This is a genomic window from Chromobacterium sp. CCUG 76385 (assembly GCF_059916625.1).
The window spans coordinates 1-57,671 of the sequence record NZ_JAUCGU010000007.1; the positions used below are offsets into that span (position 1 = coordinate 1).

Here is a 57,671-nt window from a genome sequence, read left to right on the forward strand (position 1 = left end):
CATCAGCAGATACAACCTGTGCATTGTTTGCAGGAAGCGGTGGGGAGAGGCTACCAACTTACAATTGGGACATAGCCAAAAAAAATGCCAACCCGAGGGTTGGCATTTTTTCTGCTGAGACAGACAGAATCAGACCACGACCGCCTCGATCGCCTTGGCGATGGCGCTGGCCCAAGTATCGGCCAGTGTCTTGTCGTCGGCCTCCACCATCACGCGCACCACCGGCTCGGTGCCGGACGGACGCAATACGACGCGGCCGCGGCCATGCAGCGCGGCCTCGGCTTCGGCCAGCGGCGCGGCGGCGGCGGCCTTCCAGTCGCAACCGTTATGGCGCACATTGATCAGCGTCTGCGGGAACGGTTGCCAGTCGGCGCAGATCTCGGCCAGGCTCATGCCCAGTTGCTGCACCGCGGCCAATACCTGCAGGCTGGAGATGATGCCGTCGCCGGTGCTGTGCTTGTCCAGGCACAGGATGTGGCCGGAGGCCTCGCCGCCCACCTGCCAGCCGTCGGCATGCAGCATTTCCAGCACGTAGCGGTCGCCCACCTTGGCGCGGCCGAACGGCACGCCCTGCTTCTGCAGCGCCAGCTCCATCGCCATATTGGTCATCACCGTGCCGACCACGCCGCCCTTCAGCGCGCCGCAGGCCGCGCGGGCCTTGGCGATGATGTAGATCAGCTGGTCGCCGTCGTAGACGCGGCCAGCCGCGTCCACCATGATCAGGCGGTCGCCGTCGCCGTCCAGCGCGACGCCGAAGTCGGCTTGGTGCTCCAGCACCGCCATCTGCAGCGTCTTGGGATACGTCGCGCCGACGCGCTCGTTGATGTTGTAGCCGTTAGGCTCGCAACCGATCTCCACCAGCTCGGCGCCCAGTTCATGGAACACCTTGGGCGCGATGTGGTAGGTGGCGCCGTTGGCGCAATCGACTACCAGCTTCAGCCCCTTCAGGCTCATCTCGTTGGGAAAGGTGCTCTTGCAGAATTCGATGTAACGGTCGGCGGCGCCTTCGATGCGGCGGGCGCGGCCCAGCTCCAGCGAGGCGTTGGTGGCCATCGGCTGATCCAGCATCGCTTCGATTTCCAGCTCCAGCGCGTCGTCCAGCTTGTTGCCGCCCTCGGCGAAGAACTTGATGCCGTTATCGTGGAAGGGATTGTGCGACGCCGAAATCACCACGCCTGCTTCCAGCCGCAGCGCGCGGGTCAGGTAGGCGATGCCCGGCGTCGGCAGCGGGCCGGTCAGCAAGACATTCACGCCTGCGGCAGTAAAGCCGGCCTGCAAAGCGGCTTCCAGCATGTAGCCGGAGATGCGGGTGTCTTTGCCGATCAGCACGGTGGGACGGCTGTCCTTGTCATGATCGACCAGCACGCGGCCGGCGGCATAACCGAGTTTCATCACGAATTCGGGATTGATCGGAAACTTGCCGACCTCGCCGCGCACGCCATCGGTGCCGAAATATTTGCGACTCATTACAGTGTTCTCTTTTCGGTTGAATACCGGACATAACGGTCTTGGGACCCATCAGTCCGGCATTTTGCCATTATCCCGGCAGGGAAAACCAGTTTCAAATCAAGATTCCTGCAGCGCCTGCCATAGCTGCAAGGCCTGGCGCGTCGCCTTGACGTCGTGCACGCGGATCACCGCCGCGCCGCGCCGCGCCGCCTCCAACGCGGCCGCCACGCTGGCGCCCAGGCGTTCCGCCGGCGCGGCCTCGCCAGTGATCGCGCCCAGCATGGACTTGCGCGACAGCCCCACCAATTGCGGCACGCCGGCGATGCGTTCGATCTCGTCCAAGCGTTTGAGCAGCGCCAGATTGTGTTCCAGGGTCTTGCCGAAGCCAAAACCCGGATCCACCAGCAGCCGTTCGCGGGCGACGCCGGCCTCTATGCACAGCGCCACCCGGCGCTGCAGATAATCGGCCACTTCGGCCACCACATCCTGATACTGCGGCTTGTCCTGCATGGTGTCCGGGTTGCCCTGCTTGTGCATCAGGCAGATGGCGGCACGGCTAGAAGCGGCCAAGGGCAGCGCGCCCTCATCCTCCAGCGCCGACACATCGTTGATCAGGTCCACCGCGCCCAGGGCCAGCGCCTCTCGCATCACTTCGGCGCGGCGGGTGTCCAGCGACAGCGGCGCGCCGAGATCGCGCAGTTTCTCCAGCACCGGCAGCACCCGCACCATTTCCTCTTGCGGGCTGACGAAGGGCGCGCCCGGCCGCGTCGATTCGCCGCCGATGTCCAGAATATCCGCGCCTTCGGCCAGCATCGCCTCCGCGCGGCGCAAGGCGTCTTCCAGGCGGTTGAAGCGGCCGCCATCGGAGAACGAATCCGGCGTGACATTGAGTATGCCCATCACCAGCGGACGGGACAGATCGAGCGTGAAACGCCCGCACAACAAGGTTTTCATCTTATCTCGCGCTCCAGATACCCTGACCAACCAGCGGGCAATAATGCAAAACCGGGCAAGCCCGTTGAGGCTTGCCCGGTTGGAGACGGTTGCAGGATCAGACTTCCTGAGCCGGATCGGACGTCGCCGACGAGGCAGCCGGTTCGGTTGGCTCGGCCGGCTTGGTTTCCTCCGGCTTGGCGGCGAAACCGGAACCCGGCTTGGGCGGACGCGGCGGCTTGCCGGCCATGATGTCGTTGATTTGCTCGGCGTCTATGGTTTCATACTCCAGCAACGCCGCGGTCATGGCCTCCACCTTGTCGCGGTTCTCTTCCAGCAGACGACGCGCCAGCGAGTATTGCTCGTCGATGATGCGGCGGATTTCCTGATCGACTTGCTGCAGCGTGGCTTCCGACAGGTTCTTGTGGGTGGTGATGGAGCGGCCGAGGAACACTTCGCCCTCGTTCTCGCCGTACACCATCGGGCCCAGCTTGTCGCTCATGCCGTAGCGGGTGACCATGTCGCGCGCCATTTGCGTGGCGCGCTCGAAGTCGTTGCTGGCGCCGGTGGTCATCTGGTTCATGAACAGCTCTTCGGCGATGCGGCCGCCGAACAGAATGGCCAGACGGTCCAGCAGGTAGCCGCGGTCGTAGGCGAAGCGGTCCTGCTCCGGCAGCTGCATGGTCACGCCCAGCGCGCGGCCGCGCGGGATGATGGTGACCTTGTGCACCGGGTCGGACTTCGGCAGCAGCTTGGCGACGACGGCGTGGCCGGACTCGTGGTAAGCGGTGTTGCGCTTTTCTTCCTCGGTCATCACCATGCTGCGGCGCTCGGCGCCCATCATGATCTTATCCTTGGCGGACTCCAGGTCTTCCATGTCCACCAGACGCTTGTTGCGGCGGGCGGCGAACAGGGCGGCCTCGTTGATCAGGTTGGCCAGGTCGGCGCCGGAGAAGCCCGGCGTGCCGCGGGCGATCACTTCGGCGTTGACGTCGGCGGCGATCGGCACCTTGCGCATGTGCACGTTCAGGATCTGCTCCCGGCCGCGGATGTCCGGCAGCGGCACCACCACCTGGCGGTCGAAGCGGCCCGGGCGTTGCAGCGCCGGGTCCAGCACGTCCGGACGGTTGGTGGCGGCGATCACGATCACCGTGGAATTGGTGTCGAAGCCGTCCATTTCCACCAAGAGCTGGTTCAGCGTCTGCTCGCGCTCATCGTTGCCGCCGCCGAGGCCGGCGCCGCGTTGGCGGCCGACCGCGTCGATTTCGTCGATGAAGATGATGCACGGAGAGTTCTTCTTGGCCTGCTCGAACATGTCGCGCACGCGCGCCGCGCCGACGCCGACGAACATTTCGACAAAGTCGGAGCCGGAGATGCTGAAGAACGGCACCTTGGCTTCGCCGGCGATGGCCTTGGCCAGCAGGGTTTTACCGGTGCCCGGCGAACCGGCCAGCAGGATGCCGCGCGGAATGCGGCCGCCCAGGCTCTGGTAGCGGGAAGGATCGCGCAAGTAATCGACGATTTCCTTCACTTCTTCCTTGGCCTCGTCGCAGCCGGCCACGTCGGCGAACATCACGGTGTTCGCGTCCTGGTCCAGCATGCGCGCCTTGCTCTTGCCGAACGAGAACGCGCCGCCCTTGCCGCCGCCTTGCATCTGGCGCATGAAGAACACCCACACGCCGATCAACAGCAGCATCGGGAACCAGCTGATGAAGATGCTCATCAGCATGGACGGCTCCTCCTCCGGCTTGGCGGAGAAGCGCACATTGTTCTTGATCAGGTCGTCCACCAGCTGCGGATCGTACGGAGCGAAAGTGGAGAAGGCGGTGCCGTCGGTCAGCTTGCCTTTCAGCCACTGGCCGCGCAGCGGATGCCCCTCTATGGTCAGGGACTGCACCTTGCCGGACTCGACATCGCTGACAAACTGCGAGTATTCGAGCTGGTTCTGGGTGTCCTGGCGCTTGCTGAACTGATTGAACACCGTCATCAGCACCAAGCCGATGATCACCCAGATGGCGATGTTTTTGCCGATATTGTTCACGAGTAGCGGACTCCTCTGTGCCCTGACTTTATTGGTTGCTTGTACGTTAAATGGCTACGATTGTACGCTCCGCGCCCATTCGTGTCAGCGGCGATGCTTGCCCAGCAGATAGATTTCGCTGGAACGATCGCGTGACGCCTTGGGTTTGCGGGTGACCACCTCGCCGAACAGCTCGCGCATGGCCTTGAGGTAATCCTGAAAATCGCTGCCCTGGAACACTTTGACGAGAAAGTGGCCGCCGGGTTTCAAATGATCGCGCGCAAAATCCAGCGCCAGCTCGCACAGGAGGAAACTACGGGCCTGATCGATGGCGCTCATGCCTGACATATTGGGTGCCATATCGGAAATTACAAGATCCAGCGCGCGGCCGCCCAATAATTGCTCGAACTCGCGCAACACCGCTTCTTCGCGGAAGTCGCCCTGGATGAAATCGACGCCCGGCACCGGGTCCATCGGCAGAATATCGAGCGCGAACACCTTGCCCTTGTCGCCGACGATGCGCGCCGCCACTTGCGACCAGCTGCCCGGCGTGGAGCCCAGATCCGCCAGCACGGTGCCGGGGCGGATCAGTTTATCCTTGTCGTTGATCTCCAAGAGCTTGTAGGCGGCGCGGGCGCGATAGCCGTCTTTCTGCGCCATTTGCACATATTGGTCGTTGACGTGTTCCTGCAACCAGGCGTTGCTGCTCTTGCTTCTTGCCATCTCGGCGCTTTCTGTGGTCTCAATGCTCAGGATAGCCGATGGACCGGCGGCGCACGGCGCTATCCTGTTGTTTTTCGGTTAATTCAGGCCCAAATTTGGGGCGGAGGGGCAAATTCTAGTAGAATCGCGTTTTGCTTTGAATTCCGTATTTCCATGAAAATTGAAATCAAGCCGTTTCAGCGCAAGTACCTGCAAGGTCTGGCGCACGGCATCGACCCGGTGGTAATGATCGGCAACAACGGCCTGACCGAGTCCGTAGTGCGCGAAATCGCCATCAATCTGGACGCCCACGAACTGATCAAGGTTCGCGTGCTCGGCGACGATCGCGAAGCCCGCGTCGCCATGTTCGAGCAGATCTGCGACGAGCTGGGCTGCGCCCCGGTTCAGCATATCGGCAAGCTGTTGGTGCTGTGGCGCCCCAGCGACAAGCAGCGCATCCCGCTGCCGAAAAACAAGCAGGCGATGAAGGACTGAGTCCGTTTGCCGGTAAACAAAAAGCGGTGGCCCAGCCACCGCTTTTTTGTTGCCTGCGCGGCACAGCGCCGGCCATCCAGGCGCGCGGCGCTTACTCGCTGCGCCAGATAAAAGCCAGGCCGAGCAGGCTCTGCACCAGGTAGATCAGGCTGGAAATGGCATGCCAGGTGGCGAAGCCGCCGCCGAACAGGCCCTCGGCCGCATGGTTCATCTGTTGCTTCAGCGTGACGATGATAGGCGCCACGCCAAACTGGTTGATCAGCGTGCACGCCAGCATGCCGACAATGAGCCAGAACGCCCCCTGCCTCAAGCCGGACACGCCATTGCGCCACACCAGGTCCACCATCAGGAACACGCCGCACACCAGCCCCACCCAGGCGATGACGGCGAACAGACGCCCGGCCACCATGCCGGCAGTCACCGCGTCCAGCGTTTTGAACAGCACCGGCGCCACGATCAGGCCGATTACCCACAAACCGCCAATCCAGAAAGTTTTGGCGAAAGCACGCAAGCCGTCCATTTTTCCCCCAGCAACAGAAAGCCGCTCATGAAAAACGCGCGATCAAGCATCGCGCGCGGTTCGGATTCAGGTCAGATGTACTTGACGTCGAGCACTTCGTACTCGCGGATGCCGCCCGGGGCCACCACTTCGGCCACGTCGCCGGCTTCCTTGCCGATCAGGGCGCGCGAGATCGGCGAGTTCACCGATACCTTGCTGACCTTGATGTCGGCTTCGTCGTCGCCGACGATCTGGTAGGTCACGTTCTCTTCGGTTTCCAGATCCATCAGTTCGACGGTGGCGCCGAACACGACGCGGCCATCGGCGTCCAGCTCGGCCGGATTGATGATCACGGCGTTGGACAGCTTGGCTTCCAGCTCGGCGATGCGGCCTTCGACGAAGGCCTGACGTTCTTTGGCCGCGTCGTATTCGGCGTTTTCCGACAGGTCGCCATGGGAACGAGCCTCGGCGATCGCCTCGATCACCGCCGGACGCTCCACGCTCTTCAGGCGTTGCAGTTCTTCCTTCAGAAGCTCGGCGCCGCGTACAGTCAACGGGACTTTGGTCATTACAATATTCTCCACAGGCGGTTGTCCGCCTTTATCAAAAGCACAAGCCGCCGTACAGGACGGCGGCTTGCACAAGCGGGTTTGAGCGGAATTGTAACGGCAAATCGCCTCCGCATCAAAGCCTACCGATGGACTGCTAGCCTCAACCCGCGATCTGCGCGTGCAATTGCTGCACGCTGTACACAGCGAAGGACTCGGCGTGCTTCATGCCCACGCACACCGCCTTGGCGGCGGACAGCGTGGTGTACTGCGGCACGCGCGCCTGCAGGGCGGAACGGCGGATCGAATGGCTGTCCTGAATCGCGGTGCGCTTCTCGTCCACCGTGTTGATCACCAGATCGATTTCGCCGTTCTTGATCATATCCACGATGTGCGGGCGGCCTTCGTTCACCTTGTTGACCACCTGCACGATCAGGCCGGCTTCGGTCAGGTGCTTGGCGGTGCCGCGTGTGCAGCAGATGCCGAAGCCCAGACGCTGCAGCTCGCGCGCCACATCCACCGCGCCGTTCTTGTCGCCGTCGCGCACCGACAGGAACACCTTGCCGGTCTTGGGCAGGCGGTCGCCGGCGCCCAGCTGCGCCTTGACGTAGGCTTCGGCGAAGGTTTTGCCCACGCCCATCACCTCGCCGGTGGACTTCATTTCCGGCCCCAGGATGGTGTCGACGCCCGGGAACTTGATGAAGGGGAACACGGCTTCCTTCACCGCGTAGAACGGCGGGATCACTTCCTTGGTGAAGCCCTGCTCGGTCAGGCTGATGCCGGCCATGGCGCGGGCGGCGATCTTCGCCAGCGGCGCCGAGGTCACCTTGGAGACGAAAGGCACGGTGCGCGAGGCGCGCGGATTCACCTCCAGCACATAGATGGTGTCGCCCTGGATCGCGAACTGCACGTTCATCAGGCCGACCACGTTCAGCGCGCGCGCCATGGCCTCGGTCTGGCGGCGGATCTCGTCCTGCAGCGCCGGGAACAGGCTGTACGGCGGCAGGGAGCAGGCGGAGTCGCCGGAGTGGACGCCGGCTTGCTCCACGTGCTGCATGATGCCGCCGATCACCACGTTCTGGCCGTCGGACACGCAGTCGACGTCCACTTCGATGGCGTCGTTGAGGAAGCGGTCCAGCAGCACCGGGCTGTCATTCGATACCTTCACCGCCTCGCGCATGTAGCGCTCAAGATCGGCCGGCTCGTGCACGATTTCCATGGCGCGGCCGCCCAATACGTAGGACGGGCGCACCACCAGCGGATAGCCGATTTCCTCGGCCAGCTTCATCGCCTCGGCCGGCGCGCGGGCGGTGCGGTTCGGCGGCTGCTTCAGGCCCAGCTCGTTCAACAGCTTCTGGAAGCGCTCGCGGTCTTCGGCGGCGTCTATCATGTCCGGCGAGGTGCCGATGATGGGCACGCCGTTGGCTTCCAGCGCGCGCGCCAGCTTCAGCGGGGTCTGGCCGCCGTACTGCACGATCACGCCGAACGGCTTTTCGATGCGGCAGATTTCCAGCACGTCTTCCAGCGTCAGCGGCTCGAAATACAGGCGATCCGAGGTGTCGTAGTCGGTGGACACGGTTTCCGGATTGCAGTTGACCATGATGGTCTCGAAGCCGGACTCGCGCAGGCTCAGCGCGGCGTGCACGCAACAGTAGTCAAATTCGATGCCCTGGCCGATGCGGTTCGGCCCGCCGCCCAGCACCATCACCTTCTTGCGGTCCGACGGGTTGGATTCGCACTCTTCCTCATAGGTCGAGTACATATAGGCGGTGTTGGTGGCGAACTCGGCGGCGCAGGTGTCGACTCGCTTGTACACCGGGTGCAGGCCCAGCGCCCAGCGCTTGGCGCGCACGGCGGCCTGGTCGGTGCCCAGCAGCTCGCCCAGGCGACGGTCGGAGAAGCCCTTGCGCTTCAGGCGGCGCAGCTCGGCGTAGTCCATGTCCTCGACCTTGCGGCCGGACAGCGCCTGTTCCTCGCCGACGATGTCCTCGATCTGCGCCAGGAACCACGGGTCGATCTTGCTGACGGCGTGGATGTCGTCGCGGCTCATGCCGATGCGGAAGGCGTCGGCCACGTACAGAATGCGTTCCGGTCCCGGCGCGCCCAGCTCGTGGCGGATGGCGGCTTCGTCGGTGGTGACCGAGTCGAAGCCGGACAGGCCGGTTTCCAGGCCGCGCAGCGCCTTTTGCATCGATTCCTGCAGCGTGCGGCCCATGGCCATCACTTCGCCCACCGACTTCATCTGCGTGGTCAGGCGGTCGTCGGCCTGCGGGAATTTCTCAAAGGCGAAGCGCGGGATCTTGGTGACCACGTAATCTATCGAAGGCTCGAAGGAGGCCGGGGTGGCGCCGCCGGTGATGTCGTTCTTCAGTTCGTCCAGCGTGAAGCCGACCGCCAACTTGGCGGCGATCTTGGCGATCGGGAAGCCGGTGGCCTTGGACGCCAGCGCGGACGAGCGGCTCACGCGCGGGTTCATCTCGATGACGATCATCTCGCCGGTGGCCGGATTGGTGGCGAACTGCACGTTGGAGCCGCCGGTGTCGACGCCGATCTCGCGCAGCACCGCCAGGGAGGCGTTGCGCATGATCTGGTATTCCTTGTCGGTCAGCGTCTGCGCCGGCGCCACGGTGATGGAGTCGCCGGTGTGCACCCCCATCGGGTCGAAGTTTTCGATCGAGCAGATGATGATGCAGTTGTCGTTCTTGTCGCGCACAACTTCCATCTCATACTCTTTCCAACCCAGCACCGACTGCTCGATCAGCAGCTCATGAGTGGGGGAGGCTTCGAAGCCGCGCTCGCAGATCGCCAGGAATTCTTCGCGGTTGTAGGCGATGCCGCCGCCGGAGCCGCCCATGGTGAACGACGGACGGATCAGCGTGGGGAAGCCGACCTTGGCTTGCGCCTCCAGCGACTCTTCCATGGTGTGGCAGACGAAGGACAGCGGGCAGGACAAGCCGATCTTGGCCATGGCTTCCTTGAAGCGGCCGCGGTCTTCCGCTTTGTCGATGGCGTCTTCGGTGGCGCCGATCAGCTCCACTTTATATTTTTCGAGCACGCCGTGCTTGGCCAGGTCCAGCGCGCAGTTCAGCGCGGTCTGGCCGCCCATGGTCGGCAGGATGGCGTCCGGACGCTCCTTGGCGATGATCTTTTCCACCACCGGCCAGCTGATGGGCTCGATGTAGGTGACGTCGGCCATGTCCGGGTCGGTCATGATGGTGGCCGGGTTGGAGTTGACCAGGATGACTTTGTAGCCTTCCTCGCGCAGCGCCTTGCAGGCCTGGGCGCCGGAGTAGTCGAACTCGCAGGCCTGGCCGATGACGATCGGGCCGGCGCCAATGATCAGAATGCTTTTGATGTCGGTACGCTTTGGCATGGCTTCTACTCTTTGATGACTTGTATTTTCCGGCCGCGCCGCACTCGGCGACGCGGCATGTTCACTATTGACCTTACAGGCTGGCCGCCGCCAGCTTGGCGCCGAATCCGACGAAGATGGCCCCCACCGAGCCACCCAGCGCCGCCGTCAGCTTGCGGCGGCGGCGAAAGGCCGCGGCCAGCTTGTCGCCCAGCAGGATCAGCATGGACAGATTGGCGATGCTGCAGCACTGCACGATGGCGCCGAGCGCGGCGAAGGTCAGCGCCGGGTGCGGATAGGCCGGATCGACGAACTGCACGAAGAACGATACGAAGAACAGGATGGCCTTCGGATTCATCAGGCTGATCAGCAGGGCCTTGCGGTACGGATGGCCGCCGGACAACGGCGACGCCGCCAAGGCGGACTCTTCGCCGCGACGCGCGCGGCGCCAGGCCAAGAGGCCGGACTTCAGCATATTGATGCCCAGCCAGGCCAGATAGCCGCCGCCGATGTACTTGACCACCGCGAACAACGCCGGATTGGCCTGCAGCAGGCCGGCCGCGCCGGTGGCCGCCAGCGTCATCAGGATGAAGTCGCCGCTGACCACGCCGCCGGCCGCGGCGAAACCGGCGCGCTTGCCGCGCTGCGCCGCCACCGACAGCACATACATGGCGTTCGGCCCCGGCAACAGGATGACGATCAGCGTGCCGATCAAGTAGGTGGTAAGGTCGGTAATGCCCAACATGATTCGACTCCGCCCTTACTGCCGCGCGGCCATCGCCGCGATGAAACGGTCGAACAGATAAGCCACGTCCTCCGGTCCCGGGCTGGCTTCCGGGTGGCCCTGGAAGGAGAAGGCCGGGCGGTCAGTCAGCGCGATGCCCTGCACCGTGCCGTCGAACAGCGAGCGGTGGGTGACGCGGACATTGGCCGGCAGGCTGGTTTCGTCCACCTGGAAGCCATGGTTCTGGCTGGTGATCATCACGCGGCCGCTGTCCAGATCCTGCACCGGATGATTGGCGCCGTGGTGGCCGAACTTCATCTTGGAGGTGTTGGCGCCGGTGGCCAGGCCCAAGAGCTGGTGGCCCAGGCAGATGCCGAACACTGGCAACTTGGTTTCCAGAATCTCGCGGATGGCGGAAATGGCGTAGTCGCACGGTTCCGGGTCGCCGGGGCCGTTGGACAGGAACACGCCGTGCGGATTCATCGCCAGCACATCGGCCGCCGGCGTCTGCGCCGGCACGATGGTCAGCTGGCAGCCGCGCTCGGCCAGCATGCGCAGGATGTTGTGCTTGACGCCGAAGTCATAGGCCACCACGTGGTAACGGGTGGACGACTGCACCTGGTAGCCCGCGCCCAGCTTCCATTCCTTCTCGGTCCAGGCGTAAGGCTTCTGGCAGCTGACCACCTTGGCCAGGTCCTGGCCGGCCATGGAGCCGAAACCGCGCGCCAGTTCCAACGCGCGCGCTTCGTCGATGTCGCCGGCCATGATGCAGCCGGCCTGGGCGCCCTTCTCGCGCAGGATGCGGGTCAGCTTGCGGGTGTCGATGTCGGCGATGGCGACGACATTGTGCTTTTTCAGGTAATCGGACAGCGAATCTTCAGCGCGGAAGTTGCTGTGCAGCAGCGGCAAATCGCGGATGATGAGCCCGGATGCAAAAACGGCGCGGGATTCGGTGTCTTCCGAATTCGCGCCGACATTGCCAATGTGGGGATAAGTGAGAGTGACGATCTGCCTGGTATAGGAGGGATCCGTCAGGATCTCCTGGTAACCGGTGATGGCGGTATTGAATACCACCTCACCCACCGTATGGCCGGTGGCACCGATAGCACTACCTTTGAAAAGCGTGCCGTCAGCCAAGACAAGGATTGCGGGGAGGTTTGACACTGGCTGGCTCCTGTTGCTTTGCCTGGGCGCTTACACAAAAACCGGCTGCGCCGGTTTCTGGTTTCACACCCTGGGATTTTCAAAATTCTTATGTGAATAACGGGACTCGGCGCCTGCGCCTGTCCCGTTTGGTTAAACCTTTCTATATTACCGCGCATTTTGCGACCGCACAATATCGATTAGCCGAATTTTGCAAAAAAACCGTCACATGCCGGTCTTGGACTGCCAACTGACGCTGGTCGGCCCGGACGGTTGCCCCAGCATCAGCATCAAGGGCTTGAGCGCATCGTACTTGTCGGGCGGGCTATCCGCCGTGCCGGCCATATGGAAGGCGCCGTTGGCCGGCCAGCTGCCCTGGCCGTTCAGCATCAGCGGGCCCTCCAGCGTGGACAGGTTCAGGCTCAGCCCTTGCGGCGTGCCGGACAGATCCAGCTGATAGCTGCCGAACGGCAGCGCCGTCGTCAGCGGGGTGGACGCGCCGCGCCACAATAATTGCGCGCTGCCGCTGATTGTCTTGCCCTGGCGCGCCAGCTGCGGGATGTTCAATTGCAGCTCGCCGCCCAGCCGCGCCGCCTGCCAGGTCTTGGACAGATTGGCCAGCGCCGCCACCGGCAAGGAGACGGCCAGCCCTCTCACCTCCTGCTTGCCGAATCCCAGCTGCACCAGCCCCGGCTGGCCGGCGCTGTCCACATGCCACGCCAGCAGGCCGGATAGCAGTGCGCGCGGCTGCCATTGCCAGGCCAGCGGGCTCATGGTCTGCACTTCGCCCGACGGTCCCAGATACACCAGCTGCGCGCTGCCGTTCCACACCGTGCCCTTGGCCTCGTTGACATCCCAATGCCGATCGCTGAGCCTGGCCACCGGCCACGACAGCCAACTGGCCGGCAGGGCCGACAGCGCGCCCGCCAGGAACAGCAGCGCCAGGGCCAAGCCCTTCCCTATCTTGCGCCTCATGCCTCCGCCCCCGCATGCGCCAGCAGCGCCTTGATCTTCACCTGCCCCGGCACCGGCTGCGCCTCCACCTTGACGTTCAGCACGCGCACCTGCTGCTGCGCCGACAATACGCCGGCGAAGCGCACCCAATCGTCAAACCCCATCACGCCTTCCATGCTGACGCCGGAATCGCCTTCGGGATTGAACTGGATGCCGCCCGGCAAGCCCTGGCCCTTGGCCGTTTGCTGCAGCAGCGGTATCAATTCCTTGGCCGGCAGCGGAGCCTGCGCCGGCTGGCGCTTCAATTTGGCCGCTTCGTCCGCCAGCGCCTGCACCATGCCCTGCTCCGCCTGCAAGCGCGCCACCGCCGCGCGGTTGCGCTGCAACGAGGCATTGGCCGGCTCCCATACTCCCAGATACAGGAAAGCCGCGCCCAGCACCGCCGCCATGGCCGCCAGCAGCCGCTGCTCGCGCACGGTGCGCTGCCGCCAGTAATCGAGAAACTGTTGTTTGTACGCTTTCATCGTCACGGCTCCCGCGCCACCACCAGTTGCTTGCTGCCGGGCTGACTGCTCGTCGCGTCCAGCATGATCTGCCGCGCCGCCAGCAGCTTGCGCCAGCGCGCCAGGCTTTCCGCCGGCACCTCCGCGACCTGCAGCTTCAGCCGGCCGGCCTCATATTCCATTTGGCGCACCTGCAGGTCGCGTCCGGCCACCGCCGCCAGCGCGCCCATCAGTTCCACCATATCGTCGCGCGCCGGCAGGCCATGGCTCAGCCTGAGCTTGTCCACCGCGCGCAGCATGGGCAAGGCGCTGCTGCCCGGCAAGGCCTGGCCGCCTATCCACGGCGTGGCGGCGCTCCTGATCTGCTGCGACAGGCTGTACTTCTGCCAGGCATACCAGGCGGACTGGCTCAGCGTCAGCGCCAGCTGCGCCGCGAGCAAGCCGCCCAGCAGCCAGCCCGCCCGTTTCAGCGACGGCGCCCAGTCGCGCCAACGCCGGTTGGCCGCCAGCTCGCCTTGAGCGAAGTCGAAGTGGCCATGGCGGCGGCCGCTGCGCCAATCGTAAGCCTCGCCGCGCGCGGTTTCGCCCTGCCACCCCGGCAGCCGCGACAATAGTTCGTCCGCGCTGTCCACCCCGCTCAGCTGCAAGCGGGCCGGCACGGCAGCGGTCAGCAACGAGCTGAACAGCGCCTGCTCCAGCGCCGCGCCGCCGCGCGGCAAGCTCGCGGCGAAAGGCGAAGCGGCGCGCACCAGCCAGCGGTCGGCCAGGCGCGTCACGCTCCAGCCGCCAGCCGGCGGCGGCGCCAGCAGGCACTCCTCCGGCACGATGCGGTCGCACAGCCGGCCCAGGCTCTTCAACATGGCCACGGCGCGGCGCACCGCCGCCGCCTCGGTCACAGCGACCGCACGCCGGCCGTCGGCCCCTGCGTCGCCCAGCGCGTACAGATTGGACGCCGGGTCATTGCCCAAGCCCTCTTCCAGCGCGAAGCCTATCACCGCAGGCGTCGGCTGCTTCACCGCATCCGGCAGTTTCACCTCGCTGAACAGCGTGCGGCCTGCCGGCAGCACTAGTTCGCAATGGTCGGCCTTGGGCCATCCTCCGGGCGTGCTGTCGCCCTGCGCGGCCAGTTCGCCGCGCGCGCCCAGCAAAGCCCACGGCAGGCCCGGCTCGCTATCGGGCCAACCCGCCCGCAGATAGAGTCGCAGCGTCGTCATTGATTTCTCCACCAGACCGCGCCGCCAGGGCGCGGTCGTCATTGCCATCCTGTCGCCACACCAGCCGGACGACATTGAGGTTGCTGTAAATCATCGCCCGCATCCGCAGCTTGGCCTTGCCATAGCTGGAGCGGCTGTCGAGCAGAAAATAATTGGAGGCGACGCCTACCATATTGCCGAAGTTGCTCTTGACCATATTGCCCGGCGGCCGGGCCAGAAAATCGGCCTTGTCGCGGTAGTAAACGGTCTGCCGCTGCTTCATCATCACCATCAGATTGCCATCGCCTATCCCCGGCATCAGCGTCTTCAGCACCTTGTCCGTGGCGGTATTGACGTTGATCGTCGTCGCCGTCGGCGGCAAGGCGGCGATGTGCGGCGACAGCTTGTCCATCACCTCTGGCGTGTAGCCCGGCAACCAGCGCAGCATTTCCACCCGCGCCAGCGGATGGCTGGGCCGCGGCGCCGCGCCCTGATCGGGCTGCGCCAGCGGGTCCTCGCTGTCCGACAAGCCGCGCAGCTTGCGCAGCAAGGGTTCGGACAAGGTGCTGGGCAGGCTCAGCGTCTTCAGCAGGTCGCGGTAAAACATCAGCTGGTCCTTATCCACCTGCCCGCCGTCATTGACCAGCGAGTTGATGTTGAAGCGCCCCTGCAAATCGGTCAGCGCGCCGCTGACCTTCACGCCCTGCGCCTCGGTCTGCGGCAGGGGCTGCGCCCAAAGCTGGGACAACGCCACCACGCCGTTGCCGCTGACATTATTGAAGCGCAGGATTTCCATCGCCCAGCCCAGGCCCGCCTCGGCCACCAGCCGCAGCTGGGCGCGGCTCTTGTCGTTTTCCAGCTGATGCCACCACAAGCCCTGCTGCCACAGCACCAGGCTGGCCGCCGTGGTGGCCAGCGCCACGATCAGCAGCGCCATGATCACCGCCATGCCGGACTGCCGCCTCATGGCAACACCCACAATCTATGCACCTGCCGCGCGCCCGGCATCGCGATGCGCATTTCCAGCCCGCGCGCGGACAGGCCCTGGCCACCGCCGCTGGGCCAGGCATCCTGCCAGCTGCCATCATTCAGCAACACACGCCAGCTCACTTTCATCTCCGCGCCCAATAGCGGATAGACCGCCGGCTGGCCGCCGCCGGCATCGCCGGCCGACCACGACAGTCCGCCCGCCCCGGCATGGTAGATCACACGCTCCTTGCCGCTGGGATAGCGGGTGGACACCGACTCCAACGCCAGCGTCTGGCCATTGCCATCCTGCTGCAAGGTCAGCGTGCTGGCGCCCAGCGCCTGGCCTTGCATCGGATCGGCCTGGCTGGCCTGCGGCTGCAGGCCTGTCAGGTCGCTCTCCAGCCGGCGGAAGGCGCGCGCGGCATCCACCCACTGCTGGCCGGTCTGCATCAGCCGCTCGCGGGCGATCAACAAGGAGCCGAATGCCTTGTATCCCATCACCGACAGAATGGCCAACAGGCTCATCGCCACCAGGATTTCCAGCAGCGTCATGCCGCCCTGCTTGCGCGCGCTCAACCGCCGCCTCCCGGCTGCTGCCTCAGATAGCCTGTGATCTCGGCCAGCACGTAGCGGCCGGCGCCCGGCGCCAGAATGCGCACCACCACCTTGCGGAAATTCGGATTCGGCGTGGTGCTTACCTCGCGCTCCCAGCGCCACTCCACGCCATCGGATTTGCTTTCGCCGGCCTGCTGCCCCGGCTCGGGAAACTGGCGCAGCGCCTGCATCGCGGCGATCTGGTTCTGCGCCTCCCAGTTGGCCTGCATCCGCCGCTCCATGCCTTCGGCGTTGTCGGCCGCCAGGCCGGTGGCGCGCAACAGCGCGCCCAGCGCCACCGCGATGATGGCCAGCGCGACCAGCACTTCGAACAAGGTGAAACCTGCTTGCCGCTTCATGAGCCGTCCGTCACGGTCACCCGCCCCAGCGGAGACTGCAGCACCGTCAGCTTGCGGCCCGCGCCGTCCAGTTGCAGCGCCAGAGCGGCGGCGCGGCCGTTCTGCCATAGCAACAGCGGCCTATCGGCTGGCCACGACTGGCCATCCAGCAACAAACCTCCGCCGGCGATGCCGTCCGGCCACGCGTGCGGCGCGAGCAATTCGTCGTTGACCTGGCTCCAGTTGCCGTTATCGTCCTGCCGCGCGAAAACATAGCCTTTGCCGTTCCAGCTCAAGGCCAGCATGTCGCCCATCTCGGCGGCGTCGCCGGCCTGCTCCAGCACGCGCGCGAAGCGGTAGCCCTCGTCGCTCAACAGACGATGGGTGTCCGGCCTCAGGCTCAGCGTGACGGTGGTGGCGAGGACGCCGATGATCAGCATCACCACCATCACCTCGATCAGCGTGAAGCCGCGCGCGCGCGCCGCCAGGCTCAAGTCCAGCCCTCCGGCTTACTTGCCGCTGTCCCAGTTGCCGATGTCGGCGTCGTTGCCTTCGCCGCCCGGCTGGCCATCGGCGCCGAAGCTCCAGATGTCGATCTCGCCATGAGTGCCGGGATTGGCGTATTGATACGGATTGCCCCACGGATCCTTGGGCAGGCGCTCCAGATAGCCGCCGGGCTTCCAGTTCTTAGGCTCCGGCGCGGCGGCCGGCTTCTGCACCAGCGCCTGCAGGCCCTGGTCGGTGGTCGGGTAGCGGCCGTTGTCCAGGCGGTACAGCTTCAGCGCCTGGCTGATGGCGCCGATGTCCTGCTTGGCGGCGACGATGCGCGCCTCGTCCGGCCGACTCATCACCTTGGGCACCACCAGCGCGGCCAGCACGCCGAGGATGACGATCACCACCATGATTTCGATCAGGGTGAAGCCGCGCTGGGCGGCGTGTTTGAGCTGTTTCATTGTGACTCCTGAGTTTCAATATCACCGCCCGAATCGATTTGGCGGGTTACAAGCTTGAATGGTCGAGATATGCCGTTCAATGCACCATCTGGTTCATGTCGATGATAGGCATCATGATGGCCAGCACGATCAACAGCACCATGCCGCCCATCACCAGGATCAGCAGCGGCTCCATCAGGGTGGTGAAGGTGGCCAGCTTGCGCTCGACCTCCTGCTCCTGCTGCTGGGCGGCGCGGTCCAGCATGTGCGAAAGCGTCCCGCTGGCCTCGCCGCTGGAAATCAGGTGGATCAGCACCGGCGGAAACTTCTTGCTGGCGTTCAGCGCGCGCGACAGCGAAATCCCCTCGCGCACCTTGTTCATCGCGTCGGCCACCGCGTCCTGCATCGGCAGCATGGACATCAGTCCGCGCGCGGTTTCCAGCGCGGTCAGCAGCGGCACGCCGGAACCGACCAGAATGGACAGCGTGCTGGCCATGCGCGCGGTGTTCAGCGCGCGGAACAGGCGGCCGAACACCGGCAGCTTCAGCACCCGCTCGTGGAAGCGGCGTTTCAGCGCCGGCGCGCGCAAGGCGCGCGCGGCCAAAAACACCGCGGCGACGATGGCAATCAGCAAGGCCACGCCCCACTGGCGCAGGAAATCGCTGCAGGCCATCAGGGCGCGGGTCAGAAACGGCAGCGTCTGCTTGGTCTGGGCGAAGACGCTGACCACCTGCGGCACGACATAGCTCATCAGGCCGGCCACCACCAGGATGGCCACCAGGGTCACCACCGCCGGATAGGCCAAGGCCAGCGTGACTTTCTGCTGCGTGTTCTGGCGCTTGTCCAGGTATTCCGCCAGGCGCGCCATCACCATGTCCAGGTGGCCGGATTGCTCGCCGGCCTGCACCAGCGAGCGGTACAGGGGCGAAAACACGCCGGGCGCGGCGGACAGCGCCTGGGCGAAGCTCTTGCCCTCCAGGATGTCGCTGCGCAGCGCGGCCAGCACCGTGCGGCTGCGCGGGTTTTCCGCTTGCTCGGTCACGGCGGTCAGCGCTTTTTCCAGCGTCAAGCCGGCATTCAGCAAGGTGGACAGCTGCTCGGTGATCATCACCAATTCGGCGCGCGGCAGGCCGCGGCGCAGCACATTGCTGGCCGCGCCGCCGGTCTTGGCATTGACGCTGTCCACCGTCACCGGCAGCAAGCCGCGTTCGCGCAGCTGCGCGCGCGCGGCGCGGGCGGAGTCGGCCTCCAACAGTCCGCTTTGCTCCTTGCCCGCCGCGTCGTAAGCGGTGTACTTGAAGGCGGCCATCAGCTCCTCGTCACCCGCAGGATTTCTTCCAGGCTGGTTTCGCCGGCCTTGACCCAGCGCAGGCCGTCGTCGCGCAGGCTGCGCATGCCGTGGCGCGCGGCATGGTCGCGCAGGCGCTGCTCGGAGGCGCGGTCATGGATCAGCCGCTGCATGGTGTCGTCCACCAGCATCAGCTCGTAGATGCCGTAACGCCCCTTGTAGCCGGAGCCGCCGCAAGCCGGGCAACCGACGGGCCGATAGTGCACCGCGGACGGATCGTCTTCCAGCGGCACCGGGTGCGGCGCCTTGCACTGCGGGCAGACGCGGCGCACCAGACGCTGCGCCATCACGCCCAGCAAGCTGGACGCCAGCAGAAACGGCTCCACGCCCATGTCGGTGAGCCGCGTCACCGCGCTGGCGGCGTCGTTGGTGTGCAGCGTCGCCAGCACCAGGTGGCCGGTCAAGGACGCCTGCACCGCGATCTGCGCGGTTTCCAGGTCGCGGATCTCGCCTATCATCACCACGTCCGGGTCCTGGCGCAGAATGGCGCGCAGGGCCTTGGCGAAGCTCATGTCGATCTTGGGATTGACCTGGGTCTGGCCCACGCCGTCCAGGTGGTACTCCACCGGGTCTTCCACCGTCATGATATTGGTGTGTCTGGCGTCCAGGCGCGACAGCGCGGCGTACAGCGTGGTGGTCTTGCCGGAGCCGGTGGGGCCGGTGACCAAAAGGATGCCGTGCGGCTGATTGATCAGTTTGTCGACCGAGGCCAGGGTGTCGGCGGCCATGCCCAGCGTGGCCAGGTCCAGCCGCGCGTTTTCCTTGTCCAAGAGACGCAGCACCACGCGCTCGCCGTGGCTGGTGGGCAGCGTGGAGACGCGCACGTCCACCGGCCGGCCGCCCAGGCGCAGCGAGATGCGGCCATCTTGCGGGATGCGTTTTTCGGCGATGTCCATGCCGGACATGATCTTGATCCGCGACACCATGGCCGCGTGCAGCGCGCGGTGCGGGCTGACCACGTCGCGCAGCGTGCCGTCCAGGCGGAAGCGGACGACGGAGCGGTCTTCAAACGCTTCGATGTGGATGTCCGACGCGCCGTCGCGCAGCGCCTGCGTCAACAAGGCGTTGATCATGCGGATGATGGGCGCGTCGCCCTCGCTCTCCAGCAGGTCCTCCACCGTGGGCAAGGATTCGACCATCTGGTTCAGGTCCATGTCCTGGCCGATGTCGTCCATCATTTCCGCCGCCGCGCCGTCTCGGCTGGCGTAGTGCTCGGACAAGCGCTTGTCGAACTGGGCGGCTGTCAAAGTTTCCGCGCCCACCAGCGGCCCGCCGTGCAGGCGCAGCGCCTCGGCCCAGGCCGCCGGCCGCGCGTCCTCGCGCAGCAGCAGCTGGCGGCCGCTCTCGCCATCCAGCAGAATCACCCCGTTGGCGCGGGCGAAGGGAAACGGCAGCAAGGTGGAGAGCTTGGCCGACATCATTGCGCTGCCTTGGCTTTGTCTTCCGCTTGGCTCATCGAATTCAGCGCATCGCTGATACCGCCCTTAGGCACCAGCTTCAGCATTTCCTTCGGATCCAAGGTCATTTTCTGATTTGCCGTCTCCACCGTGTCGGCTTTCAGGTAGCGATAACGCTCTTCCGCTACGGCGCGGTTGCCCGTTTCGTCGCGGATGATGGTGGGGCGGATGAAAATCATCAGATTTTTCTTGTCGTTGGACTTTTCCTGATACTTGAAAAAGTTGCCCAGGAAGGGAATATCGCCAAGCAGCGGCACTTTCTGTTCGGTATTGCCGGTATTTTGCTGAGTCAGGCCGCCCAGCGCCACCATGCCGCCATCGTTGACCGTCACCACGGTATCCAGGGTGCGGCGATTGAAGGTGGGGCCGGCGTCGTTATTCAGCGTCTGCGCGTCGATGGAATCGGCCGCCTGGCTGATCTTCAGGCGTATGGTGCCGCTCTCGGAAATCTGCGGCGTGATCTCCAGGCCAAAGCCCACCGTCTTGCGGTCATAGGTATTGTAAGGCGCGCTGCTGCTACCGCTTGAGCCGGCGGCATAAGCGGCAGTCTTGACGCCGACTTCCTGGCCGATGACGATCTTGGCTTTTTCATTGTCCATGGTGACCAGCTGCGGGCTGGCCACCAGATTGCCCTGAGCCTCATCCTCCAGCGCCTGCGCCAACAGTCCCAGCGTGGGGATCTGCACCCCGCCGACCGTGATATTGTTGATGATGCCAGCCGTCAAGCCGCCGCCGGTCAGGCTGTTGACCAGGTTGGCAAACGGGGTCGGCGTGGTGGCGGTGCTCTGGCCCACAATAGGCGGCGCCTTGGGGTAGCTGCCGCCGATCAGCCCGTTATTACCCACCTTGGCCGACCACTGCACGCCGATCTTGGTATCGCGGCTGGCCGACACCTCCATGACCAGCGCTTCCACGTAAACCTGGGCGCGGCGCTTGTCGAGCAAGTCGATCACATTGCGCAGGTTCTGGTACATCGGATCGGGCACGTTGAGGATCAGCGCGTTGCTGTTGCTATCGGCCTGAATCATGGCGCCGACGCCGACGCCGGCGGGGCTTGAGGAAGCCGCGGATGCGGCTGGCGCGGCATTATCCATCACGGGCGCGGCGCTGGGCGCCGTGTTGCCGTTGCCTGACTGGCTGCCACCTACGCCGCTCATCAGGCTGGCGCTGCCGCCAGAACCGGTGGCGCTGATGGTGCTGCGAGACTGAACCGGACTCCCTTCGCTGGCGAGCAATGTGCGCAGCGTCTTGGCCAGATCGGCGGCCTGGGCGTTCTTCAGATACACCACCCGCACATTGGAGCCGGCCTGGCTCGGCTGGTCCAGCACCTTCAGCAGGCTCTTGATCTTGCCTATCTTGCCTGGCGCGTCGGTCTTGACCATCAGCACATTGGCGCGCGGATCGGCCAGGATGCTGGTCTTGCCGCCCTCTGCGCCACCGTCCTGCATCAGCTTGTTCAAGGTGCCGGCCAATTCCACCGCCGAGCCGAACAGCACCGGAATCACCGCGGTGTCGCCGGAGGCGGCCGACTCCACCGACTCGATGATGGACTCGATGCGCTGGATGTTCTCGGCGTAGTCGGTGACGATCAGGGCGTTGGACTGCGGATAGGCCGCCACCGTGTTGTTGGGCGACACCAAGGGCCGGATCACCGGAACCAGTTGATTGGCGTTGCTGTTCTGCAGCGCGAATACCTTGGTGATCAGCCGGTCGCCGTCGCCGCGCGGCACGCGCTTGACCGCCCGGGCATGCAGCTTGGCGTCGGCCTCCGGCACGATCTTGATCACGCCATTGCCTTCCACTGCGGAGAAACCCTGCAGCCGCAACGACGACAGCAGCACCTGATAGGACAAGGCGCGCGGCACCGGCCGGCTGGACACGATATTGACCGTGCCCTTGACGCGCGGATCGATGATGAAGTTCTTGCCGCTGATTTCGCCTATCGCCTTGACCACGGTCTCGATGTCGGCGTTGACGAAGTTGAGCATCACCGTGTCGTTCTGCGGCGCCGCCAGCAGTTGACAGCTGTAGACCAAGGCCAGGGTGGCGACGAGTTTGGAAATTCGCATTGCACTCTCTTATTGGCGAATCATCGCGGCAGGATCGACCGCGGGTTGGGGCGGAGCATCGGGTACGGAATTCTGGCTGGGCACCGGCACCGGCACCGGCACCGGCACCGGCACTGCGCCGGGCATCGGAGGGGGCTGCATCTGGCCGGGCGCCTGGGGCGGCGGCTGCGTCGCGGCGTCCGCGCCGCCCGCACCGCCATTGCGGGCCTGCAGCGGAACGAACTGCTCGCTGCCGCCGGAACGGATGGTCACGCCATTCGGCGCGACTTTCACCAACTCCCAGCCGTCAGCGGTTTGTTTGCCCTGCAGCAGCGGTTCGGCATGGCCGTTGTTGTCCACGATGGCGAAACCCAGGACGCCGGGCAGCGAAGGCGCATACACGCCCAGCAGGCGCAGCGGCGGCAGCGCGGCGGCCTGCTGCTGCGGCGCCTCGCCAAACCAGTGTCCCTGAGCCACAGCCGCCGCCGCGGCCTGCGGCTGGGCCGGCGCCAGCGCCCGGTACGCGCGCGACGACGGGGATAGCCAGCCGCTCAACTGCTGGCCAAGCCAGAACACGGCAATGCCCACCGCCAGCGCAGGCAAGGCTTTGTGCCATTGCGCGCCCGGCAAGCGCAGCTTGTCGAAATTCAACTTGCCGACCAACTTGTTGTGATCCCCGAGACCCATCGACTTCCCGCCATCAAAAATTATGCTGAACACATCCCGCCTTGGCACGCTAGATTAAGCAGCAAGGCGGCGATTTTGCAATAGCTTGCAAGTAGTTTTGATGACAGATCAAATTTCAGCCATCGTTAATATTTACAAGCGAACCATAAGGAGACTGGCTTGCAAGCCTCATGCCGCAAACATTTCAATCCTTGCGGCATGGAATTTTCTGCATTCTCGCATAAAAAACGCCACGGCATGCCGTGGCGTCATGATAAATCAAAGCAAGCTCAGAACTGGGCTTCATCCAGCGCCAGCACGCTATCCGCCCCGCGCACGATGGCCGCGGCCAGGCCGGACGCCTGCGGCAGCAGATGTTCGGCGAAGAAGCGGGCGGTGACGATCTTGGCGTTCAGGAAATCGGCGTCCGCGTCAGCCTCCTGCAGCTTGTCTTTGGCGATCAGCGCGGCGCGGCCGAGCTGCCAACCGCCCAGCACGATGCCCATCAGCTTCAGGAACGGCACCGAACCGGCGGCGGCCAGTTGCGGCTGGCTGCCGAAGGTTTCCAGAATGAAGGCGACGCAGCTCTCGGCATCGGCGATGGCGGACGCCAGATTGCCGGCTATGCTGTCGAAACCCGCGGCCTGCAGCTTGGTGACGGTGGACTGGGCCTCGCCCAGCAGCGCGCGGGCGGTGACGCCATGCTCGGCCGCAGTCTTGCGGCCGATCAGGTCCAGCGCCTGGATGCCGGTGGTGCCTTCGTAAATGGCGGTGATGCGGGCGTCGCGATAGTACTGGGCGACGCCGGTTTCCTCGATGAAGCCCATGCCGCCGTGCACCTGGATGGCCAGGCTGGTGATCTCGTTGGCCTGCTCGGTGTTCCAGCCCTTGACGATGGGGATCAGGAAGTTCAGCAGCGCCTGGTTGCGCGCGGCCTCGGCAGGGGCCGGATGGCGGGCGGCGCGGTCCAGCGCGGCGGCGGCGTAGAAGGTCAGCGCGCGCTGCGCTTCGATCTGGGCGCGCATGGTCATCAGCATGCGGCGCACATCCGGGTGCTGGATGATGGCCACGCCGGCCGGGTCCGGCGAACCGACGGCGCGGCTCTGCACGCGCTCGCGGGCATACTCCACCGCCTTTTGATAGGCGCGCTCCGACACCGCCATGCCCTCGATCCCCACGCCCAGGCGGGCGTGGTTCATCATGGTGAACATATAGTTCAAGCCCTTGTTGGGCTCGCCCACCAGATAGCCGACCGCGCCATCGTTATCGCCAAAGCTCATCACCGCCGTCGGGCTGCCGTGTATGCCCAGCTTGTGCTCCAGCGACACGCAGCGCACGTCGTTGCGCGCGCCGAGCGAACCGTCGGCATTGACCAGGAACTTGGGCACGATGAACAGCGAGATGCCCTTCACGCCGGCCGGCGCGTCCGGCAGACGGGCCAGCACCAGATGGACGATGTTCTCGGCCATGTCGTGCTCGCCCCAAGTGATGAAGATTTTCTGGCCGCTGATGCGATAGCTGCCGTCCGCCGCCGGCACCGCGCGCGAACGCACCTGGGCCAGGTCGGAGCCGGCCTGCGGCTCGGTCAGGTTCATGGTGCCGGTCCATTGGCCGCTGGCCATCTTCGGCAGATAGATATTCTTCAGCTCGTCAGATGCGTGGTGATGGATGGCCTCCACCGCGCCCAGCGTCAAAAGCGGCGCCAGGGAGAACGCCAGGTTGGACGAACACCACATTTCCTCGGCCGCCGCCGCCACCAACGCCGGCATGCCCTGGCCGCCATATTCCTCCGGCGCGCGCAGGCCTACCCAGCCCGATTCCACATATTGCTGCCAGGCGTCCTTGAAGCCCGGCGCGGCGGTCACTTCGCCATCCTGCCACTTGGCGCCCTGATCGCCCTGCTTGTTGATCGGCGCCAGCACGCCTTCTGCGAACTTGGCCGCCTCTTCCAGCACCGCGTCGGTCAGCTCGACCGAGCACTCGCCGTAGCCGGGCAGACCGCAGATCGCCGGCAGATCGGCCAGCTCGTTCAGGGCAAATCGGATGTCTTTGACTGGGGCGTGATAAATCATCGCGCTTCTCCTCTGTTTCTCTCGCGTTGGGCCGCCAAGGCGGACCGTAAAAAAACCGGCGCTCAACTCTTGGGCGCCGGCTGCTGTTGTTGGTTCCGGCGGCTATGCTGCCTGCTCGGTCGGGGGCACGTGCGGCCGCCCCCGGCTGCCTCTTATTTCGACAGTTCGGCCATCAGTTCCGGCACCACGGTGAACAGATCGCCCACGATGCCGTAATCGGCCACCTGGAAGATCGGCGCCTCTTCATCCTTGTTGATGGCGACGATGACCTTGGAGTCCTTCATGCCCGCCAGGTGCTGGATCGCGCCGGAGATGCCGACGGCGATGTACAGCTGCGGCGCCACGACCTTGCCGGTCTGGCCAACCTGGTAGTCGTTCGGCGCGTAGCCGGCATCCACCGCGGCGCGCGAGGCGCCCACAGCGGCGGCCAGCTTGTCGGCCAGCGGCTCGACCACCGCTTTGAACTGTTCTTCCGAACCCAGCGCGCGGCCGCCGGAGACGATGACCTTGGCCGAACCCAGTTCCGGGCGGTCGGACTTGGTCAGTTCCTGGCCGACAAACACCGATACCTGGCTCTCTGCGCCGGCGGCGATGCTTTCCACCACTGCGGCGCCCCCCTGGTCCGCCGCGTCGAAAGCGGTGGTGCGCACGGTGATCACCTTGATCGGGTCGATCGACTGCACAGTCGCCATCACGTTGCCGGCGTAGATCGGACGGACAAAAGTGTCGGCCGATTCAATGGCGGTGATTTCGGAAATCTGCGCCACGTCCAGCAAGGCGGCGACGCGCGGCAGCAGGTTCTTGCCGAAGGACGAGGCCGGGGCCAGCACGTGGCTGTAAGCCTTGGCCAGGCCCACCACCAGCGAGGACAGGTTTTCTGCCAGGCCATGGGCGTATTGGGCGGCGTCGGCCAACAGCACCTTGGACACGCCGGCCAGATTCTTGGCGGCATCGGCGGCGCCGGCGGCGTTGTGGCCGGCCACCAGCACGTGCACTTCGCCCAGCTTGGCGGCGGCGGTGACGGTATTCAGGGTGCCTGCTTTCAGGCTCTGGTTGTCGTGTTCAGCGATAACGAGAATAGCCATGTCTTACAGCACCTTTGCTTCGTTCTTGAGTTTGGCGACCAGCTCGGCGGCATTCGCCACCTTGACCCCAGCGGAACGCTTGGCCGGTTCGGCCACTTTCAGCGTCTTCAGGCGCGGAGTCACATCGACGGACAGATCGGCCGGCGTAGTCTTGTCCAGCGGCTTTTTCTTTGCGGCCATGATGTTCGGCAGCTTGATGAAGCGCGGCTCGTTCAGGCGCAGGTCGGCGGTGACCACGGCCGGCAGGCGCAGCTTGACGGTTTCCAGGCCGCCGTCGATCTCGCGCACCACGTCCGCGGTCTCGGCCGACAGGTCAACCTTGGAAGCGAAGGTGCCTTGGGCCCAGCCCAGCAGCGCCGCGGTCATCTGGCCAGTCTGATTGGCGTCGTCGTCGATCGCCTGCTTGCCCAGGATCACCAGCTGCGGCTGTTCCTTCTCTACCACGGCCTTCAGCAGCTTGGCCACGGCCAAAGGCTGCAGCTCGGCTTCGCTTTCCACCAGGATGGCGCGGTCGGCGCCCATGGCCAGCGCGGTGCGCAGGGTTTCCTCGCACTGCTTCACGCCCATGGACACGACGACGATTTCGGTCGCCTTGCCGGCTTCTTTCAGACGCACGGCTTCTTCGACGGCGATTTCGTCGAACGGGTTCATCGACATCTTGACGTTGGCGATATCAACGTCGCTGCCGTCGGCTTTGACGCGGACTTTCACGTTGTAATCAACAACGCGCTTCACTGCGACTAGAACTTTCATATTCCTCCAGCAAACATCTGTTGGGTTAGGACCGGTTCAGGCCCGAAAACGCGGAAGGCAACGAACGGCCAGCTGAGTCTGATTATGCCCCAAGCAAATTTCAAACGAGCGTTTGGTTTGTATGCCGACACCCCAAGCGTGGTGAAAATGCAACTCGGCGTCGATAGTACGTCATTTCCCGCGGGTTTGCATTTCAAGGCGAAGCTGGCACAATGCGGCAGTGCATTGCAGCATTTCCTTGTCATAAACCGTGGAGCTGTCATGACCGTCTATTTCGAAGACCTCGCCGTGGGACAAAGCGCCGAATCCGGCAAAACCGTCACCGAGGCCGACGTGCTGTTGTTCTCCGCCGTCAGCGGCGACAACAATCCCGTGCATCTGGATCAGATTTACGCGGCGTCCACGCCGTTCGAGACCCGCATCGCCCACGGCATGCTGACCGCCAGCCTGATCTCCGGCGTGATCGGCACCCGACTGCCCGGCTACGGCACCATCTACCTGTCGCAGTCCACCCGCTTCAAGGCGCCGGTCCGCATCGGACAGACCGTGATCACCCGCGTCACCGTCGCGGAATTGATTCCGGAAAAGAAACGGGTGCGGCTGACCACCGAATGCCGCGTTGGCGATCATGTGGTGCTGGAAGGCGAATCCTTGGTGATTGCGCCTTCGCGCGGCTAATCGCCAGAACTGACGCCATGCCGAGCCAGGGCCCAGCGCACCGGCTCGGCCACCAGCTCGTCGGGAAAATCCAGACGCCGCCGCAAGGCGGCGATCACTTCGGGGCTGGTGGGCGCATTGCCCAACCCAACCGCCAGATTCGACAGCCACTTGTGATAACCGATGCGGTAGATCGGGCTGCCGGCCATCCGCTCGCGGAATGCCTCCGCGCTCCAGTCGAACAGTTCTACCAGACTGGCGCGATCCAAACCATGACGCACCGCAAAATCAGACTCTTCTGATAAAGCTCCGAAACGATTCCACGGACAGAACAGCTGGCAATCGTCGCAGCCATACACCCGGTTGCCGATCAGCGGACGCAATTCATGCGGAATCGCGCCTTTCAGTTCTATAGTCAGGTAGGAAATGCAGCGCCGCGCATCCACCTTGTACGGTTCGACAATGGCGCCGGTGGGACAGACATCCAGGCAACGGGTGCAACGACCGCAATGTCCATCCTCCGCCTCGTCCGGCGGCAGCGGCAGATCGGTCAGGATTTCGCCCAGGAAAAACAGCGACCCCTGCTTCTTGGTCAACAATAATGTGTGCTTGCCGCGCCAACCCAAGCCTGCCTGCGCCGCCAGCGCCACTTCGGCCAGCGGCGCGCTGTCGGTGAACACCCGGTAGCCGAAGGCGCCGATAGCGCCCTCGATGCGCTCGGCAAGTTTTTGCAAGCGGTTGCGCAGCACCTTGTGGTAGTCGCGGCCCAGCGCGTAGCGCGACAAATAGGCTAGCGACGGATCGGCCAGCACCTGTTCGGCCGGCCTCGCCTCCGGCCAGTAGTTCATGCGCAGCGAGATGACGGACAAGGTGCCCGGCACCAGTTCGGCGGGGCGGACCCGCAATGCGCCGTGGCGGGCCATGTAGTCCATCTCGCCATGGTAGCCGGCCGCCAGCCAGTCCTCGAGCTCGCGCTCGGCCTCTGGCGGCAGCGCCGCGCGGGTGATCCGGGCATCGGCAAAGCCGTCTTCGCGCGCCCAGGCTTTGATTTGGCGCGACAATTCGGGATAATCCGGTTTTTGAGGAGGATTCTCAGTCATGGCGATGGATGATACCAGCGTTGTGGCCGGCAGCCTGCCGGACGAACGCGCCACGCTGATGCTGGGCGCCGCTTTCGCCGCCGCGGCCCGCCCCGGCCTCACCGTCCACCTGCGGGGCGACCTGGGCGCCGGCAAGACCACGTTCACGCGCGGGCTGCTGGCCGCGCTCGGGCACCAGGGCAAGGTGAAAAGTCCCACCTATACGTTGGTGGAAAGTTACCCGCTGTCCGAATATAGCATCCATCATTTTGACCTTTACCGCTTCGCTGACCCGGAAGAATGGAACGACGCCGGCTTCAGCGAATATTTCGGTCCCGATAGCCTATGCCTGGTGGAGTGGCCAGACAAAGCCGAGGATCTATTGCCCGCCGCCGACATCGTGCTGGAACTTGCCGTCGCCGGCGAGGGTCGCACTTACCAATTCCAAGCTCAGACACCAACCGGACAGTCATGCCTGATTCGACTTTCGACCCAAACCGCCGCGCATTGCTAGGCGCCGCGGCCGCTACCTTCCTGCTTGCCGTCAGCCGTACGGGGCTGGCAGCCGACAACCAGATCGTCGCCCTGCGCATCTGGCCATCGAGCACGTACACCCGCATCACGCTGGAATCCGGCAGCGCCATCCAGTACAAGCAGTTCACCCTGGCCAATCCAAGCCGCCTGGTCATCGATCTGCAGGGCGTGCAGTTGAACGGCGTGCTGAAGGACATCAGCGGCCAGATCACCAAGGCCGACCCATTCATCGCCAACGCCCGCGCCGGCCAGTTCGACCCGGATACGGTGCGGCTGGTGCTGGAACTGAAGACCGACGTCAAGCCGCAGGCTTTCACGCTGGCCCCGGTGGCGGAATACAAGCATAGACTGGTGGTGGACCTGTATCCGGCCAGCGGCGTGCAGGATGATCCTTTGCTGGCGCTCTTGCAGGATTACAACAAGGGCAAGCTGGAGCAGCCGCCCACGCAGATCAAGCCCAAGTCCAAGAACAGCGACCGCCCCATCGTCGTGATGCTGGATCCGGGCCACGGCGGCGAAGACCCCGGCGCCATAGGCCTGCAAGGCAACCGCGAGAAAGACGTGGTGCTGAAGATAGGCCATCAGCTGAAACAATTGATCGACGCCGAGCCGAATATGAAGGCCTATATGACGCGCAGCGACGACGTGTTCATCCCGCTGGGCGTGCGCGTGGCCAAGGCCAGGAAGCTGAATGCCGACTTGTTTGTCTCCATCCACGCCGACGCCGCGCCCAACCGCGCCGCGCGCGGCTCCTCGGTGTTCGCGCTGTCCGAGAAAGGCGCCACCAGCGCCTTCGCCAAGGCGCTGGCGCAGACGCAGAACGACTCCGACCTGATAGGCGGCGTCAAGATCGGCAGCAAGGACAAATATCTGGCTCACACGCTGCTGGACCTGACGCAAACCGCCACCATCAACGACAGCCTAAAGCTGGGCAAGACCGTGCTGGGCCAGCTCGGCGGCCTGAACAAGCTTCACAAGAACGCGGTGGAGCAAGCCGGTTTCGCCGTGCTGAAGGCGCCGGACATCCCGTCCATCCTGGTGGAAACCGCTTTCATTTCCAATCCGGAAGAAGAACAGCGGCTGATCACCGCCGAGTTCCAGCAGCAGATGGCCAATGCCATCTTCAGCGGCGTGAAAAACTATTTCGCCTCCGGCGCCGCGCTGGCCGCGCGCGCCTGATCGCCTGCCCCAAAGCAAAACCGCCAGGTCGAGTCCTGGCGGTTTTTTTATGCGTAAGGCCTGGCGGCGCTCAGTGCGCGGCCGGCGGCAGCTCGCCCGGCGGCGTCTCCTCTTCTGCCGGCACGCGATAATTCTCGCTGGCCCACTGCCCAAGGTCGATCAAACGGCAGCGCTCGCTGCAAAACGGGCGATAACGGCTCTGCGCCTCCCAGCGCACTTCGGCGCGGCAGGTGGGGCAGGCGACAATGCGGATGGATTCAGCCATGAAACTCAGAACTTGCAATTGGTGAGGTAGAACTCGACATCCTGCTCGGTCTGGCGGGGCCGGGCCTCGCCGGTCACCGCGCCGACGAAACGGATGTTGAGCGCGTATTTATTGGCGGACAATTCCGGCAGCAGCGCCAGCGTGTCGTCGTAGGCGACGCGGATCAGCTGCACCACCTTGCCGCCGGACATCTGCTGGAACGCGCCGCGGCGCGCCACATAATGATGCGTCTTGCCGCTGTCTCGCAGCAGCCGCAGCAGGATGTCGGACGCGTCCGCCGTCGGCATCAGCGGCGCGGACCAGCGCTGCATGTCATGGCGGCGCTCTTCGGCCGGCTTCTGCTGCCACAAATGATAGGAAGGCAGATCGAACTGGCAGGTCCCGCCGGGAATGCCGGCGCGCTGCTTGATCGCCATCAGCCACTCGTTTTCGCGCAGGTTCTGGCCAAACTTGCCGGTCAGCGCCAGCAATTTTCCGGACGCGCGCTCGATCTCCTCCAGCACGCCTTCCAGCGTCTCTTCGGCCACATTCGGATTCTCGCGCAATGCCTCCAGCATCTGCTTCTGCCGCTCCAGTTCCTGCAGCAGATCGGCCTTCAGGTCTGCGCGCGATGCCGTTTCCATCAGTTCAAAAAGAACCAGCAGCGCGGCATGATGGTCATGGGGATGATCCTTGCCGACGAAGTAGGCCAGCCGCCCGTACAGGTATTCCAGACGCAGCAGAATACGGGTGCGCTCGGTGACAGGAAATTCAAAACTGATCACGGCAGATCTGCCCTTCTCCACGGCTTGCATCAAGCCTCAAAACATTGCATTGACAAGATTTGCCAGATAATAACCGTGTTTGGCATCAACTTGAAGCCTCAATTCTGCCAAGCCGCTGTTATTGTCGATGACATCGTCCGCGCGGCGCAGCCGCTCCTCGCGCGGCAACTGCGCCGCCATGATCGCCCGCACCGCCTGTTCGGCAAAACCATTGCGCCGCATGACGCGCTCAATCTGGGTTTGCTCGTCGCAATCTACCACCAGCGTGCGCGCCAAGAGTGGCAGATAGCGCTCATTTTCAAACAGCAGCGGCACCACCAGCACCGCGTACGCTCCCTGCGCGGCCTGCAGCCTGCGCACACTTTCGTCATAGATGGCTGGATGCAGAATCGCTTCCAATTGATGTTTGCTATCGGGATTCGAGAAGATTTTCTGTCGCATCGCCGCACGGTCCAGGGCGCCATCGGCTGTCAGCGCCTGCGGGCCGAACGCCCGCGCGATCGCCGCCATCGCCGCTCCGCCCGGGCCGGTCAGCTGATGGGCGATCTGGTCGGTGTCGATCACCGGCACGCCCAGCTCGGCAAAACGGTCCGCCGCCGCGCTCTTGCCGGAACCGATGCCGCCGGTCAGCCCCACTACCGGGATAGCCATGCCAGATACCCCTCGACGATCTGCGGCCCCCACACCAGCGCAATCCAGCCGGCAGCGGCAAGATAGGGCCCAAACGGAATCGGCTGGCCACGGCCGACGCGCGAGGCGGCCATCATCGCCAGGCCGCAAACCGCGCCGACCAGCGACGACAGCAGAATAATCAAGGGCAGCATGCCCCAGCCCAGCCAGGCGCCCAGCGCCGCCAGCAGCTTGAAATCGCCATACCCCATGCCCTCGCGGCCGGTAGCCAGCTTGAACAGCTGATACACCAGCCACAAGGACAAGTAACCGCAGGCCGCGCCCAGCACGGCGTCGGCCAGCGGCACCATGCCGCCATGCAGATTGAACAACAGGCCGGCCCACATCAGCGGCAGCGTCAGGCTGTCAGGCAGCAGCTGGGTATCGAGATCGATGAAAGTCAAAGCCAGCAAGGCGGCGGTCAGCGCCATCGCGCCAAACAGCGGCCAGCCCCACCCCAGTTTCCAGGCGAGAAAACCAAACAAGAAGCCGCACAACAACTCCACCAGGGGATAACGCAAACTGATGCCGACGCGGCAAACGGCGCAACGGCCACGCAGCAGCGCATAGCTCAACAGCGGGATGTTCTGCCAGGCCCGCACCGCCGCGCGGCAAGATGGGCAATGCGAAGCGGGCCGCCACAGATTATAGCCCTGCGCCTCCGTCAGCTCCCCCATTGCGCCTTGCGCCGCCAATTTCAATGCGGGAAAACGGTCGCACTCGGCCAGATAACCGACACTGTCTGCCAGGAATTCGTTCTCCAGCATCCGCGGCATGCGGTGGATCACCACATTCAGAAAACTGCCCACCATCAGCCCAAACACCACGGCCGCACCCAGCAGATAAGCCGGGTGGGTCGCCAGCAACCACGCCATATCCTGCAGCATCAACCCACCACCTGACCCATTTTGAAAATCGGCATGTACATCGCAATCACCAAGCCCCCGATCAATACCCCCAGAATCACCATGATGGCGGGCTCAAGCAGGCTGGACAACGCCGCCACGGCGTTGTCGACCTCTTCCTCATAGAAATCGGCCACTTTATCGAGCATCTGGTCCAGCGAGCCGGACTCCTCGCCGATGGCGGTCATCTGCAGCACCATATTCGGGAAAAGATCGGTTCGCTGCATGGAAAAGCTGAGGCTGGAGCCGGTGTTGACGTCGGCCTGGATGCGACGCGTCGCCTCCGCGTATACCTGGTTGCCGGCGGCCCCGCCGACGGAGTCCAGCGCCTCGACCAGCGGCACGCCGGCGGTGAACAGCGTCGACAGCGTGCGCGCCCAGCGCGCGATGGTGGCTTTGCGGATGATGTCGCCGATCACCGGCAATTTCAGCAGGATGCGGTCCATCTGCTCCTGCAGTTTGGGCGTGCGCTTGAACGCATAGAAGAAGGCAAACAGCCCGCCAAAAATGGACCCGAAGATCAACCACCAGAAGCGGACGAACAAATCAGACAGCCAGATCACGAACAGCGTCGGCGCCGGCAGATTGGCGCCGAAACTGGAAAACAAGTCCTTGAACGCCGGAATGACATAGATCATGATCACCGCCGTGATGACGAAAGCGGTGCCGACGATGGCCGATGGATAAATCAGCGCCGATTTGATCTTGGACTTGATGGCCATCACCTTTTCCTTGTAGGTGGCCAGTTTATCCAGCAAAGAATCGAGCACGCCGCCGGCTTCGCCCGCGGCGATGATATTGCAGAACAGCTTGTCGAAATGCAGCGGCCGCTTGCGGAATGCCTCCGCCAGCGAGATACCGGTCTCCACATCGGCCCGCACCTCCAGCAGCATGCGCGTCACCGCGGGGTTGCTGTGCCCCTTGGCGGCGATGTCGAAAGCCTGCAGCAAAGGCACGCCGGCGCGCATCATGGTGCACAGCTGGCGGGTGAACAGGGTAATGTCTCTTTCCGTGATCTTGCGGCCGAAACCGGCGCGACGCTTGCGGATTTTCACCACGCTGATGCCCTGGCGGCGCAATTGCATCTTGGCGACGTTTTCCGACTCGGCGCGCAACTCGCCGCGGATGGCTCGGCCGGTCTTGTCCTTGCCCTCCCACTCCCAGATATGTCCCGGATTCGTTTTTTTTGTTGCCGTCGTCGCCATCACTCCCAACCTTCCTTGTTCACTTCAGGACGACGCCATGCGCCGCGCCGCTCTTCGCCTGCTCAGTCGTTGGTGACCGCTTCGATTTCCGCCAGCGAAGTGACGCCGCGCCTCACCTTCAGCAAGCCTGACTGTCGCAGGTTCAGCATGCCCTCTTTCTTCGCCAGATCGGCGATATCGACCGCCGTGCCGTTCTTCATGATCAAGCGCGTCATCGCATCGCTGATCGGCATCACTTCATAAATTCCCACCCGCCCCTTGTAGCCGGTGTTACGGCACTCGTCGCAACCGACGGGGCCGTATGGCTGCCAGCTGCCGTCCAGCTCGGCCTTGGCAAAGCCCGCGCGCAGCAGCGCTTCTTCCGGAATTTCCAGCGGCTTCTTGCAATGCGCGCACAGCCGGCGCGCCAGCCGCTGCGCCATGATGAGCAACACCGAGCTGGCGATATTGAACGGCGCCACCCCCATATTCAGCAGACGGGTCAGCGTGGCGGGCGCGTTATTGGTGTGCAGCGTGGAAAATACCATATGACCGGTCTGCGCGGCCTTGATGGCGATGTCGGCGGTTTCGAAATCGCGGATTTCGCCCACCATCAATACATCCGGGTCCTGCCGCAGGAAGGCGCGCAGGGCGGAAGCGAAGGTCAATCCGGCCTTTTCGTTGACGTTGACCTGATTGATGCCCGGCAGGTTGATTTCCACCGGGTCCTCCGCGGTGGAAATATTGGTGTCCGGCTTGTTCAGGATATTCAGGCAGGTGTACAGCGAGACAGTCTTGCCGCTGCCGGTCGGCCCGGTCACAAGCACCATGCCGTATGGCCGCGCGATGGTGTCCAGCAGCTGTTGCTTCTGCTCCGGCTCGAAGCCTAACTGTTCAATGTCCAATGATGCCGAAGAGGAATCCAGAATCCGCATCACGATCTTTTCGCCGTACAGCGTGGGCAGCGTGCTGACGCGGAAGTCGATGGCGCGCGTCTTGGAAATCACCAGCTTCAAACGGCCATCCTGCGGCACGCGCTTCTCGGAGATATCGAGCTTGGAGATCACCTTGATGCGCGAGGCGATCTTTTCCTTCAGGATCAGCGGCGGCTGCGCCACCTCCTTCAGCGCCCCGTCCACCCGGTAGCGGATGCGGTAGTACTTTTCATAAGGCTCGAAGTGGATGTCCGAGGCCCCAACGCCTATGCCGTCCAGCAACATCTTGTGGATGAACTTGACCACCGGCGCATCGTCCACTTCCGTTTGCGGCCCGGCATCGGATGGCGCATCCGGATCGCCAAATTCCAGATCGCCGAAGTCTTCGCCCTCCAGCTCCTTCAAGGCGGACGCAGGGCTGTCCTGATAACGGCCCACCAGCTTGGACAGCTTGTCGTCCTCCACCACCACGATTTCCACCGTCAAGCCGGTTTTGAAGGTGATGGCATGATAGGCGGAGGTCTGTGTCGGATCGGACGTGCCGATATACAACTTGTTGCCGCGCTTCAGCAAGGGCAGCAGACGGCGGCTGGTGATCAGCTCATCGTCGACCAGCCCCTTGGGCAATTGCTCGGTATCCAGCGCCGCCATGTCCAGCAGCGGGTAACCAAACACGCGGGAAGCAAAAACGGCCACATCGCGGGCGCTCATCTTCTTGCTGAGTATCAGTTGTTCGACAAAGCTGATATGCGAGGCGGCGGCGTGCTTTTGAATCGCCTCCGCATCCTGCTGCAACAGCATATTATGCTGAACCAAGGCCCGTCCGAGGCCGGAAATCCCTGCCGTAGCTTCCATAAGCGAAATGGGTCCAGTTTTGTCGTGTGAGTTTGAAGCCATAGGCCTTGGCGCTATTATATGCAAAATATCGCCACGGCTCAGCGACAATCCTTCACCGCTATGTCATGGCATCCTGCGGCACTGAATGCCATGAAAACGAAAAAGGACTGCCGCAGCAGTCCTTTTCTCGCAACCAGATGAATCGTCTTAGAAGCGGTGGATCAAACCGAGACCGAAGGAGTTCTCATTGTCGGCACCCGGGAGCTTCCACTTCACATGGCCATACGAAGTATAAACTTCCGTACGCTTCGAGACAGCATAATCAAGAGACAACACATACTGGTCATAGCCCGAGTTATTAACTGTGGAGCCATTGAAATTCGCGTCATACCCCTTGGCGTAAGAGAAGTACGGGGTAAAAGCTCCAAAAGTATAGCCACCAGTCAATGCCAATTCCTTAGTCTTCAGCTTGCTGGTATCAATCACTGCTTGCGACACCCCGCCAGTCACATACGCGGCGTTAATTTGGGTCCCCAAGGCCGAATTGTAGTAGCTACCAAAGCCATAACCTTGAATTTGCTGATAACCGAACGCCAAATAGATGTTGTTGGCATTGTAACCTGCTTCGAGGCGGTGCCAATCCTTGTTGCTGCCTGCAACATTCGAAGCATCTCCCCAGCTGGCGTAGCTGTACTTGCCGAAGTAACCGGCGTTTTCGTAGCTCAAGCCAATGTTGACAAATTGTCTATTGGTGCGTGATCCATTCAAACCAACGGCTCGCGCCTCATCAACTCCCCACAAGGCGGCATAGCTAAAGCCGTACCAAGTCGGACTATCATAACGAACCGCATTATTCACGCGATCATCCAGGCGAGTAAACATGCCAAGACCGCCTACACTCTGGCCACTGTAGTAGCCCGGGTCGACTTGCTCCATGTCCAGATTGGGGTAGTTGGACAGGCGGCCCAAACGAATCTGCCCCCAGCCGTCGCCAGCCAAGCCAACAAAGGTGTCGCGAGTGCCAAAGCCGGTACTGTTGCTGCCGTCTACATTCACTCGGCTCTCCACCTGCCAGATTGCCTTCAAACCATTGCCCAGATCCTCGTTGCCCTTGAAGCCCAGGCGAGAAGTCCAGTCATTGATTTCAGAGCTACCTTGCGGCTTGCCGTTAGCGTCCTTGGACAAGGTGGAACTATAGGTCTTGTTATATTCATAACCGCCGCGGATTTGGCCATAGATGGTCACATCCGCCATGGCGGCGGCTGGCAGGGCGGCCAGTGCCAAAGCGATGAGCTTCTTGTTCATTGCAGATCCTTTCAAGTCAGTTGATTTTGTCCTGTTGACTCATCGGCTTAGGCCGCTGGCCCGGACATTTATGTGCCGACGGTATATTCCGCCGGTCGCTGTTGCCAATATAAGACTGGCGTTGCGAAAAAACAAAGATCAACCGATTCAGGGCCTGCAAAATTACCCAAAAAACAACATCATCATCCGCAAATGCTTGATAGGAAAGCCATTCACCTAAGCGCAATGCATCAAGTTGTGCGGTTAAGAAACAACATCCCTGCGCTGTTGTGAATTTTTTACAACACAATCCAGCCAGCAGGCGCGGCCCCCATGCATGCAAAAACCGCCAATCGTTGCCGGATGGCGGTTCCCATGCAAGCCGCCGCGCCCAAAGCGCGGAAACCAGCGCTACTTGGCGGCCGGTTTCGCCGCCGGCTTGGCCGCAGGCGCGGCGCCGCCAACCACCAGATCCTTGCGCAGCTTGTCCAGCGTCTTGTCGCCGATGCCGGAGACTTTTTTCAGATCATCCACCGTCTTGAACGGTCCGTTCTTGGTGCGGTAATCGACAATGGCCTTGGCTTTGGCCGGGCCGATGCCGTTCAAGGCCTCCAACTGCTGGGGCGTGGCGGTATTCAGATTGACGGCCGCCCAGGCGAAATTGCACGACAGCAACAGGCTGGCCAACACAGCAAACCACTTCTTCATGGCGAACTCCTTGATGGAAGGTGTCTTGCAAATGGGTCTTGATTTTATGACATGCAGCTTACGCGCGCTGCAGGATCAATTCTAAAACCACTTTGCTGCCCACGTATGCCAGCATCAAGGACAGGAAGCCGGCCAAGGCCCAGCGTATCGCCACTCGGCCGCGCCAGCCTTTCAGGCGCCGACCTATCAGCAATCCGGCGAAGATCAGCCACGACAGCACGCCGAACACCGTCTTGTGCGTCAGCGCCGCGGCCTTGCCGAAAACCTCTTCCGAGAACACCACTCCGGTCAGCAAGGTCACCGTCAGCAACAGAAAGCCGACGGCGATGACTTGGAACATCATGGTCTCCAGCGTCAACAACGGCGGCAGCTGCTTGGCCAGCAGCGACACCCTGCGATGATGCAGCGCCCGCTCCAGCAACAGCATCAACACCGCGATCAGCGCGCCGATGGCGAACAGGCTGTAGGCCAGCATGGACACCAGGATATGCAGCACGAAGGCCGGATTGGACAGATCGCTGACCATGTGGCGGCCAGGGAAGGCGACGGCGAAAGCCAGCGCGCCCATCGCCAACGGCATCATGAACAGCTGCAGCCCTTCCACCTTGTAGAAGAAGCTGCAGGTCCAATAGATCAGCAGCATGATCCACACCATCACGCTCAGGGCGTGGCCCACGCCCAGCGACAATCCGCCGCTGACGCTGAGCGGCGTCACCACCACCACGGCCTGCACCAGCAGCAGCACGCCCAGCAGGCTGTGTTCCAGGCGCGGATTGCGCGGCCAGCGGGCTACGCCCTTCCAGTTGGCCAGGTAATGCCAGGTGAAGGCGCCATAGGACAGGATCAGAAACAGGGTCAAAACGAGCAGGAGGCTGGTCATATATAAGGTGTGTGATCAAATCCGGGCGCTTACCCGGCGGCTCGTGATAAAATCGACAGTTTGAGAGTCTACACCAAGCTGCCTAATCGTTGGCAGAGAGTAAGGACAGCACCATGCTAGACAACCTGACCAGCCGCCTGTCCGGCGTGATGAAAACCTTGCGCGGCAACGCGCGGCTGACCGAATCTAATATCCAGGACGCGATGCGCGAAGTGCGCATGGCGCTCTTGGAAGCCGACGTGGCCTTGCCCGTCGTCAAAACCTTCATCGCCCAGGTGAAGGAGCGCGCGCTGGGCCAGGACGTGATGGGCAGCCTGACGCCGGGCCAGGCTCTGGTGGGCGTGGTCAACGAAGAGCTCATCAAGCTGATGGGCGAGAAGAACGACGAGCTGAACCTGGCCGCCGTGCCTCCCGCCATCGTGCTGATGGCCGGTCTGCAAGGCGCCGGCAAGACCACCACCGTCGGCAAACTGGCCAAAAGGCTGAAAGAAACCCAGAAGAAGAAGGTGCTGGTGGTATCGGCCGACGTCTACCGTCCCGCCGCCATCGAGCAGCTGAAGCTGTTGGCCTCGCAAGTCGGGGTCGAATGGTTCCCGTCCGATGTGTCGCAAAAACCGGTGGACATCGCCCGTGCGGCGATCGACCACGCGCGCCGCCACTTCTTCGACGTGCTGCTGGTGGATACCGCCGGCCGCCTGGCCATCGACGAGGCGATGATGGACGAGATCAAGGCGCTGCATGCCGCGATCAATCCGATTGAAACGCTGTTCGTCGTGGACGCGATGCAGGGCCAGGACGCGGTGAACACCGCCAAGGCCTTCAATGAAGCGCTGCCGCTGACCGGCGTGATCCTGACCAAGATGGACGGCGATTCGCGCGGCGGCGCCGCGCTGTCGGTGCGCCACGTCACCGGCAAGCCCATCAAGTTCATCGGCGTAGGCGAAAAAGTCACCGGCATCGAACCGTTCCACCCGGACCGCATCGCCAGCCGCATCCTGGGCATGGGCGACGTGCTGTCCCTGATCGAGGAAGTCCAGAAGGGCATCGATCAGAAGGAAGCCGAGGTGATGGCCAAGAAGCTGAAGTCCGGCAAGGGTTTCGACCTGGAGGACTTCAAGGCCCAGATGCAGCAGATGAAGAAGATGGGCGGCATGGCCAATCTGCTGGAAAAGATGCCGGGCCAGCTGGGCCAGATGGCGCAAGGCATCCAGGGCGCCGAAGCGGAAAAATCCATGCGCCGCATCGAGGGCATCATCAACTCGATGACCCCGACCGAACGCCGCAAGCCGGAGCTGATCAAGGCCAGCCGCAAGCGCCGCATCGCCGCAGGTTCCGGCGTGACGGTGCAGGAAGTGAACCGCCTGCTGAATCAATTCGAGCAGATGCAGAAGATGATGAAGCAGTTCTCGTCAAAGGGCGGGATGATGAAGCTGATGCGCGGCATGAAGGGCATGATGCCCGGCATGTGAGCCAAAACAACGGGCGCCAGTCGCCCGTTTGTTTTGAGATAAAGACAAGCCGCCAGCAAGGCGGCATCAAAGCGCTACAGTGATTAAGAGCCGATAGCAAAATCTCATCTCGCACCTCAGCCCAGGCGCGCCGACGCAGACAGCACGCGTCGCGCGGCCAGCGGGCGCAAGGCAGGATTGAGCGTTTTGTTAGCGGCGCAAAGGGATCGAACCGGCCTCGCCGCCGGAGCCGTTAGTACCGCAACCCGCCGTTGTTTGGCAAACCACGTTTGGAAATACCCCGCATGAATCTGACTACGTTGACCGCTCTGAGCCCGCTGGATGGCCGCTACGCCGGCCAGGTCGAGGCCCTGCGCAACCTGTTCTCCGAATTCGGTTTGATGAAGTGCCGCGTCAAAGTGGAACTGGAATGGCTGAAGATGCTGGCCGCCGAGCCGGGCATCGAGGAAGTCAAACCGTTCTCCGACGCCACCATTCGCGAGATCGACGACGTGATCGCCAACTTCAGTGTCGAGCACGGCGAAGAGGTCAAGGCGATCGAGGTCCGCACCAATCACGACGTCAAAGCCATCGAGTACTGGCTGAAGGAACGTCTGTCCGGCAATCCGGAAGTGATGGCCGCCAGCGAGTTCATCCACTTCGCCTGCACCTCCGAGGACATCAACAACCTCAGCCACGCCCTGATGCTGAAGGCCGCGCGCAACACCGTGCTGCTGCCGACGCTGGACGAGGTCATCCACAAGCTGCAGAAGCTGGCCCACGAGCTGGCCGCCGTGCCGATGATGTGCCGCACCCACGGCCAGCCGGCCACGCCGTCCACCATGGGCAAGGAGCTGGCCAATGTGGTGTACCGGCTGAAGCGCCAGCGCGAGCAACTGGTGCATCAGGAAGTCCTGGGCAAGATCAACGGCGCGGTCGGCAACTACAACGCCCACCTGGCGGCCTACCCGGACATCGACTGGGAAAGCCTGTGCGGCCGCTTCGTCACCGGCCTGGGCCTGACCTTCAACCCCTACACCATCCAGATCGAGCCGCACGATTACATGGCCGAGCTGTACCAGGTGATGAGCCGCATCAACACCATCCTGATCGACCTGAACCGCGACGTGTGGGGCTACATCTCGCTGGGCTACTTCAAGCAGAAGGTGAAGAAAGACGAAGTGGGCAGCTCCACCATGCCGCACAAGGTCAACCCTATCGATTTCGAGAACGCCGAAGGCAATCTGGGCATGGCCAACGCCATCATGGGCCACCTGGCGGAAAAGCTACCGGTATCGCGCTGGCAGCGCGATCTGACCGACTCCACCGTGCTGCGCAATATGGGCGTGGGCTTCGGCTACACCCTGCTCGGCCTGAAGTCTTGCCTGAAGGGCCTGAACAAGCTGGAGATCAATCCGGCGCAGATCGCCGCCGAACTGGACGCCTCGTGGGAGCTGCTGGCCGAGCCGGTGCAAACCGTCATGCGCCGCCATGGCATCGCCAATCCGTATGAGCAACTGAAAGAGCTGACCCGCGGCAAGGGCGGCATCACCCGCGAAACGCTGCATGCCTTCATCAAGAGCCTGGAGCTGCCGGAAGCGGTCAAGGCCAGCCTGCTGGAACTGACGCCCGGCAACTATCTGGGCAAGGCCGAAGAACTGGCGCGCCGCGTCTGATCCGGCCGATTGATCCGTCCTGCACGCCGCCCCCAGGGGCGGCGTTTTGCATTTCAGCCGATCTTTATCGCCAAATTTGCGGCAACTTCGCCGCAAAAGCCATGCCGCTGTCGCATGCCAAGCAGAATTTAGTGGTCAAAAAGGCGTTTGCCCACGACAATGGAGTGTGAATAAGACCAGAATATCAGCTGCTGCAAACTGGAAACGCGGTGCTGTTCCCGCGAGACCGCCCGGACAAGGGTAAACCTTGAATGAGAATGGATGATCATGCAATCAATGTACGACCAATCCTCGAATCCCCCGGCAAGCGATGACGAAGTCGCCGCCATCCCGCAGCCGTCGTCCCCCCGCCCGCTGCTGCAACTGAACGAGCGCGTCCAGTCGGGGCTGTACCAATACTTCATCGAGCACGACACCAATCGCATCCTGCAGCATCTGGACACGCTGCGCGGCATGGCTTTCGCCCGCGAGATCGAGGACGACGAAGGCGCCCATGTGGAGCGACCGTTCCCGTCGGTCTGCCTGATCGGCCTGGGCCGATGCGGCTCCAATATCGCGCTGGACGTGGCGACGCTGGTCTACAACGCGCGCCGCTTCTACATGAATGAATTCTCCGGTGACGAAAAAAACCCGCCAGAGCAAGAACAGCGCCCGCGCAAATGGATACGCCGCAATCTGCTGTCCCAGCACAAGACCGCCAAGCCTGCCTTCCTGATCGAACCCATGGTGATGCTGGGCGACCTGGACAAGGACATCAAGGGCCGCATCCGCTTCTCGCGCCGCGGCGAACAGAGCGATTTCTTCAGTAATTACAACAAGATGAAGATCATGGACCTGGCCGAGGTCCATGCCGGCGGCGCCGGCAACGCGCCCATCCTGGGCCAGTATCTGGCTAAAATCATCCTGAACAAGGACACGGTCAGCTTTTCCGACCCGGAATGGGCGCTGATCCATTCCTATCTGATGGACTCCTGCGGCATCAAGGCCAACCAGTCGCGGCTGTACTTCTACATTTTCAGCGCCGGCGGCGGCACCGGCTCCGGCATGGCGTCCGAATTCGGCCTGGCTCAGCAGTACGCCTACATGAGCAAGACCTTCGAAACCCGCAACGACGACAAGCCCGGCCAAGTCGACGATTACGGCTTCGTGTTCGAGCCCATCTTCACCAGCGGCATCTGCATTCTGCCGAATATCTCCGGCCAGCACGCGGAAGGCTCCGAAGCGCTGCACATCAACGCCGGCCGCCTGCTATGCAAATACCTGGCCGAGGAGTGGGACTTCTCCTACAACTTCGTCAACGAGGAAGCCGGCGCCGAAAGCGTGATGCGCCGCATCCGGCCGTGGAACGCGATGATGCTGATCTCCAACGACATCATGCGCTACGCCGAGGAGAGCGAAGGCGGCAATATCGAGCACCTCGACGTCAACGCGATGGAGCGCCACGCCAACCAGTACATCTCGCAGCAGATCTTCAACATCCTGACCGCGCAGGCCGTCACCAGCGACTACGACGAGAACTACTTCCTGCGCGCCGGCATCGACATGGGCGAGACGATACGGCTGGACGCCAACGACCTGTTCATGAGCCTGGCCGGCCCGGTAGCGGTGGCCTACGCCGAATCGGTGGTCAGCGACCCGCTGGGCTCGGATGGCTTCGTCAACAAGCTGGACATCGACGACCTGTTCTTCCGCTCCATCGACCTGCCCCACTTCAACCAGCAGACGCAGGCGATCGAGGGCATCAGCCTGCTGCCGATCGAATGCGAAAGCTATCGGGCGGCGCTGGAAGAGTACAAGCAGTCCGGCTACGCGGCGGAAAAGCTGAACCAGCTGTTCTTCTTCCAGAACTGCTCGTCGGTGGTGGCCATCCTGTCGCTGCCCAAGGGCTACAAGCTGTCCTACCTGGATCTGAACCGGCTGAAGCGGCACCTGAACGATCTGTTCCCCAGCACCACGCTGAAGCGCTACGCGCTGGTCATCGGCGCCTCCACCAACCTGTCCTTGACCACTCTGGTGGCCAAGAGCCCGTGCTTGAGCGATGACTTCCTGACGCTGATCGTCGCCTACATCAAGCGCTGCTTCGCCCATGGCAATCATCGCTTCGACGACAGCCTGGACAATGTCATCCTGGATCTGATCACCTCGGACACCTTCGACGAGACGCTGCTGGAAAAGCTGCTGAACGATTACGAAAACCCGGCCAAGATCCTCGACACCAACTGGTTCGCCATCAAGCCGATGTACGAGAAGAAGTACCGCGAGCTGATCCGCGACAACAAGAAGTTCGTGTCGATCAACGACATCCGGCTGACCCGCGAGCATGTGCAGAAAGCGGTGTGCTACCTGCGCGAGATCTACCGCCATCGCATCGGCAAAACGCGCGTCGTTTCGCTCAACCGCTACGCGCGCAAAAAGTCCTGACGCGCCGCGCCATCCTCAAACAGCCCTCCCATCCGGAGGGCTGTTTTCATTGCGTTGATGCGCGCTAGAACTTTTTTTCGCGCCTGACGCCCTCCCGGTCAACGGTACGCCCCCTTGACCAGTTAATGCAGTTTGGATGATGGGCTCCGCCGGCCTCGCCGGCAGCAATCCTTAACAAAAACCGCACGGCATCGCCATGCAATCCTGCCACAGAACATCCCAAACCTGGCATAAGCTGCAAAGACGGCGCGCATCATGGCGTGCCCGCCGCGACCGCGCGCCAACCTAGCGAGGCAAGCCGTACCCTATGTGGATTGTCGAAACGGCCCTGAAACGGCCCTATACCTTCATCGTGATGGCCATCGTCATCCTGCTGGCCACCCCGCTGGCCATCATGCGCACGCCGGTCGACGTGCTGCCGGAGATCGACATCCCGGTGATCAGCGTGATCTGGGGCTATGGCGGCCTGGCGCCGCAGCAGATGGCGGACCGCATCACCCAGACCCACGAACGCGTGCTGACCACCACGGTCAACGACATCGAGCACATCGAGTCGCAGTCGCTGGCCGGCATTGCCATCATCAAGATTTTCTTCCAGCCCAACGTCAACATCCAAACCGCCATCGCCCAGGTGGTGTCGGTTTCGCAGGCGGTGGTGAAGCAGATGCCGCCCGGCGCCACGCCCCCCTTGATCATCAAATACACCGCGTCCAGCGTGCCGGTGATCCAGGTTGGCCTGTCCAGCAAAACGCTGTCGGAACAGGAGGTGTTCGACACCGCCATCAATACCATGCGGCCGCAGCTGGTGACCATACCGGGCATCGCCATCACCTACCCCTACGGCGGCAAAATACGCCTGCTGTCGGTAGACCTGGACAGCCGCGCCATCGCCGCCCATGGCCTGACCCCGACCGACGTGGTCAACGCGGTCAACGCGCAGAACCTGGCGCTGCCTTCCGGCACCGCCAAGATAGGCGGCACCGAATACGATGTGGAGCTGAACGGCTCGCCGGACACCCTCGCCGGCCTCAACGACATCCCGGTGAAAACCGCCGACGGCGCGACGGTATTCCTGCGCGAGGTGGCGCATGTGCGCGACGGCTTCTCGCCGCAGACCAATATCGTCAAGCAGAACGGCCAGCGCGGCCTGATGATGTCGATCTACAAGAACGGCGGCGCCTCCACGCTGGACGTGGTGAACCACCTGAAGGAAAAGCTGCCGGGCCTGCTGCCCTTGCTGCCTAAGGACCTGCGCGTCAGCCTGCTGGCCGACCAGTCCATTTTCGTGAAAACAGCCGTGCAGGGCGTAATCCATGAGGCCCTGGTCGCCGCGCTGCTGACCGCAGCGATGCTGCTGCTGTTCCTCGGCAACTGGCGCACGACTTCCATCATCGCCGTCTCCATTCCGCTGTCCATTTTCTCGTCCATCGTCGCGCTGCACATGATAGGCGAGACCATCAACGTGATGACGCTGGGCGGCCTGGCGCTGGCGGTGGGCATCCTGGTGGACGACGCCACGGTGACGATAGAGAACATCGAACGCCACCTGCACATGGGCTCGCCGCTGTACACCGCCATCCTGGACGGCGCCGGCGAGATCGCCATCCCGGCCTTCGTCTCCACGCTGTGCATCTGCATCGTGTTCGTGCCGATGTTCTTCCTGGAAGGCGTGGCGCGCTATCTGTTTGTGCCGATGGCGGAGGCGGTGGTGTTCGCCATGCTGGCTTCCTATGTGCTGTCGCGGACCCTGGTGCCGACGCTGGCGCTGCTGCTGATGGAACACCAGCATCGCCAGGGCCGCATCGCTGCCCTCATCCACCGCATGCATGAGCGCTTCAACGCGCGCTTCGAGCGGCTGCGCGAGGTCTATGTGCATCTGCTCAGCCACCTGCTGACCCGCCGCAAGGCCTTCATCGCCGTCTTCCTGGGATTCTGCCTGGCCTCCTGCGGCCTATACCTGTTGCTGGGCCGCGACCTGTTCCCGGAAGTGGACACCGGCCAGATCAAGCTGCACGTGCGCGCGCCCACCGGCATCCGCATTGAGAACACCGCGGCGCTGGCAGATCAGGTGGACGCGGAGATCCGCAAGGTCATCCCGCCGCCGGATCTGGACTCCATCATCGACAACATCGGTTTGCCGTATAGCGGCATCAACCTGTCGTACAGCAATTCCGGCACCATAGGTACGCTGGACGCCGATGTGCTGATCTCGCTGAAGCTGGACCACCGCCCCAGCGCCGACTACATCGCCGCCCTGCCCAAACAGCTGGAAAGCCGCTTCCCCGGCGTGGAGTTTTTCTTCCAGCCCGCCGACATCATCACCCAGATCCTGAACTTCGGCGCCCCCGCGCCCATCGATGTGCAGATTTTCGGCAAGGATCTGACGCAAAACGCCGCCTACGCCGGCCGGCTGCTGCGCCGCATCCAGGCGATCCCCGGCGCCGCCGACGTGCATGTCCACCAAAGGCTGGATGCGCCTGCCATCCAGTTGACCATGGACCGGCCGCGGCTGCAGGGCATGGGCATCGCGCCGCTGGACGTCGCCCAGAACTTGCTGCTGCCCTTGTCCGGCAGCCAGCAGACGCAACCGGCGTTCTGGCTGAATCCGAACAATCACATCGTCTATAACCTGCAGGCGCAGACCCCGCAATACCGCATCGATTCGCTGGATCAGCTGCTGAAGCTGCCAGTCAACGCGCCGGGCAGCCATGGCATGGGCGCCCAGACCCTGGCCAATCTGGTGCGCGCCTCGCCGGGCCGTACCCCCGCCATCGTCACCCGCTACAACATCCTGCCGTCGGTCGATGTCTACGCCAGCGCGCGCGGCCGCGATCTGGGCTCGGTGGCCGCGGACATCCAGAAGGCCATCAACCAAGAACAGGCCCAGCTGCCCAAGGGCAGCCATGTCGGCATGCGCGGCCAGGTGGAGACCATGCGCTCCTCCTACCTGGGCCTGGGCGTCGGCATTCTCGGCGCCATCGTGCTGGTCTACCTGCTGATCGTGGTGAATTTCCAGTCCTGGCTGGATCCGTTCATCATCATCAGCGCGCTGCCCGCCGCGCTGGCCGGCATCGCCTGGATGCTGATCGTCACCGGCACCAATCTTTCGGTGCCGGCGCTGACCGGCGCCATCATGACCATGGGGGTGGCCACCGCCAACAGCATTCTGGTGGTAGCCTTCGCGCGCCAGCGCATGCGGGAAGGGCTGCCGCCGCTGTCCGCCGCGCTGGAAGCCGGCGCCACCCGGCTGCGCCCGGTGCTGATGACGGCGCTGGCCATGATCATCGGCATGATTCCGATGGCCATCGGCATCGGCGAAGGCTCGGAGCAGAACGCCCCGCTCGGCCGCGCCGTGATCGGCGGCCTCTTGTTCGCCACCGTGTCCACGCTGCTGTTCGTGCCGGTGGTGTTCGCCGCCTTCCACCGCTATCTGGGAAAACGCAAACAAGGCGCGGCTGGCGCGGCCGACAACGCCGCCCCTTCCGCACAGGACGCATGACATGACTGAGCCACGCCACGGTCACCAGGGCCTGCCCGAACTCCATCTGCGCCACGCCCGCCGCGGCGCGGTGGCGCGCAAGGCGCGCATCGCCGCCGCCATCGCCATTGGCCTGCTGCTGGCGGGCCTCGGCCGCACGCTGCTGGTGCGCCACGCCAATGCCGAAGCGCTGGCCAAGGAGGCCGAACGCCACGCGGTGCTCACCGTCAGCGTCGTCACGCCCACCCGCGGCCGCGGCGACGCCAAGCTGACGCTGCCCGCCACGCTGCAAGGCATCGCCGAGGCGCAGATCTACGCCCGCACCAACGGCTACATCAAGCGCTGGCACAAAGACATCGGCCAGCCAGTGAAAAAAGGCGAGCTGCTGGCGGAACTGGACATCCCCGATGTAGACAAGCAGGCGCAGCAAGCCCAGGCCAACTTCGCGCTGGCGAAAACCGCTTACCTGCGCTGGAAGACGCTGCGCGCTCAGGACGCAGTGTCGCAGCAGGAATTCGACGAGAAGGAAAGCGCCTACAAGCAAGCCGACGCCGAACGGAAACGGCTGCGCGATCTGCAAGACTTCGCCCGCGTCGCCGCGCCGTTCGACGGCATCGTCACCCGCCGCAACATCGATAGCGGAAGCCTGGTCAACGCCGGCAACGGCGGGCTGCCGCAGGCGCTGTTCGCCGTCGCCCAGATCGAGCGGCTGCACCTGTACGCCTATGTGCCGCAGGCCAACGCCGCCGCCATCCGCGTGGGGCAGACTGTAGAGATCATACGCCAGGAGGCGCCAGGCCAGCCGATCAAAGGCAAAGTGGCGCGCACCGCCGGCGCCATCGACCCCGCCACCCGCACCCTGCAGGTGGAAGTGTCCATTCCCAACGCCGGCCACGGTCTGCTGCCGGGCCAATACGTGGATGCCACCTTCCGCCTGCCCAAGGGCGACGCGCTGACGCTGCCAACGAATACGCTGCAGTTCAACGCCAAGGGCAGCCGCGTGGCGGTGGTCGGGCCGGACAACAAGGTGCATCTGCAGCCGGTGGCGGTGGGCACCGACTACGGCCATGAGGTGGAAATCCGCGCCGGGCTGAAACCCGACGACAAGGTGATCATCAATCCGCCAAACTCGATCAATGACGGCCAGCCGGTGGCCATCGTCGCCCCATTGCAGGAGGAATAAGGCCATGCGCGCGCGGCCCCTGCTGATCGCCGCCGCACTGGCCGCCGCCCGGCACAGCCAACTGGCGGCGCACAGAACCCTGGTGCAATTGCATGGCAGCCAATGGCTGGCCAATGTCAGCCGGCTCAAGGCGGCGGCTGGCAAGTCAGCCTCCGCTGATAGTCAAAAGCCATACCCTGCAAATCGTAATAAAACTGCTACAAATAATTGGACAGGCCGGTTGGGGGCATCCACGCCAGGCCTGCCGGTTTGCTGTAGCGGCCTGGCCATTTCTCTTCTCTCCAGTCAACGCTCCACTCTGTACGGCACCGGCCAGCTGCGCCGCCTTCGAAAACCCCTGTCAATAAGGTGGTCATTATTAGCGTTGCGGAGTAGCATAAAAAAAATAAGCCAACCGGCAAAGCTATCAGTTTTGGATGTTCCCTAGCGATTTGCTGGCGCGAATGTCCCGGAGGAGATGGACGATGGAAGTCACCCGACGCCAGCTGTTCAAGCTGACCGCGGCGCAGCTGGGCGCCTCCAGCCTGGTCGCCATGGGTTTCGCGCCGCAGCAGGCGCTGGCGGAAGTGCGCCAGTTCAAGCTGCTGGGCGCGCGCGAGACCCGCAACACCTGTACCTACTGCTCCGTCGGCTGCGGCCTGATCCTGTACGGTCTGGGCGACGGCGCCAAAAACGCCTTCGGCGAGATCTACCACATCGAAGGCGATCCAGACCATCCGGTCAGCCGCGGCTCGCTCTGCCCCAAGGGCGCCGGCCTACTCGACTTCATCCACAGCCCCAAGCGGCTGAAATATCCGGAAGTGCGCGAACCCGGCAGCAGCGAGTGGAAACGCATCAGCTGGGACGAGGCGATTTCCCGCATCGCCCGGCTGATGAAGGACGACCGCGACGCCCACATCGTGGAAAAAAACGCCGCCGGCGTGCCGATCAACCGCTGGCTGTCCACTGCCATGCTGACGGCGTCCGCAGGCTCCAACGAAACCGGCATCATCTCGCAGAAATTCATCCGCAGCCTGGGCATCGTCGCCACCGACGCCCAGGCCCGTGTCTGCCACGGCCCAACCGTGTCGGCGCTGGCGTCCACCTTCGGCCGCGGCGCGATGACCAATAGCTGGGTGGACATCAAGAACGCCGACTTCATCCTGGTGATGGGCGGCAACGCCGCCGAAGCGCATCCGGTGGGCTTCAAGTGGGCGATCGAGGCGAAAAAAACCCGCGGCACGCGGCTGATCGTGGTCGATCCGCGCTACAACCGCACCGCCTCGGTATCCGACCTCTACCTGCCCATCCGCGTCGGCACCGACATCGCCTTCCTCGGCGGCGTCATTAACTGGCTGATCAAGAACGACAAGATACAGTGGGACTACGTCAAGGCCTACACCAACGCGTCGCTGATCGTACGCGAGGATTACCACTTCGACGAAGGCCTGTTTTCCGGCTTCGACGCCGGCAAGAGCAAGTACGACAAGAGCAGCTGGAACTACGAGCTGGGCGACGACGGCTACGCCAAAACCGACCCGACGCTGCAACACCCGCGCTGCGTCTGGCAGCTGATGAAGCAGCACTACGCGCGCTACACGCCGGAAGTGGTCAACAATATCTGCGGCACGCCGGTGGACGGCTTCCTGCAAGTCTGCAAGGAACTGGGCGAAACCGCCCGCCCGGACAAGGCCGGCACCATCCTGTACGCGCTGGGCTGGACCCAGCACACCACCGGCGCGCAGAACATCCGCACCATGGCGATGATCCAGCTCTTGCTCGGCAATATCGGCATGCCCGGCGGCGGCGTCAACGCGCTGCGCGGCCACTCCAATATCCAGGGTCTGTCCGACCTGGGCCTGTTGTCCACCAGCCTGCCCGGCTACCTGACGCTGCCGAGCGAGGCCGACCACCCGGACCTGGCCACTTACCTCGCCAAAACCACACCCAAGACCCTGCAGGCCAACCAGTTCAACTACTGGAGCAATACGCCGAAGTTCTTCGTCAGCCTGATGAAATGGATGTGGGGCGACAACGCCGGCAAGGACAATGATTGGGGCTACAACTGGCTGCCCAAGTGGGACAAGATGTACGACGTGCTGCACATGACCGAACTGATGTACCAGGGCAAGATGAACGGCTTCATCGTGCAGGGCTTCAACCCGCTGGCCAGCTTCCCTGACGCCGCCAAGGTGACCGAGGCCTTCTCCAAGCTCAAGTTCATGGTGATCATAGACCCGATCGCCACCGAGACCTCCACCTTCTGGCAGAACCACGGCGAGGCGCACGACGTCGACCCGGCCAAGATCCAGACCGAGGTGTTCCGGCTGCCGTCCACTTGCTTCGCCGAGGAGGACGGCTCCATCGTCAACTCCGCGCGCTGGCTGCAGTGGCACTGGAAAGGCGCGGAACCGCCGGGCCAGGCCCGCGGCGACAACGAGATCATCGGCGAATTGTTCGTCGCCATCCGCGACCTTTACCGCAAGGAAGGCGGCAAGCTGGCCGAACCCATCCTGAAAGTGAACTGGAACTACCGCAATCCCAAAGCGCCAACGCCGAGCGAGCTGGCGATGGAAATGAACGGCAAGGCACTGGCCGACCTGCCGGACCCGGCCGACCCGAGCAAGACCTTGGTGAAGAAAGGCGAGCAGATTCCCGGCTTCGCCGTGCTGCAGGACGATGGCCGCACGGCCTGCGCCTGCTGGATCTTCTCCGGCTGCTGGACCCAGGCCGGCAACCAGATGGTTCGCCGCGACAACACCGACACCGGCCTCGGCAACACGCCGGGCTGGTCGTGGTCATGGCCGGCCAACCGCCGCATCCTCTACAACCGCGCCTCCTGCGATCCGTCCGGCAAACCGTGGGACCCGAAGCGCAAGCTGATCAGCTGGAACGGCGAAAAATGGGTAGGCGGCGACGTGCCGGACTTCAAGGCCGACGCCGCGCCGGACTCCGGCATGCAGCCCTTCATCATGAACCCCGAAGGCGTGGGCCGGCTGTTCTGCGCCGACAAGCTGGTGGATGGCCCGTTTCCCGAGCACTACGAGCCGATGGAAAGCCCGATCGGCACCAATCCGCTGCATCCCAAGGTCGTCTCCAGCCCGGCGGTGCGGCTGTTCGACAGCGACAAGAAGCGGCTGGGCACGCATAAAGATTTCCCCTACGTTGGGACGACATATCGGCTGACCGAGCACTTCCAGTTCTGGACCAAATCGGTGCTGCTGAACGCCATCGCCCAGCCCGAGCAGTTCGTTGAAATCGGCGAAGCCTTGGCCCGCGAAAAAGGCATCGTCCAGGGCGATATGGTCAAGGTCAGCTCCAACCGCGGCTTCGTCAAAGCCAAGGCGGTGGTCACCAAGCGGCTGATGCCGCTGAAGGTCAACGGCCAGACCGTGCACCAGATCGGCATCCCGCTGCACTGGGGCTGGGAGGGCGTGGCGCGGCCAGGCTATCTGACCAACTCGCTGCCGCCGGCCGTAGGCGACTGCAATACGCAGACCCCCGAGTACAAGGCCTTCCTGGTCAAACTGGAAAAACTGTAAGGAGCCCCGGCCATGCCATTGCAATCCCTGGACATCCACCGCCGCTCCGCCAGCCCGACCGAAAGCCCCAAGGTCCGCCAGACGCTGGAAGTGGCCAAACTGATCGACACCTCCACCTGCATAGGCTGCAAGGCCTGCCAGGTGGCCTGTTCCGAGTGGAACGACATCCGCGAGGAGGTCGGCCACAATATCGGCGTCTACGACAACCCCACCGACCTCACGGCCAAGGCCTGGACCGTGATGCGCTTTGCCGAGGAGGAAAGCAACGGCAAACTGGAATGGCTGATCCGCAAGGATGGCTGCATGCACTGCGCCGATCCGGGCTGCCTGAAAGCCTGCCCGTCGCCGGGCGCCATCGTGCAGTACAGCAACGGCATTGTCGATTTCCATCAGGAAAACTGCATAGGCTGCGGCTACTGCATCGCCGGCTGTCCGTTCAACATCCCGCGCATCAGCAAGGAAGACAATAAGGCCTACAAGTGCACGCTGTGTTCGGACCGCGTCGCGGTGGGCCTGGAGCCGGCCTGCGTCAAGACCTGTCCCACCGGGGCCATCCAGTTCGGCTCCAAGGAAGACATGAAGGAAGTGGCGGCGGAACGGGTGGCGGACTTGCAGCGGCGCGGTTATCAACACGCCGGCCTGTACGACCCGCCAGGCGTGGGCGGCACCCACGTCATGTACGTGCTGCATCACGCCGACAAGCCGGAGCAGTACTCCGGCCTACCCCACAACCCGGAGATCAGCCCCACCGTGCAGCTGTGGAAGGGCTGGCTCAAACCGCTGGCGACCATAGGCATCGCCGCCGCCGGCTTGTTCGGCTTCCTGCATTACATCACCGTCGGCCCCAACCGCGCCGAGGAAGACGATGAAACGGCGCCGCACGAGGAGGACAAGCCATGAAGGAAAAACTGCTGCAACGCTATAGCGCCGCCGAGCGGATCAACCACTGGATCGTGGCCATCTGTTTCATCCTGCTGGCGCTATCCGGCCTGGCCCTGTTCTACCCGGCCTTCTTCTGGCTGACCGGCGTGTTCGGCACGCCGCAGCTGGCGCGCATGGTCCACCCCTTCGTCGGCGTGCTGATGTTCCTGGGCTTCTTCCGCCAGTTCTTCCGCTACTGGCGGCGCAACCTGATCAATGGCCAGGACATCCAGTGGATGTTGTCGGTCAAAGAAGTGCTGCGCGGCCATGAAACCGTGGAAGTGGGCAAATACAATGGCGGCCAGAAGGCGATGTTCTGGATCATGACCCTGTGCGTGGCCGTCATGCTGGTCACCGGCATCATCGCCTGGCGCCAGTATTTTTCCGACTACTTCCCTATCCCGGTGATCCGGCTGGCGCTGCTGCTCCACGCCTGGGCGGCCACCGCGCTGATCGCCAGCATCATCGTCCATATCTACGCCGCCTTGTGGGTGAAAGGCACGATACGGGCCATGGTGGAGGGCGTGGTCACCCACGCCTGGGCTAAGAAGCATCATCCGGGGTGGTATAAGGAAATGACGGGGAAAAAGTAGCATGGCTTTGTGTCCGCTGCGCGGATGATATTTAGATGCCGGTTCCGACCGGCAAACGGGAGAGGGGGCTGCGCGGCCGGCCCCCTATCGCTGGGCGAGTCAGAAATTCGCTCGCAGACATAACAGCGCTTCGAAACCCCGGCTTGCGCTGCAGGGGAATCCGGCCCCATTGATTCGATCCTAACATTAGCGAATACGCGTTTTCGGCAATTTGAATTCCAAAATAACCTTCAAACCTCGACCGCCACCATGACATCCACCCACCCCATCCTCCCAGCGGAGCAAATCCGCGCCGGCCACGCCCCCTTGCTCAGCCCGCCGGTGCTACGTCCGCCGGCCGATCTGTTCGCCCGCCGCGCCGCCCGGCTGCGCCAATTGGCCGATGGCCATGCGATGGCAGATTTCCTGCGGCTGTGCGCCACGTTATGCGACCGGCAGCAAACGCTGCTGGACGCCGCCGCCGCGCCCTCGCTCGCGCCGGAATGGCTCGCCACCGTGTTGCGGCAGTTGGCGGAAGGACTCGCCGGCCAATTGCCCGCGCCGGCGCAAACCGCGTTGGATCAGCTGACGTCGCTCCCGCCGGCCGCCTTGCAGACAGTGGCGTCGGATTTAAGCGAAGGGACCATCCACGACGGCGCGCCACTGGCCGCGCTGCCCTTGCTGGGCGCGGCGCTGCAGGTGCAATACACCGCATATCACCGCGCCAGGCCTGTGCCGCAACCCGATCATCAAACCGAGCGCTGTCCGTGCTGCGGCGGCCTGCCGCTGGCTTCGGTGCTGACGCGCGGCGACAGCGGCCATGCCCAACGCCACGCGCTGTGCGCCTTATGCGGCCATGCCTGGCCGGTGGGCCGCGTGCGTTGCCTGGGCTGCGGCAATAGCCGCGATCTGCGCTACTACTCGCTGGCGCCTCAGGACTACGAAGCGCCGGAACCCGATCACCAGCGGCCGCACCAGACGCGCGGCGCGCAGGAGGTGGAGGCCTGCGGCGAATGCCATGGCGCGCTGAAGCAGGTGTCGCTGCTGCAGGACCCGGACGCCGAGGCCGGCGCCGACGATCTGGCCAGCCTGGCGTTGGACCTGCTGGCCGGCGAAGCCGGCTACGCCCGCCTCGGCTTCAACCCGCTGTTCCTGCCCGGCACTTGAGCCCGGCAGCCGGCCGCGCCATACTTGCCGGCAATTCGCTCAATCAATGGTATGGACGCACGCATGACTCATCGCATCGTATTTGTCGAGGACGACGCAGACCTGGCCGAGTTGATCAAGGATTTCCTGGATCGCCATGAAATGGAAGTGGTGATCGAACCGCGCGGCGATACCGCGCTGGACACCATCGCCCGCGAACAGCCGGACATGGTGCTGCTGGACATCATGCTGCCGGGCAAGGACGGCCTGTCCATCTGCCGCGAGCTGCGCCCCAAATTCGACGGCCCCATCATCATGCTGACCTCGCTGGACAGCGATATGAACCAGATCCTGGGTTTGGAGCTGGGCGCCAACGACTACATCCTGAAAACCACCCCGCCTTCGGTGCTGGTGGCGCGGCTGCGCGCCCAGTTGCGCAATTTGCGCCCGGCCCAGCCCGCGGCGGAGGCTCAGCAGGGCAAAGGCGGCTCGCGCAAGGTGGTGTTCGGCCAATTGTCCATCGATCCGGTCAGCCGCGACGTGGTATTGGCCGGCGAAAAGATTCCGCTGTCCACCTCGGACTTTGACCTGCTGTGGCTGCTGGCCAGCCACGCCGGCGAAACGCTGAACCGCGACATCCTGTTGAAGGAAATGCGCGGCGTCAGCTACGACGGCCTGGACCGCAGCATAGACGTGGCCATTTCCCGGCTGCGCAAGAAGCTGGGCGACAACCCCAGCGAGCCTTTCCGCATCAAGACCGTGCGCAACCGCGGCTATCTGTTCTCGCTGTCCGGCTGGGAGTAAGCGCGGATGCGCCGCCTATTCATCCAGTTCTACCTGCTGTTGATGTCCTGCTTCCTGGTGGCGGTCATCATGGTCGGCGTGGTGTACAAACAAGCCGTGGACGACGTCGGCGAGCGTTACCTGGCCGACCTGCTGCGCACCACGCTGTCGCTGATCGAGGCCGACTTGCGCGGCGTGCCGGAGGACCGCTGGGGCGAAACCCTGGCCAACGCCGACTACGGCTTCACCTTCCGCGTCAAGGTGGAAAAGATGAGCAACTACATCCTGGACGACGAATCGCGCCAGGCCCTGGACCGCGGCGAGATCGTGATGCTGGAGGACAAGTATCTGTTCCTGCAAAAGCTGCAGGACAGCAACTACCTGCTGGTGGCCGGGCCGCTGCGCTACCTGTTCTTCCTGCACCGGCTAAAGTGGTTCGACTACGCCCTGCTCGGCCTGCTCGGCCTGTCCTTGGCCATTCCGGTATTCCTGTGGATGCGTCCCCACTGGCGCGATCTGGTGGCGCTGGAGCGCGCCTCCGGCAAGCTGGCCAACGGCGACCTCGCCGCCCGCGTCAATCTGCCGCCACACTCCGGCGTCCACCATCTTGGCGTCGCCTTCAACCACATGGCCGACAACATCGCCACCCTGATCAACAGCAAGAAAACGCTGACCAATGCCGTGGCGCACGAGCTGCGCACGCCGCTGGCGCGCCTGCGCTACCGGCTGGCCTTGCTGGATGGCGACGAGGACACGCCGGAGCGGCAGGCGATAGAACGCGACCTCAACGCCATCGACAAATTGGTGGAGGAGCTGCTGTTCCACGCCCGCCTGGATCGTCCCGAAGCGCCGCTGAAGCTGAGCAGCTTCAACGCCATTCCGTGGGCGCGCGAGCGCATCGCCGGCCAGGCGGCGCTGGCGCAGGAAATCCACTGGATCGAGCCGGTGGGCGAAACGCTGGACATCACCGCCGATGAACACCTAATCACCCGCGCGCTGGACAATCTGTTGTCCAATGCCCGCCGCCACGCCGGCTCCATCGTCGCCACGCACATCCTGATCGACAAACAGCAGTTCTGCATCATCGTCGACGACGACGGCCCGGGCATTCCCGACGAAGACCGCGAACGCGTGTTCGACCCCTTTGTCCGGCTGGACGAGAGCCGCGGCCGCAAGACGGGCGGCCATGGGCTGGGCCTCGCCATCGTCGCCGGCATCGCCCGCGCGCACCATGGCAGCGTGGCGGTGGAGCGCTCCCCGCTCGGCGGCGCGCGCTTTCTGCTGAAGTGGCCAGTCGCCTGATGTACATTTTGTAACATTGAGATACAAGCATCCCCTAGACGCCCCGGGCTTGCCACCGCTAGCATCACGCCCTGAATTAGGACTATTTCATGTCCGTTTCAACCCAATCCAAAGAAACTTAGGAGTTTCGTAAATGAAAAAGCTGGCTCTGCTCGCCCTGACCGCTGCTTTCAGCCTGGCCTCCGCTAACGGCTTCGCCGCTGAAAAAGCTGCTGCTTCCGCTCCGGCCATCCACAAGGCCAAGAAAGTTGAAAAGAAAAAAGTAGCTTCCGCTGCTCAGAAGGCTCAAGCCGCCAAGGCCGAAGCTTCCGCTCCGAAGGCCAAGAAGGCTCACAAGCACCACGCCAAGAAGGACGCTTCCGCAGCTCAGAAGGCTCAAGCCGCTAAGGCCGACGCTTCCGCTCCGAAGGCCAAGAAGGCTCACAAGCACGCTGCCAAGAAGCACGAAGCTTCCGCTCAAAAGGCTCAAGCCGCCAAGGCCGACGCCTCCGCTCCGAAGGCCAAGAAGGCCAAGAAGCACGCTGTAAAGAAAGAAGCTTCCGCTCAGAAGGCTCAAGCCGCCA

At 63.5% G+C, this 57,671-nt stretch carries 50 protein-coding genes and 1 pseudogene (1 of these 51 running past the window's edge); 17 read left to right on the forward strand and 34 right to left on the reverse strand.

The window, feature by feature from the left end; genetic code table 11:
- Nucleotides 1-129: 129 nt before the first annotated feature.
- From glmM to rlmE, 4 genes are all read right to left on the reverse strand, one after another.
- Nucleotides 130-1,467 carry a phosphoglucosamine mutase gene (glmM, locus tag QUG01_RS06785; RefSeq protein WP_500829463.1) on the reverse strand — a complete coding sequence of 446 codons (1,338 nt, stop codon included), beginning with the start codon at nucleotides 1,465-1,467 and terminating at the stop codon, nucleotides 130-132.
- Nucleotides 1,468-1,566: 99 nt separating this feature from the next.
- A complete protein-coding gene (gene folP / locus QUG01_RS06790) occupies nucleotides 1,567-2,403 on the reverse strand; it encodes a dihydropteroate synthase (RefSeq protein WP_500829464.1) in 837 nt (278 codons plus the stop codon).
- A gap of 97 nt (nucleotides 2,404-2,500) precedes the next feature.
- Complete coding sequence (ftsH, locus tag QUG01_RS06795; protein ID WP_500829465.1) at nucleotides 2,501-4,423, reverse strand: ATP-dependent zinc metalloprotease FtsH; 1,923 nt, start codon at nucleotides 4,421-4,423, stop codon at nucleotides 2,501-2,503.
- A gap of 84 nt (nucleotides 4,424-4,507) precedes the next feature.
- On the reverse strand, nucleotides 4,508-5,125 hold the full coding sequence (gene rlmE / locus QUG01_RS06800) for a 23S rRNA (uridine(2552)-2'-O)-methyltransferase RlmE (RefSeq protein WP_500829466.1): 618 nt from the start codon (nucleotides 5,123-5,125) through the stop codon (nucleotides 4,508-4,510).
- A 153-nt stretch (nucleotides 5,126-5,278) separates the two neighbouring features.
- Here rlmE and yhbY point away from each other — a divergent pair, with 153 nt between their 5' ends.
- Complete coding sequence (gene yhbY / locus QUG01_RS06805; RefSeq protein ID WP_043621842.1) at nucleotides 5,279-5,599, forward strand: ribosome assembly RNA-binding protein YhbY; 321 nt, start codon at nucleotides 5,279-5,281, stop codon at nucleotides 5,597-5,599.
- A gap of 91 nt (nucleotides 5,600-5,690) precedes the next feature.
- Here yhbY and QUG01_RS06810 read toward each other — a convergent pair whose 3' ends face one another.
- The 20 genes from QUG01_RS06810 to QUG01_RS06905 form a co-directional block, all read right to left on the reverse strand.
- Entirely contained in the window at nucleotides 5,691-6,119 is a 429-nt protein-coding gene (locus tag QUG01_RS06810; protein WP_500829467.1) for a DUF4149 domain-containing protein, read from the reverse strand.
- Between the two features lie 71 nt (nucleotides 6,120-6,190).
- A complete protein-coding gene (gene greA / locus QUG01_RS06815; protein WP_043621847.1) occupies nucleotides 6,191-6,667 on the reverse strand; it encodes a transcription elongation factor GreA in 477 nt (158 codons plus the stop codon).
- 142 nt (nucleotides 6,668-6,809) lie between these two features.
- Nucleotides 6,810-10,019 carry a carbamoyl-phosphate synthase large subunit gene (carB, locus tag QUG01_RS06820; protein WP_500829468.1) on the reverse strand — a complete coding sequence of 1,070 codons (3,210 nt, stop codon included), beginning with the start codon at nucleotides 10,017-10,019 and terminating at the stop codon, nucleotides 6,810-6,812.
- 73 nt (nucleotides 10,020-10,092) lie between these two features.
- Nucleotides 10,093-10,743 (reverse strand): leucine efflux protein LeuE, encoded by a 651-nt coding sequence (gene leuE, locus QUG01_RS06825; protein ID WP_500829469.1) that lies wholly within the window; start codon nucleotides 10,741-10,743, stop codon nucleotides 10,093-10,095.
- A gap of 15 nt (nucleotides 10,744-10,758) precedes the next feature.
- Nucleotides 10,759-11,886, reverse strand: coding sequence for a glutamine-hydrolyzing carbamoyl-phosphate synthase small subunit (gene carA / locus QUG01_RS06830; RefSeq protein ID WP_500829470.1), 1,128 nt, complete (start codon nucleotides 11,884-11,886; stop codon nucleotides 10,759-10,761).
- 204 nt (nucleotides 11,887-12,090) lie between these two features.
- Nucleotides 12,091-12,840 (reverse strand): type II secretion system protein N, encoded by a 750-nt coding sequence (locus QUG01_RS06835; RefSeq protein ID WP_500829471.1) that lies wholly within the window; start codon nucleotides 12,838-12,840, stop codon nucleotides 12,091-12,093.
- Nucleotides 12,837-13,343, reverse strand: a complete 507-nt coding sequence (locus QUG01_RS06840) for a type II secretion system protein M (protein ID WP_500829472.1) — start codon at nucleotides 13,341-13,343, stop codon at nucleotides 12,837-12,839. The genes QUG01_RS06835 and QUG01_RS06840 overlap by 4 nt, the downstream gene beginning before the upstream one ends.
- 2 nt (nucleotides 13,344-13,345) lie before the next feature.
- Complete coding sequence (gene gspL, locus QUG01_RS06845) at nucleotides 13,346-14,536, reverse strand: type II secretion system protein GspL (protein ID WP_500829473.1); 1,191 nt, start codon at nucleotides 14,534-14,536, stop codon at nucleotides 13,346-13,348.
- On the reverse strand, nucleotides 14,493-15,482 hold the full coding sequence (gene gspK / locus QUG01_RS06850) for a type II secretion system minor pseudopilin GspK (protein WP_500829474.1): 990 nt from the start codon (nucleotides 15,480-15,482) through the stop codon (nucleotides 14,493-14,495). Before gspK ends, gspL begins: the two co-directional genes overlap by 44 nt.
- The gene (locus QUG01_RS06855) at nucleotides 15,479-16,060 is read right to left on the reverse strand and encodes a type II secretion system protein GspJ (protein WP_500829475.1); all 582 of its coding nucleotides are present in this window, start codon (nucleotides 16,058-16,060) and stop codon (nucleotides 15,479-15,481) included. The genes gspK and QUG01_RS06855 overlap by 4 nt, the downstream gene beginning before the upstream one ends.
- Nucleotides 16,057-16,437 (reverse strand): type II secretion system minor pseudopilin GspI, encoded by a 381-nt coding sequence (gene gspI / locus QUG01_RS06860; protein WP_500829476.1) that lies wholly within the window; start codon nucleotides 16,435-16,437, stop codon nucleotides 16,057-16,059. The genes QUG01_RS06855 and gspI overlap by 4 nt, the downstream gene beginning before the upstream one ends.
- Nucleotides 16,434-16,910 (reverse strand): prepilin-type N-terminal cleavage/methylation domain-containing protein, encoded by a 477-nt coding sequence (locus QUG01_RS06865; RefSeq protein ID WP_500829477.1) that lies wholly within the window; start codon nucleotides 16,908-16,910, stop codon nucleotides 16,434-16,436. The genes gspI and QUG01_RS06865 overlap by 4 nt, the downstream gene beginning before the upstream one ends.
- Before the next feature lie 15 nt (nucleotides 16,911-16,925).
- A complete protein-coding gene (gene gspG, locus QUG01_RS06870) occupies nucleotides 16,926-17,369 on the reverse strand; it encodes a type II secretion system major pseudopilin GspG (protein ID WP_103316516.1) in 444 nt (147 codons plus the stop codon).
- Nucleotides 17,370-17,445: 76 nt separating this feature from the next.
- Complete coding sequence (gene gspF, locus QUG01_RS06875) at nucleotides 17,446-18,657, reverse strand: type II secretion system inner membrane protein GspF (protein WP_500829478.1); 1,212 nt, start codon at nucleotides 18,655-18,657, stop codon at nucleotides 17,446-17,448.
- The gene (gene gspE, locus QUG01_RS06880; RefSeq protein ID WP_500829479.1) at nucleotides 18,657-20,117 is read right to left on the reverse strand and encodes a type II secretion system ATPase GspE; all 1,461 of its coding nucleotides are present in this window, start codon (nucleotides 20,115-20,117) and stop codon (nucleotides 18,657-18,659) included. The genes gspF and gspE overlap by 1 nt, the downstream gene beginning before the upstream one ends.
- Entirely contained in the window at nucleotides 20,114-22,222 is a 2,109-nt protein-coding gene (gspD, locus tag QUG01_RS06885) for a type II secretion system secretin GspD (RefSeq protein ID WP_500829480.1), read from the reverse strand. The genes gspE and gspD overlap by 4 nt, the downstream gene beginning before the upstream one ends.
- A gap of 9 nt (nucleotides 22,223-22,231) precedes the next feature.
- Nucleotides 22,232-22,888: a type II secretion system protein N gene (locus QUG01_RS06890; protein ID WP_500829481.1), complete on the reverse strand. Its 657-nt coding sequence runs from the start codon at nucleotides 22,886-22,888 to the stop codon at nucleotides 22,232-22,234.
- Between the two features lie 269 nt (nucleotides 22,889-23,157).
- Nucleotides 23,158-24,939 carry an acyl-CoA dehydrogenase gene (locus QUG01_RS06895; RefSeq protein WP_500829482.1) on the reverse strand — a complete coding sequence of 594 codons (1,782 nt, stop codon included), beginning with the start codon at nucleotides 24,937-24,939 and terminating at the stop codon, nucleotides 23,158-23,160.
- A gap of 152 nt (nucleotides 24,940-25,091) precedes the next feature.
- A complete protein-coding gene (locus tag QUG01_RS06900; RefSeq protein ID WP_500829483.1) occupies nucleotides 25,092-26,024 on the reverse strand; it encodes an electron transfer flavoprotein subunit alpha/FixB family protein in 933 nt (310 codons plus the stop codon).
- Between the two features lie 3 nt (nucleotides 26,025-26,027).
- A complete protein-coding gene (locus QUG01_RS06905; protein ID WP_500829484.1) occupies nucleotides 26,028-26,777 on the reverse strand; it encodes an electron transfer flavoprotein subunit beta/FixA family protein in 750 nt (249 codons plus the stop codon).
- 261 nt (nucleotides 26,778-27,038) lie between these two features.
- On the opposite strand from QUG01_RS06905, the gene QUG01_RS06910 reads away from it, so the two are divergent.
- On the forward strand, nucleotides 27,039-27,455 hold the full coding sequence (locus QUG01_RS06910) for a MaoC family dehydratase (protein WP_500829485.1): 417 nt from the start codon (nucleotides 27,039-27,041) through the stop codon (nucleotides 27,453-27,455).
- Here QUG01_RS06910 and queG read toward each other — a convergent pair.
- Nucleotides 27,452-28,534, reverse strand: coding sequence for a tRNA epoxyqueuosine(34) reductase QueG (gene queG / locus QUG01_RS06915; RefSeq protein WP_500829486.1), 1,083 nt, complete (start codon nucleotides 28,532-28,534; stop codon nucleotides 27,452-27,454). The two genes, QUG01_RS06910 and queG, sit on opposite strands and share 4 nt — an antisense overlap.
- 4 nt (nucleotides 28,535-28,538) lie before the next feature.
- Between queG and tsaE the strand changes: the two genes are divergently transcribed.
- Together tsaE and QUG01_RS06925 are read left to right on the forward strand one after the other, a co-directional pair.
- The gene (gene tsaE, locus QUG01_RS06920; RefSeq protein WP_500829558.1) at nucleotides 28,539-29,027 is read left to right on the forward strand and encodes a tRNA (adenosine(37)-N6)-threonylcarbamoyltransferase complex ATPase subunit type 1 TsaE; all 489 of its coding nucleotides are present in this window, start codon (nucleotides 28,539-28,541) and stop codon (nucleotides 29,025-29,027) included.
- Nucleotides 28,985-30,226 (forward strand): N-acetylmuramoyl-L-alanine amidase, encoded by a 1,242-nt coding sequence (locus tag QUG01_RS06925; RefSeq protein ID WP_103316497.1) that lies wholly within the window; start codon nucleotides 28,985-28,987, stop codon nucleotides 30,224-30,226. Before tsaE ends, QUG01_RS06925 begins: the two co-directional genes overlap by 43 nt.
- A 70-nt stretch (nucleotides 30,227-30,296) precedes the next feature.
- On the opposite strand, the gene yacG is transcribed toward QUG01_RS06925, so the two are convergent.
- The 9 genes from yacG to QUG01_RS06970 form a co-directional block, all read right to left on the reverse strand.
- A complete protein-coding gene (gene yacG / locus QUG01_RS06930) occupies nucleotides 30,297-30,491 on the reverse strand; it encodes a DNA gyrase inhibitor YacG (protein ID WP_103316495.1) in 195 nt (64 codons plus the stop codon).
- 5 nt (nucleotides 30,492-30,496) lie between these two features.
- Nucleotides 30,497-31,255 carry a cell division protein ZapD gene (zapD, locus tag QUG01_RS06935; protein ID WP_199154391.1) on the reverse strand — a complete coding sequence of 253 codons (759 nt, stop codon included), beginning with the start codon at nucleotides 31,253-31,255 and terminating at the stop codon, nucleotides 30,497-30,499.
- 36 nt (nucleotides 31,256-31,291) lie between these two features.
- Nucleotides 31,292-31,891: a dephospho-CoA kinase gene (gene coaE, locus QUG01_RS06940; protein WP_500829487.1), complete on the reverse strand. Its 600-nt coding sequence runs from the start codon at nucleotides 31,889-31,891 to the stop codon at nucleotides 31,292-31,294.
- A complete protein-coding gene (locus tag QUG01_RS06945) occupies nucleotides 31,891-32,811 on the reverse strand; it encodes a prepilin peptidase (RefSeq protein WP_500829488.1) in 921 nt (306 codons plus the stop codon). Before QUG01_RS06945 ends, coaE begins: the two co-directional genes overlap by 1 nt.
- On the reverse strand, nucleotides 32,811-34,034 hold the full coding sequence (locus tag QUG01_RS06950; RefSeq protein ID WP_500829489.1) for a type II secretion system F family protein: 1,224 nt from the start codon (nucleotides 34,032-34,034) through the stop codon (nucleotides 32,811-32,813). The genes QUG01_RS06945 and QUG01_RS06950 overlap by 1 nt, the downstream gene beginning before the upstream one ends.
- A gap of 62 nt (nucleotides 34,035-34,096) precedes the next feature.
- Nucleotides 34,097-35,803 (reverse strand): type IV-A pilus assembly ATPase PilB, encoded by a 1,707-nt coding sequence (gene pilB, locus QUG01_RS06955; RefSeq protein WP_500829490.1) that lies wholly within the window; start codon nucleotides 35,801-35,803, stop codon nucleotides 34,097-34,099.
- 189 nt (nucleotides 35,804-35,992) lie between these two features.
- Nucleotides 35,993-37,090 carry a porin gene (locus tag QUG01_RS06960; RefSeq protein ID WP_500829491.1) on the reverse strand — a complete coding sequence of 366 codons (1,098 nt, stop codon included), beginning with the start codon at nucleotides 37,088-37,090 and terminating at the stop codon, nucleotides 35,993-35,995.
- Between the two features lie 390 nt (nucleotides 37,091-37,480).
- Entirely contained in the window at nucleotides 37,481-37,777 is a 297-nt protein-coding gene (locus tag QUG01_RS06965) for a ComEA family DNA-binding protein (protein WP_103316483.1), read from the reverse strand.
- Nucleotides 37,778-37,835: 58 nt separating this feature from the next.
- A complete protein-coding gene (locus QUG01_RS06970; protein WP_043621924.1) occupies nucleotides 37,836-38,657 on the reverse strand; it encodes a cytochrome C assembly family protein in 822 nt (273 codons plus the stop codon).
- A 113-nt stretch (nucleotides 38,658-38,770) separates the two neighbouring features.
- Between QUG01_RS06970 and ffh the strand changes: the two genes are divergently transcribed.
- The 13 genes and pseudogenes from ffh to QUG01_RS07035 all read left to right on the forward strand — a co-directional run.
- Nucleotides 38,771-40,126 (forward strand): signal recognition particle protein, encoded by a 1,356-nt coding sequence (gene ffh, locus QUG01_RS06975; protein ID WP_103316479.1) that lies wholly within the window; start codon nucleotides 38,771-38,773, stop codon nucleotides 40,124-40,126.
- A gap of 284 nt (nucleotides 40,127-40,410) precedes the next feature.
- Nucleotides 40,411-41,781 carry an adenylosuccinate lyase gene (gene purB, locus QUG01_RS06980; RefSeq protein ID WP_103316478.1) on the forward strand — a complete coding sequence of 457 codons (1,371 nt, stop codon included), beginning with the start codon at nucleotides 40,411-40,413 and terminating at the stop codon, nucleotides 41,779-41,781.
- Nucleotides 41,782-42,042: 261 nt separating this feature from the next.
- Complete coding sequence (locus QUG01_RS06985) at nucleotides 42,043-44,202, forward strand: hypothetical protein (RefSeq protein WP_500829492.1); 2,160 nt, start codon at nucleotides 42,043-42,045, stop codon at nucleotides 44,200-44,202.
- Between the two features lie 307 nt (nucleotides 44,203-44,509).
- Complete coding sequence (locus QUG01_RS06990; RefSeq protein ID WP_500829493.1) at nucleotides 44,510-47,701, forward strand: efflux RND transporter permease subunit; 3,192 nt, start codon at nucleotides 44,510-44,512, stop codon at nucleotides 47,699-47,701.
- 1 nt (nucleotide 47,702) lies between these two features.
- Nucleotides 47,703-48,863, forward strand: a complete 1,161-nt coding sequence (locus tag QUG01_RS06995; RefSeq protein WP_500829494.1) for an efflux RND transporter periplasmic adaptor subunit — start codon at nucleotides 47,703-47,705, stop codon at nucleotides 48,861-48,863.
- A 4-nt stretch (nucleotides 48,864-48,867) separates the two neighbouring features.
- Complete coding sequence (locus QUG01_RS07000) at nucleotides 48,868-49,290, forward strand: hypothetical protein (RefSeq protein WP_500829495.1); 423 nt, start codon at nucleotides 48,868-48,870, stop codon at nucleotides 49,288-49,290.
- 37 nt (nucleotides 49,291-49,327) lie between these two features.
- Nucleotides 49,328-52,384 carry a formate dehydrogenase-N subunit alpha gene (gene fdnG / locus QUG01_RS07005; RefSeq protein ID WP_500829496.1) on the forward strand — a complete coding sequence of 1,019 codons (3,057 nt, stop codon included), beginning with the start codon at nucleotides 49,328-49,330 and terminating at the stop codon, nucleotides 52,382-52,384.
- 12 nt (nucleotides 52,385-52,396) lie between these two features.
- Nucleotides 52,397-53,284 (forward strand): formate dehydrogenase subunit beta, encoded by an 888-nt coding sequence (gene fdxH / locus QUG01_RS07010; RefSeq protein WP_500829497.1) that lies wholly within the window; start codon nucleotides 52,397-52,399, stop codon nucleotides 53,282-53,284.
- Nucleotides 53,281-53,898, forward strand: coding sequence for a formate dehydrogenase subunit gamma (locus tag QUG01_RS07015; RefSeq protein WP_043621945.1), 618 nt, complete (start codon nucleotides 53,281-53,283; stop codon nucleotides 53,896-53,898). The genes fdxH and QUG01_RS07015 overlap by 4 nt, the downstream gene beginning before the upstream one ends.
- Nucleotides 53,899-54,147: 249 nt before the next feature.
- On the forward strand, nucleotides 54,148-55,044 hold the full coding sequence (gene fdhE, locus QUG01_RS07020) for a formate dehydrogenase accessory protein FdhE domain-containing protein (RefSeq protein ID WP_500829498.1): 897 nt from the start codon (nucleotides 54,148-54,150) through the stop codon (nucleotides 55,042-55,044).
- A 63-nt stretch (nucleotides 55,045-55,107) separates the two neighbouring features.
- Entirely contained in the window at nucleotides 55,108-55,827 is a 720-nt protein-coding gene (gene rstA / locus QUG01_RS07025) for a two-component system response regulator RstA (protein ID WP_043622070.1), read from the forward strand.
- Nucleotides 55,828-55,833: 6 nt separating this feature from the next.
- Nucleotides 55,834-57,108 carry a two-component system sensor histidine kinase RstB gene (rstB, locus tag QUG01_RS07030; RefSeq protein WP_500829499.1) on the forward strand — a complete coding sequence of 425 codons (1,275 nt, stop codon included), beginning with the start codon at nucleotides 55,834-55,836 and terminating at the stop codon, nucleotides 57,106-57,108.
- Between the two features lie 133 nt (nucleotides 57,109-57,241).
- Nucleotides 57,242-57,671: pseudogene (locus QUG01_RS07035) on the forward strand (hypothetical protein); its annotated part runs 117 nt beyond the window's last position; the annotation flags it as partial.

Coding starts and splice junctions, on each gene's coding strand:
- QUG01_RS06925 (WP_103316497.1), top strand. CDS start 28,985: ATGCCTGATTCGACTTTCGACCCAAACCGCCGCGCATTGCTAGGCGCC.
- rlmE (WP_500829466.1), bottom strand. CDS start 5,125: ATGGCAAGAAGCAAGAGCAGCAACGCCTGGTTGCAGGAACACGTCAAC.
- QUG01_RS06945 (WP_500829488.1), bottom strand. CDS start 32,811: ATGCTGCAGGATATGGCGTGGTTGCTGGCGACCCACCCGGCTTATCTG.
- leuE (WP_500829469.1), bottom strand. CDS start 10,743: ATGTTGGGCATTACCGACCTTACCACCTACTTGATCGGCACGCTGATC.
- QUG01_RS06900 (WP_500829483.1), bottom strand. CDS start 26,024: ATGGCTATTCTCGTTATCGCTGAACACGACAACCAGAGCCTGAAAGCA.
- QUG01_RS06905 (WP_500829484.1), bottom strand. CDS start 26,777: ATGAAAGTTCTAGTCGCAGTGAAGCGCGTTGTTGATTACAACGTGAAA.
- fdxH (WP_500829497.1), top strand. CDS start 52,397: ATGCCATTGCAATCCCTGGACATCCACCGCCGCTCCGCCAGCCCGACC.
- tsaE (WP_500829558.1), top strand. CDS start 28,539: ATGGATGATACCAGCGTTGTGGCCGGCAGCCTGCCGGACGAACGCGCC.
- QUG01_RS06890 (WP_500829481.1), bottom strand. CDS start 22,888: ATGGGTCTCGGGGATCACAACAAGTTGGTCGGCAAGTTGAATTTCGAC.
- gspF (WP_500829478.1), bottom strand. CDS start 18,657: ATGGCCGCCTTCAAGTACACCGCTTACGACGCGGCGGGCAAGGAGCAA.
- QUG01_RS06995 (WP_500829494.1), top strand. CDS start 47,703: ATGACTGAGCCACGCCACGGTCACCAGGGCCTGCCCGAACTCCATCTG.
- QUG01_RS06965 (WP_103316483.1), bottom strand. CDS start 37,777: ATGAAGAAGTGGTTTGCTGTGTTGGCCAGCCTGTTGCTGTCGTGCAAT.
- carB (WP_500829468.1), bottom strand. CDS start 10,019: ATGCCAAAGCGTACCGACATCAAAAGCATTCTGATCATTGGCGCCGGC.
- gspE (WP_500829479.1), bottom strand. CDS start 20,117: ATGATGTCGGCCAAGCTCTCCACCTTGCTGCCGTTTCCCTTCGCCCGC.
- gspL (WP_500829473.1), bottom strand. CDS start 14,536: ATGACGACGCTGCGACTCTATCTGCGGGCGGGTTGGCCCGATAGCGAG.
- glmM (WP_500829463.1), bottom strand. CDS start 1,467: ATGAGTCGCAAATATTTCGGCACCGATGGCGTGCGCGGCGAGGTCGGC.
- pilB (WP_500829490.1), bottom strand. CDS start 35,803: ATGGAAGCTACGGCAGGGATTTCCGGCCTCGGACGGGCCTTGGTTCAG.
- QUG01_RS06840 (WP_500829472.1), bottom strand. CDS start 13,343: ATGAAAGCGTACAAACAACAGTTTCTCGATTACTGGCGGCAGCGCACC.
- QUG01_RS06985 (WP_500829492.1), top strand. CDS start 42,043: ATGATCATGCAATCAATGTACGACCAATCCTCGAATCCCCCGGCAAGC.
- rstB (WP_500829499.1), top strand. CDS start 55,834: ATGCGCCGCCTATTCATCCAGTTCTACCTGCTGTTGATGTCCTGCTTC.
- fdnG (WP_500829496.1), top strand. CDS start 49,328: ATGGAAGTCACCCGACGCCAGCTGTTCAAGCTGACCGCGGCGCAGCTG.
- QUG01_RS07015 (WP_043621945.1), top strand. CDS start 53,281: ATGAAGGAAAAACTGCTGCAACGCTATAGCGCCGCCGAGCGGATCAAC.
- rstA (WP_043622070.1), top strand. CDS start 55,108: ATGACTCATCGCATCGTATTTGTCGAGGACGACGCAGACCTGGCCGAG.
- QUG01_RS06910 (WP_500829485.1), top strand. CDS start 27,039: ATGACCGTCTATTTCGAAGACCTCGCCGTGGGACAAAGCGCCGAATCC.
- gspK (WP_500829474.1), bottom strand. CDS start 15,482: ATGAGGCGGCAGTCCGGCATGGCGGTGATCATGGCGCTGCTGATCGTG.
- QUG01_RS06960 (WP_500829491.1), bottom strand. CDS start 37,090: ATGAACAAGAAGCTCATCGCTTTGGCACTGGCCGCCCTGCCAGCCGCC.
- yacG (WP_103316495.1), bottom strand. CDS start 30,491: ATGGCTGAATCCATCCGCATTGTCGCCTGCCCCACCTGCCGCGCCGAA.
- QUG01_RS06950 (WP_500829489.1), bottom strand. CDS start 34,034: ATGGCGACGACGGCAACAAAAAAAACGAATCCGGGACATATCTGGGAG.
- gspD (WP_500829480.1), bottom strand. CDS start 22,222: ATGCGAATTTCCAAACTCGTCGCCACCCTGGCCTTGGTCTACAGCTGT.
- QUG01_RS06895 (WP_500829482.1), bottom strand. CDS start 24,939: ATGATTTATCACGCCCCAGTCAAAGACATCCGATTTGCCCTGAACGAG.
- folP (WP_500829464.1), bottom strand. CDS start 2,403: ATGAAAACCTTGTTGTGCGGGCGTTTCACGCTCGATCTGTCCCGTCCG.
- fdhE (WP_500829498.1), top strand. CDS start 54,148: ATGACATCCACCCACCCCATCCTCCCAGCGGAGCAAATCCGCGCCGGC.
- QUG01_RS07000 (WP_500829495.1), top strand. CDS start 48,868: ATGCGCGCGCGGCCCCTGCTGATCGCCGCCGCACTGGCCGCCGCCCGG.
- QUG01_RS06970 (WP_043621924.1), bottom strand. CDS start 38,657: ATGACCAGCCTCCTGCTCGTTTTGACCCTGTTTCTGATCCTGTCCTAT.
- gspG (WP_103316516.1), bottom strand. CDS start 17,369: ATGAAACAGCTCAAACACGCCGCCCAGCGCGGCTTCACCCTGATCGAA.
- QUG01_RS06990 (WP_500829493.1), top strand. CDS start 44,510: ATGTGGATTGTCGAAACGGCCCTGAAACGGCCCTATACCTTCATCGTG.
- queG (WP_500829486.1), bottom strand. CDS start 28,534: ATGACTGAGAATCCTCCTCAAAAACCGGATTATCCCGAATTGTCGCGC.
- ffh (WP_103316479.1), top strand. CDS start 38,771: ATGCTAGACAACCTGACCAGCCGCCTGTCCGGCGTGATGAAAACCTTG.
- QUG01_RS06810 (WP_500829467.1), bottom strand. CDS start 6,119: ATGGACGGCTTGCGTGCTTTCGCCAAAACTTTCTGGATTGGCGGTTTG.
- gspI (WP_500829476.1), bottom strand. CDS start 16,437: ATGAAGCGGCAAGCAGGTTTCACCTTGTTCGAAGTGCTGGTCGCGCTG.
- purB (WP_103316478.1), top strand. CDS start 40,411: ATGAATCTGACTACGTTGACCGCTCTGAGCCCGCTGGATGGCCGCTAC.
- QUG01_RS06835 (WP_500829471.1), bottom strand. CDS start 12,840: ATGAGGCGCAAGATAGGGAAGGGCTTGGCCCTGGCGCTGCTGTTCCTG.
- yhbY (WP_043621842.1), top strand. CDS start 5,279: ATGAAAATTGAAATCAAGCCGTTTCAGCGCAAGTACCTGCAAGGTCTG.
- greA (WP_043621847.1), bottom strand. CDS start 6,667: ATGACCAAAGTCCCGTTGACTGTACGCGGCGCCGAGCTTCTGAAGGAA.